At 50.6% G+C, this 57,671-nt stretch carries 32 protein-coding genes (1 of these 32 running past the window's edge); 8 read left to right on the forward strand and 24 right to left on the reverse strand.

The annotated features are described in order from the left end of the window. The 5 genes from IQ268_RS22685 to leuS form a co-directional block, all read right to left on the reverse strand. On the reverse strand, positions 1–3,117 hold a 3,117-nt coding region (locus IQ268_RS22685; protein WP_305082386.1), incomplete at its 3' end, for a calcium-binding protein. Positions 3,118–3,796: 679 nt separating this feature from the next. Continuing rightward, positions 3,797–5,584, reverse strand: a complete 1,788-nt coding sequence (gene pyk / locus IQ268_RS22690; RefSeq protein WP_193884016.1) for a pyruvate kinase — start codon at positions 5,582–5,584, stop codon at positions 3,797–3,799. A 378-nt stretch (positions 5,585–5,962) separates the two neighbouring features. Further along, positions 5,963–6,754 (reverse strand): COP23 domain-containing protein, encoded by a 792-nt coding sequence (locus IQ268_RS22695; protein ID WP_193884018.1) that lies wholly within the window; start codon positions 6,752–6,754, stop codon positions 5,963–5,965. Between the two features lie 525 nt (positions 6,755–7,279). Next, positions 7,280–7,957, reverse strand: a complete 678-nt coding sequence (locus IQ268_RS22700; protein WP_193884020.1) for a hypothetical protein — start codon at positions 7,955–7,957, stop codon at positions 7,280–7,282. A gap of 247 nt (positions 7,958–8,204) precedes the next feature. Beyond that, positions 8,205–10,802, reverse strand: coding sequence for a leucine--tRNA ligase (leuS, locus tag IQ268_RS22705; RefSeq protein ID WP_193884022.1), 2,598 nt, complete (start codon positions 10,800–10,802; stop codon positions 8,205–8,207). Between the two features lie 260 nt (positions 10,803–11,062). On the opposite strand from leuS, the gene IQ268_RS22710 reads away from it, so the two are divergent. Beyond that, positions 11,063–11,491 (forward strand): gamma-glutamylcyclotransferase, encoded by a 429-nt coding sequence (locus IQ268_RS22710; protein WP_193884025.1) that lies wholly within the window; start codon positions 11,063–11,065, stop codon positions 11,489–11,491. A gap of 39 nt (positions 11,492–11,530) precedes the next feature. Here the strand turns inward: IQ268_RS22710 and IQ268_RS22715 are convergent, their stop codons facing one another. From IQ268_RS22715 to IQ268_RS22725, 3 genes are all read right to left on the reverse strand, one after another. Then, a complete protein-coding gene (locus IQ268_RS22715) occupies positions 11,531–12,115 on the reverse strand; it encodes an anti-sigma factor (RefSeq protein WP_193884027.1) in 585 nt (194 codons plus the stop codon). 220 nt (positions 12,116–12,335) lie between these two features. Beyond that, positions 12,336–12,992 carry a sigma-70 family RNA polymerase sigma factor gene (locus tag IQ268_RS22720; RefSeq protein ID WP_193884029.1) on the reverse strand — a complete coding sequence of 219 codons (657 nt, stop codon included), beginning with the start codon at positions 12,990–12,992 and terminating at the stop codon, positions 12,336–12,338. A gap of 378 nt (positions 12,993–13,370) precedes the next feature. Next, positions 13,371–26,975, reverse strand: a complete 13,605-nt coding sequence (locus tag IQ268_RS22725) for a hypothetical protein (RefSeq protein WP_193884072.1) — start codon at positions 26,973–26,975, stop codon at positions 13,371–13,373. 843 nt (positions 26,976–27,818) lie between these two features. Between IQ268_RS22725 and IQ268_RS22730 the strand changes: the two genes are divergently transcribed. After that, entirely contained in the window at positions 27,819–30,743 is a 2,925-nt protein-coding gene (locus IQ268_RS22730; RefSeq protein WP_193884031.1) for an MASE1 domain-containing protein, read from the forward strand. A 154-nt stretch (positions 30,744–30,897) separates the two neighbouring features. On the opposite strand, the gene IQ268_RS22735 is transcribed toward IQ268_RS22730, so the two are convergent. The 4 genes from IQ268_RS22735 to IQ268_RS22750 form a co-directional block, all read right to left on the reverse strand. Continuing rightward, positions 30,898–31,620, reverse strand: a complete 723-nt coding sequence (locus tag IQ268_RS22735) for an amino acid ABC transporter ATP-binding protein (protein ID WP_193884033.1) — start codon at positions 31,618–31,620, stop codon at positions 30,898–30,900. Continuing rightward, on the reverse strand, positions 31,613–32,272 hold the full coding sequence (locus IQ268_RS22740; RefSeq protein WP_193884035.1) for an amino acid ABC transporter permease: 660 nt from the start codon (positions 32,270–32,272) through the stop codon (positions 31,613–31,615). The genes IQ268_RS22735 and IQ268_RS22740 overlap by 8 nt, the downstream gene beginning before the upstream one ends. A 197-nt stretch (positions 32,273–32,469) precedes the next feature. Next, on the reverse strand, positions 32,470–33,276 hold the full coding sequence (locus IQ268_RS22745) for a transporter substrate-binding domain-containing protein (RefSeq protein ID WP_193884037.1): 807 nt from the start codon (positions 33,274–33,276) through the stop codon (positions 32,470–32,472). 566 nt (positions 33,277–33,842) lie between these two features. Further along, positions 33,843–34,769: a nucleoside hydrolase gene (locus tag IQ268_RS22750; protein ID WP_193884039.1), complete on the reverse strand. Its 927-nt coding sequence runs from the start codon at positions 34,767–34,769 to the stop codon at positions 33,843–33,845. Positions 34,770–35,073: 304 nt separating this feature from the next. Between IQ268_RS22750 and IQ268_RS22755 the strand changes: the two genes are divergently transcribed. From IQ268_RS22755 to IQ268_RS22770, 4 genes are all read left to right on the forward strand, one after another. Then, positions 35,074–36,522 (forward strand): S-layer homology domain-containing protein, encoded by a 1,449-nt coding sequence (locus IQ268_RS22755; protein ID WP_193884068.1) that lies wholly within the window; start codon positions 35,074–35,076, stop codon positions 36,520–36,522. A 5-nt stretch (positions 36,523–36,527) separates the two neighbouring features. Continuing rightward, positions 36,528–37,493, forward strand: coding sequence for an SGNH/GDSL hydrolase family protein (locus IQ268_RS22760; RefSeq protein WP_193884040.1), 966 nt, complete (start codon positions 36,528–36,530; stop codon positions 37,491–37,493). A 112-nt stretch (positions 37,494–37,605) separates the two neighbouring features. Further along, positions 37,606–38,385, forward strand: coding sequence for a ferritin-like domain-containing protein (locus IQ268_RS22765; protein WP_193884042.1), 780 nt, complete (start codon positions 37,606–37,608; stop codon positions 38,383–38,385). 112 nt (positions 38,386–38,497) lie between these two features. Further along, positions 38,498–39,838 (forward strand): sorbosone dehydrogenase family protein, encoded by a 1,341-nt coding sequence (locus IQ268_RS22770; protein WP_193884044.1) that lies wholly within the window; start codon positions 38,498–38,500, stop codon positions 39,836–39,838. Between the two features lie 13 nt (positions 39,839–39,851). On the opposite strand, the gene IQ268_RS22775 is transcribed toward IQ268_RS22770, so the two are convergent. The 3 genes from IQ268_RS22775 to glnA form a co-directional block, all read right to left on the reverse strand. After that, positions 39,852–40,508 (reverse strand): thermonuclease family protein, encoded by a 657-nt coding sequence (locus IQ268_RS22775; protein ID WP_228035643.1) that lies wholly within the window; start codon positions 40,506–40,508, stop codon positions 39,852–39,854. 105 nt (positions 40,509–40,613) lie between these two features. Beyond that, entirely contained in the window at positions 40,614–43,262 is a 2,649-nt protein-coding gene (locus IQ268_RS22780) for a DUF3536 domain-containing protein (RefSeq protein ID WP_193884070.1), read from the reverse strand. An 833-nt stretch (positions 43,263–44,095) separates the two neighbouring features. Next, positions 44,096–45,517, reverse strand: coding sequence for a type I glutamate--ammonia ligase (glnA, locus tag IQ268_RS22785; protein ID WP_193884048.1), 1,422 nt, complete (start codon positions 45,515–45,517; stop codon positions 44,096–44,098). Positions 45,518–46,261: 744 nt separating this feature from the next. Between glnA and apcB the strand changes: the two genes are divergently transcribed. After that, the gene (gene apcB, locus IQ268_RS22790) at positions 46,262–46,771 is read left to right on the forward strand and encodes an allophycocyanin subunit beta (protein ID WP_193884050.1); all 510 of its coding nucleotides are present in this window, start codon (positions 46,262–46,264) and stop codon (positions 46,769–46,771) included. Positions 46,772–46,934: 163 nt separating this feature from the next. Here apcB and IQ268_RS22795 read toward each other — a convergent pair whose 3' ends face one another. From IQ268_RS22795 to IQ268_RS22820, 6 genes are all read right to left on the reverse strand, one after another. Beyond that, complete coding sequence (locus IQ268_RS22795; protein WP_193884052.1) at positions 46,935–47,678, reverse strand: CpsD/CapB family tyrosine-protein kinase; 744 nt, start codon at positions 47,676–47,678, stop codon at positions 46,935–46,937. Continuing rightward, positions 47,662–49,122 (reverse strand): hypothetical protein, encoded by a 1,461-nt coding sequence (locus IQ268_RS22800; RefSeq protein ID WP_193884053.1) that lies wholly within the window; start codon positions 49,120–49,122, stop codon positions 47,662–47,664. Before IQ268_RS22800 ends, IQ268_RS22795 begins: the two co-directional genes overlap by 17 nt. A 78-nt stretch (positions 49,123–49,200) precedes the next feature. Further along, on the reverse strand, positions 49,201–50,472 hold the full coding sequence (locus IQ268_RS22805) for a polysaccharide biosynthesis/export family protein (RefSeq protein WP_193884054.1): 1,272 nt from the start codon (positions 50,470–50,472) through the stop codon (positions 49,201–49,203). Positions 50,473–50,602: 130 nt separating this feature from the next. Further along, positions 50,603–51,355 carry a cyanoexosortase B system-associated protein gene (locus tag IQ268_RS22810; protein ID WP_193884055.1) on the reverse strand — a complete coding sequence of 251 codons (753 nt, stop codon included), beginning with the start codon at positions 51,353–51,355 and terminating at the stop codon, positions 50,603–50,605. A 193-nt stretch (positions 51,356–51,548) separates the two neighbouring features. Then, on the reverse strand, positions 51,549–52,454 hold the full coding sequence (gene crtB / locus IQ268_RS22815; RefSeq protein WP_193884056.1) for a cyanoexosortase B: 906 nt from the start codon (positions 52,452–52,454) through the stop codon (positions 51,549–51,551). A 4-nt stretch (positions 52,455–52,458) separates the two neighbouring features. Continuing rightward, a complete protein-coding gene (locus tag IQ268_RS22820; RefSeq protein WP_193884057.1) occupies positions 52,459–53,655 on the reverse strand; it encodes a DegT/DnrJ/EryC1/StrS aminotransferase family protein in 1,197 nt (398 codons plus the stop codon). Between the two features lie 398 nt (positions 53,656–54,053). Between IQ268_RS22820 and IQ268_RS22825 the strand changes: the two genes are divergently transcribed. Next, positions 54,054–54,395 (forward strand): Dethiobiotin synthetase, encoded by a 342-nt coding sequence (locus IQ268_RS22825; protein WP_193884058.1) that lies wholly within the window; start codon positions 54,054–54,056, stop codon positions 54,393–54,395. A gap of 58 nt (positions 54,396–54,453) precedes the next feature. Here the strand turns inward: IQ268_RS22825 and IQ268_RS22830 are convergent, their stop codons facing one another. The 3 genes from IQ268_RS22830 to glyS all read right to left on the reverse strand — a co-directional run. Further along, the gene (locus IQ268_RS22830) at positions 54,454–55,044 is read right to left on the reverse strand and encodes a hypothetical protein (protein WP_193884060.1); all 591 of its coding nucleotides are present in this window, start codon (positions 55,042–55,044) and stop codon (positions 54,454–54,456) included. Between the two features lie 194 nt (positions 55,045–55,238). Next, positions 55,239–56,627: a UDP-N-acetylmuramoyl-L-alanine--D-glutamate ligase gene (murD, locus tag IQ268_RS22835; protein WP_193884062.1), complete on the reverse strand. Its 1,389-nt coding sequence runs from the start codon at positions 56,625–56,627 to the stop codon at positions 55,239–55,241. A gap of 4 nt (positions 56,628–56,631) precedes the next feature. Further along, a protein-coding gene (glyS, locus tag IQ268_RS22840) for a glycine--tRNA ligase subunit beta (RefSeq protein WP_193884064.1) crosses the window boundary here: on the reverse strand, positions 56,632–57,671 show its 3' portion. 1,114 nt of this gene lie beyond the right edge of the window; the window shows 1,040 of its 2,154 coding nt (coding positions 1,115–2,154); its start codon lies off the right edge, out of view; the stop codon is at positions 56,632–56,634.

Here is a 57,671-nt window from a genome sequence, read left to right on the forward strand (position 1 = left end):
ATTTCCGACCCCACCCTCTAGAATGTCATTACCTGCCCCTCCATCCAGGGTGTCGTTCCCAGCCAGACCAATCAGCGTATTGTTACCTTCATTTCCAGTGATAACATTATCTAGACCATTGCCTGTACCGTTGATGTTGCCTGATCCAGCCAGTAAGGTCAAATTCTCCAAGTTGGCACCCAGCGTATAGCTGGCGGCACTCGAATTGACTAGATCTGTTCCTTGGTTGCTTCCTTCTGTCACGGTATCATTGGTGCTGTTAACAAAGTAGGTGTCGTTTCCAGCACCGCCTTGCATAACATCGTCACCGTCGCCACCGTCAAGAATGTCATTACCGCCACCGCCGATCAGCAGATCGTTTCCAGCCAGACCAGTCAAGGTATTATCTTGATCATTACCAGTAATAGTATTGTCCAGGCTGTTTCCCGTACCGCTAATGGCTGCTCCAAGCAGCGTTAGGTTTTCAACATTGCCGCCAAGTGTGTAGCTAGCTGCACTCGAGTTAACTAAATCAATGCCTTGATTGGGTGCTTCAGTGACGGTATCCCCAGAGCTATCCACAAAGTAAACATCGTTACCAGCACCACCGTCCAGGGTGTCATTACCAGCACCACCGTCCAGGATGTCATTGCCATCACCACCTTTCAGGGTATCATTCCCGGCATTTCCAATTAAGGTATCGTCTCCGCCGTTCCCTGTCAGTACGTTGTTGGCATCATTACCAGTAATAGTATTGTTGCCGTTGTTGCCAACACCGTTGATATTTGAGCTTCCTTGAAGCGTCAGATTTTCAACATTAGCGCCAATAGTGAACGTAGCACCGTTCAAAACACTTATTGCAAAAACACTGTCAATCCCCTCACCAGGATTTTCATTGGCGCTATCGTTGACATTGTCAAAGTAGTAAATGTCATCTCCAGATCCGCCAAACATAGTGTCAACACCAGCACGGCCATCCAGCACATCATTCCCGGCACCGCCAGACAATGTGTTATTACCGCTGTTGCCTATAATGGTGTTAGCCAAGGCATTGCCAGTACCATTGATGTTGGTTGTCCCAGTTAACGTTAAATTCTCAACATTAGCGCCATTGGTGCTGAGATCAAATGAAACATTAGAGCTGACGGTATCGATACCTTCACCAACGTTCTCGACAACGAGATCATTGCTGTTGTCTACGGAATAGGTGTCGTCACCCGTTCCCCCACGCATGGTGTCGATGCCTGTCCCGCCAATCAGCGTATCGTCGCCAGCTCCTCCATTTAAGATATCGTTGCCTGCTCCACCGTTTAAGACATTGTTGCCGCTATTGCCAACAATGGTATTGTTCAGCTCATTTCCAGTTCCATTAAAACTGGCTGTTCCAGCAAGAGTAAGATTCTCAAGATTGACCCCCAGTGTAAAGCTAACACTGGCTATAACAGTGTCAATACCTTCTTCAAACCCCTCATTGACAGTGTCTTCACCATCATTCACATAGTATGTATCATTTCCAATTCCGCCAAAGAGGCGATCGATTCCGGCTCCTCCATCGAGAGAATCGTCACCAGCACCGCCAATCAGAGTATCATCTCCCTCCAACCCCAACAGGATGTTGTTGCCGCTGTTGCCAGTGATGATATTGGCCAGGCTGTTACCAGAACCGCTAAAGTTACCGCCTTCAGACAGAACCAGATTTTCAAGATTGCTGCCTAGCGTGTAGCTCTGCAAACTAGAAATGACGGTATCAATACCCTGGCTAAAGTTTTCAGACACCGTGTCTGCACCATTATCGACCACATAGGTGTCATTACCCGCACCGCCTGCTAGCGTATCGATTCCAGTACCACCATCGAGATAGTCGTCACCCTCGCCGCCGTTGAGAACGTCATTTCCCGCATCACCAAACAGGCGATCGTTGCCTGCTTCTCCATTCAAACTATTATTGTTGCGGTTCCCAAGAATGGTGTTGTCTAAGCTATTGCCGGTACCATTAATTGCGGCTGCACCGTTCAGGGTCAGGTTTTCAATGTGATCGCTAAGCGTGTAAGAGACACTGGAATTGACGGTATCAATCCCACTGTTGATCTCTTCTTTAATTGCATCTCCCGTGCTGTCCACAAAATAGGTGTCGTTTCCAGCACCACCTGACATCACATCGTTGCCAGTGCCGCCATCTAAGATATCATCACCAGCACCACCCTCTAAATTATCGTTGCCTCCACCGCCTTGAATAGTATCGTTACCCGCTCCACCAGACAGAAAGTTGTTGCCATCGTTTCCAACAATGGCGTTGTTCAGATCATTACCTGACCCGTTGATGTTGGCGTTGCCAGTTAAGATCAAAGTCTCAACGTTAGCACTCAGCACAAATGAGGCGCTGGCATAAACCGTATCGTTACCGCCGCCAGTCTCTTCAATGACAGCATCGCTTGCATTATCGACGATATAAATATCGTCGCCATCACCGCCAACGAGGACATCTGCCCCGGTACCACCGTCTAGGAAATCGTTACCAGCATTACCCTGGAGCGTATCATTGCCAGCATCACCTTGCAGTTGATCGTCACCTTCTCTACCCAAGAGAAGATCATCGCCTTCTCCACCCAAGAGAACATCATTGCCAGTGCCGCCGTCCAGCGTGTCATTGCCGCCCAAGCCGTTGAGACGGTTGTTGGCTGCGTTACCAATGATGTTATTGTCTGAGGCGTTTCCTGTGCCGTCCTGTGCAGTGTTACCGACTAACAATAAGTTCTCAACATTGTCGCTGAGCGTAAAGCTAACTGAGGCTCGAACCGTATCGATACCCTGACCTGCTTGCTCAACGGTCACGTCACGGACATCATCAACAATGTAGAGGTCATCACCACTACCACCAATGAGGCGATCGGCACCCTCACCACCATCCAGGATATCGGCACCACCCCCTCCTTTGAGTGTGTCGTTGCCTTTACCCCCTTCGAGTTTATCCTTGCCGCTTCCACCGTTTAGCAGGTCGTTACCATCCAACCCCAGCAGACGATCGTTGCCACCCAACCCAAAGAGTCCGTCCCGTCCCTTGGTTCCTTTTAATTTGTCTTTTCTAGAAGTGCCTTTTCTAAAAATGCCTTTTTTAGAAATAGTCTTTTTAGTTGCCATGGTTAATCATCCTTAAGTTCGAACCAAATTAGGTTAAGCAACGACAAATCAAACGAACCCACATAGACGGAAGCAGCTTGCACAGTGATATATACTCACTGAGCAGGCAACGTAGATAAATAAGCATGAAAATCAGTGGCTTAGACTGTGAATTCTCACTAGAATTCTTCAGCCCAATCCAAGCCTCGATTGGAGGGACGGCTGTGTTTTTAAGCCACAGAAGCCATTAAAAAAAGATTGATTTGCTTGACCGAACCGTTTTCATAAAGCCCAAACAAATCATCTATAGAGTTCCCTATAATGTCTTAAATGCGACAAACTGAAGCTTTTGGCTTGGGCAATTCAACGGAGTCAATCCATCCCAAAAAAGAGTTTACGTCATACATTAAGTGTTCAAGCCTAGATTACCCATGTCTGTTGAAGTAAATGACACAGGCTCATAAGTTGTCTGGCAGAACTGGTTCCAGGGATTGTCTTCCTTGTACAAAACTGGCTGCGATCAAGGTCAAACTGTTTCAGTAGTTTTGTTGCCAAACAGGTTAAGTAGTGTTGAAAACACGGGTGCTAACTCAGAGCGCTTCAACCACTAGAACACGTTCCAGAAGAAACCCTGAATGAACCCTGCTCTGGGAGCAATGGGCTTGCACAACAAGTAACGCCAGTGCTGCAATTTACATCACTAAACTGATAAAGCAGCATCAGTTTGAGCCGTTCCTAGTGCGCCAGAATAAACTAACCCCCGCTGCATATCTAACGTTAAGATTGCACCGTCTCGAATGACTTCGGTTGCATTCTTCACACCCACAATCACGGGTACGCCAAGACGAAGACCGATCACTGCTGCATGACTGGTCAAGCTGTCATCTTCTGTGACAATACCCGATGCCTTGCGAATGGCCTCAACAAAATCGGCGCTGGTTCTGGCGGTTACCAAGATTTCTCCCGCATTAAAGTTACTCACTTCCATGCCATTATGGGCTACTCTGGCTCTGCCGCTGACCGCCCCTTGCCCAATCCCAATGCCTTTACCCAGGACAGCAGTTACTACTTCTACTTTAATTAAGTCAGTAGATCCCGCTACGCCCTGGAGCGTACCTGCCGTCATAACAACCAGATCACCTTCGTTGAGTAAGTCCTTTTCTTGGGCAACGTTAAGCGCGGCCTGGAACGTTTGCCCTGTGGATGGTAAATCCAGAACCAGCAACGGTTTAACCCCCCACACTAGCTGTAACTGACGCGCCACGTCTACATGAGGTGTGATCGCCAAAATCGGCTTTTTAGGACGGAATTTGGAAACATTGCGGGCTGTTGCCCCGGTCTTGGTTAAAGTCATAATGGCAGCCGCTTCTAACTGCTCTGCAATATGACTCACCGCCTGACTAATTGCATTGGGAATCGATCGCCTGGGTGAATCTTCCAGCAGTCGGCGATCGGGCTGTTCTTGCTCAATCCGTAAAGCGATGCGCGCCATTGTTTCAACGGCTTGTACCGGATACTTTCCAACGGCCGTTTCGTTTGAAAGCATTACGGCATCGGTTCCATCTAGAATCGCATTTGCCACGTCTGAAATTTCAGCCCGAGTCGGACGGGGACTGTGAACCATGCTATCTAGCATCTGCGTTGCCGTAATCACCGGAATGCCGAGGCGATTTGCCGTCCGAATCAAGCGCTTTTGTAAGACTGGAACATCCTCTGCCGGGAGTTCAACCCCCAGATCGCCCCTAGCGACCATTACGCCATCACAAATCGATAGAATGGCTTCCATCTGTTCGATCGCTTCATGCTTTTCGATCTTGGCGATAACGGGCACATTTTTGCCAGCGCTAGAGATCAATTCCTTGATTTCTAGTACATCTTGCGGATTTCGAACAAAGCTTAAAGCAACCCAGTCTACGCCCTGATCGAGACCAAACATAAGATCAGTCCGATCTTTTTCGGTCAGCGCTTTAATCGATAAATAAACGCCAGGAAAGTTTACCCCTTTGTTGTTGGACAGCACTCCTTCAACGGTGACGCGGCAGTGCAATTCTCGTTTAGCTCGGTCTACCTTTTCCACATACATTTCAACTCGGCCATCGTCGAGCAAAATAGCAGAGCCAGAGGGAACTTCATCGGCTAGTGGCTCGTATGTCACAGAACTGATGTGCTGCGTGCCGGGCATTAACCGACTGGTCAGAATAAAGGGATCACCCTTCTTCAAGGTAATTGAGCCGTTTTCAAATCGGCCTAATCTAATTTTTGGCCCTTGCAGGTCTTGTAAAATCCCAACGGGTTGGTTGAGTTCAAACGACACTTGCCGAATCAGACGAATGCTGCGCTGATGATCCTCATGGGTTCCATGAGAAAAGTTGAGCCGCAAGGTGGTTGCTCCAGCTTCAATCAGTTCGCGAAGCACTTCTGGGCTGCTAGTGGCTGGACCAATGGTTGCTACGATTTTTGTCCGACGCAGGGAGTGTTGCAGTGGCATGAACATTCCAGAAGTAGAAAGAGGCGCAGAAGGTTACGGGAGCCTGTTCTAAAAGCAAGCAGGCAAAAGGGATAGTATCACGTTTAGCGAAGCCCTTACTCACTAATATCTCCCACTTCTGATGCTCCGCCATGGAAAATCATGGATTTCGCGATTTCTTCATGCGGCGTCTTCATCTTACTGCGGTTTCAGAACGGCCACTGACGATCATCCAGACTCTTGCCTGCGATCGCATCCTGAGCATTCCGCTAACCAACCCAGCATCAATTTACCCCTTCAGCAAGCCAGGGCACCCAACAAAGGTGCCCTGGCCGGTAGCGGCGTGGATTTGTAACGGGCTGCCCCATCCTCAGCGGCGCTCTTGCCCGTGTTAGCCCCTTAGCGGAAGCCGTCTGGATTAAGCCGAGGTGCAGGTTGGCTGGAGGCACCAGTCAATCTCGATCCAGTTCCGCCATCGGCTGTGTCTAGAAACGGACGAAGGTCAATGCTGGCGGCTCCAGATGTTCGCCCTCTGCGACCAGATAGCGTTGATAGATCGACACCGAACGCATCGCCCAGGCGATTCAAAATGCCGCCTCGTCCCTCATCGGTGTAGGTTACCACCGAGTCTGTTTGCTGCCCACTGTCGGCAACAGCCAGGTTCTCGAAGACGCGATCGCGGGTAATGAGGGGGTCTTGACCGGGGGGCACAGTCAGCACAATCCGGCAAGTTGGTACTTGCTGAGTGGTAACGCAAACCGTGTTATAGCCATTCTCCAGCCCGGTCTGCATTTCCAACAAACCATCTGGACGATACGTTTCTAGGCGACGGCTGATTTCGTTACAACGGCGATCGGGTGTCCAACCACCGCCCAGTTCAGTCGGCGTAGCCCACGGATACGCCTGCCCTGGCTGGCTTTGCGGATAATACAACACCTTGTATTGACCATCCACCATCTGGCAAGCAAACCGAGTATCACCAGAAACCTGAGGATACTCGGTTGGTGCAGGGGATTGAGTGTCTACTTGAGCCATTAAAGATGGCGATCCAGAAGTATTCGCATGAGCAACGCCTGCGGGCAAGACGGCAACACTGCTACCCAGCATCAGCATGGCACTGGCTGAAAGGCTGAGTGTTTTAACCCCTGCGGTGAATGCACCTTGACGACGCTCAACTAGTTGTGATGGCATGAACTTTAGTCGCATACCCTAAATTCCTCATGAGTTCAATTGAAAATACAGCGCAGCAGGCGGCAAGCGGAACGAAGCGGAGCTAATAGGACTAACTTTCCTAGTTTATAAGGACGCGAGAGTAGCGCCTCTAGTGCCCGTCTTGCTGCCCTGACTCAGGGTTTTGCAGCCGATCGAAGCATAAGTTTTATGAAACAGAATACAAACTAATCCGTATTTTTTGGGTGGTTTACTGCGATCGCTGCATCTTCAACAACACAACCACCGTAGAATCAAGCTTTCAGGTTTACAGATCAAGTGTATTCATTAGCAACAGTTATAGCACCTGGCTAAACCTGGCATGAAGTTTTATAACAAGAATTTGTGCTTCTTGTTACACTGTTTTACGGAAAAGGAATTAACGGTGATGTTGATATCCTTATCACCCCCTGCCGCTTGGGAACGCGCAGTTCGGGTTTCTTCTAATTGAGTAGACAACGTTAATGGATAATACTGAGCTGGCTACACAACAAGCCGGCTCTTTTTTTATTTGAATGATAGGTTCTCTAAAATGAGGCTTGCTCTTGGTTCAAAACCATTGGCTTGGTCGGCAGGATAATAGGTCACAGCATAAAAGATTTGGCCATCTTCTTCACCAATAAACGCAGAGCCTGTAATGATCCCCGTTTCGGTTTGCTGCTGAAATACAATTTTTTCTCGTGCCCAGGGATAGGACACAACCTCTGTCCGATCCAGCATGATCCAGTTGTTGCGAACAAACAGTCCTTGCTCACCTAAAAGCAGGTCTTGTACTTGTGCAACAGTGTCAGCTTCGGCTGGAACTACAATTTCGACATAGGCATTGTGAGCAGTGCTCGCCGTAGACTTGAAGTCAAACTTTGCCCCTTTGGCTTCATTAGAAGCAATCGCTTCTGCCGTAAAATCTGGAGATGGAATATAAGTAACGAAGGGCAGGTTATCTACATCAAACAGAGATAACTCAACTTGAGCGGATTCGCCCTCTACGTTCATGCGAGCCAACTTTGTCTCCGGTCGGGCTGGTTCAGCCGAATCAGCATCTGCCGAACTAGCAGCAGGGCTAGAGGTATCCTGATCTGCTACAGAATCACGGTTTGAAGACGTTGAGTGGTTAGAGGATGTGCAAGCCGCGACGGACATCACTAATAGAGCAGTAAACAGACCGGACAGATAACGCGACTTCACACAAGTCCTCCATGTGCTGATTGCTACGAACAAGGTTGGTTGCTCTGCTTCATAGGCAGTGGTTATGGCGATCGTTCACTGGGGATGTGTTTGTTTCGCTACCGAGTTTATTTTGCCATACAACCAGGAGGCTAGGATCTTACCTTAGTCGGAAGTCTGCTGCTAGCACCGTTAGCAGCCAACGCCAAGGAATACAGATACCAGCCCTTAACTGAAGGACAAGAGTGATGAGGCGATCGCCAGTCACTCAGGCGACTACAAAATTGACCAGCTTACCTGGAACCACAATCACCTTCTTAATCGCTTTATCTGCGATATAGCGTTGCGCCAACTCTGATTCACGAGCATAGGCTTCCAGTTCCGCTTTACTAGCCTGAGCAGAAACTGGAATCGTTCCTCTCGTCTTGCCATTCACCTGAATCACGAGCGAGATTTCATCTACAACCAGTGCGGCTGGATCATAAGTAGACCAGGCTTGCTGGTGAATAGAACCGGGACGAGCCAGACTATGCCACAGTTCTTCTGTGATGTGAGGCGCAAAGGGAGCCATCAGCCTCAGCAACGTCTCAATGCCTTCAGCGTAAATCGGCGAGTCTTTACACTTAGCGTCTGTCAATGCATTGCTCAGTTTCATCAACTCAGATACGGCTGTATTAAACTGATAGCCTTCTTCTACATCTTCGGTGATTTGTTGAATCGCATAGTGAATCGCATAGCGTAAGTCTTTTTCAGCGTTCGTCAACGAGTTGTTTACAGAGGCAGGGGACGGGGCAGTGCCGCTACTGGGTTGACGCTCGGCGAACTCCATGACCAACCGCCAGACTCGGTTGAGGAAACGGAACTGACCTTCTACATCCGCATCATCCCATTCCAAATCTTTCTCTGGAGGTGCTTTGAACAAAATGAACATTCGCGCTGTGTCTGCTCCGTACTTTGTCAACACATCTTCTGGCGCAACACCGTTGCCCTTGGATTTAGACATGGTGGCATAAAGTCGCTCTAACGGTTCTCCGGTCTGGGGATCAATCGGATTAGCAGGATCGACCAGGTTCGATGGAATCCATTTATCTTTGCCACCCTTATTGGGATTCATGTAAGTCAACCCTTGCACCATACCCTGAGTCAACAGACGCTGGAACGGCTCATCAATCGATAACAAGCCGCGATCGCGCAAAAACTTGGTAAAGAAGCGCGAATACAGCAAGTGCAAGATGGCATGTTCAATACCGCCAACGTACTGGTCAACGGGCATTAAGTCATTGGCTTTTGCTGAATTGAAAACCTGCTGCTCATTAGTGGCATCAGTAAAGCGCAAGAAGTACCACGAAGAATCGATGAATGTGTCCATCGTGTCGGTTTCCCGTGTTGCGGGGGTACCACAGCTTGGGCAAGGCACATTCGTCCACGACTCCAACTTAGCCAATGGGGAAGCTCCCCGTCCGCTGAGATCAACCTCTTCTGGAAGCCGCACGGGTAACTCAACCTCAGGAACTGGCACAATACCACAACTCGGACAGTGAATTACCGGAATGGGCACGCCCCAATACCGTTGCCGAGAAATTAACCAGTCCCGCAGGCGGTAGTTCACCATCCGCTTTCCTTTGCCGTTTGCCTCCAGCCAGTTGATGGCAACATCAACACTTTGATTAGCACCTTTTCCGGCAGTCACGCCATTCAACGGGCCAGAATTGACCATTGCCCCATCGCCAGGGTAGGCGGCGGTCATTGTCTCGGAATCGAGAGGTTGATCTGCGGGTTGAACCACCACCTGAATCGGCAGGTTAAACGTTTTGGCGAACTCAAAGTCTCTCTGGTCGTGGGCTGGTACAGCCATAATCGCGCCTGTCCCGTAGCCCATCAACACATAGTCTGCAATCCAGATGGGAATTTTCTGGTCATTGACTGGATTGATGGCATAGCTGCCCGTCCACACGCCCGTTTTTTCACGCTCCTCAGCGGTGCGATCGATCTCGCTCTTGTCAGCCGCTTCAGCCTGGTACGCTTTAATCTGGTCTGCTTGCTCTGCGGTAGTCAACGTTTCGACCAGGGGATGCTCCGGCGAAAGCACCATAAAGGTTGCGCCCCAAAGAGTGTCCGGACGGGTTGTAAAGACCGTCAACGCATCGCCCATCTCCGTTTGAAAGTAAACTTCTGCCCCGGTAGATTTGCCGATCCAGTTTTCCTGCATCAGCTTGACGCGATCGGGCCATCCGTCTAATTTCTCCAAATCCGTCAAAAGCTGTTCCGCATAGTCTGTAATCTTAAGGAACCACTGACGCAGCAACCGCCGTTCCACCTTGGCTCCCGATCGCCACGATCGCCCTTCGCTATCAACCTGCTCGTTCGCCAAAACAGTTTGGTCAACAGGGTCCCAGTTAACCGCCGCTTCTTTTTGGTAAGCCAGACCTGCTTTCAAAAACTCTAGAAAGATCCACTGTGTCCAGCGGTAGTAGTCGGGTGAGCAAGTTGCCACTTCCCGCTTCCAGTCATAGGACAACCCCAAACGCTTCAGTTCTGCTCGCATCTGAGCAATATTCTGGTACGTCCATTTCGCCGGATGAACACCACGATCGATCGCCGCATTTTCGGCAGGCAAGCCAAATGCATCCCACCCCATTGGATGGAGAACTCGATACCCCTGCATCCGGCGGACTCTGGCAATCACGTCTGTAATCGTGTAGTTACGGACGTGACCCATGTGCAAACTGCCAGACGGATAGGGAAACATGGACAGCGCATAAAACTTGGGTTTGTTCTGTTCTTCTGGGGTATCGTCTATCCCCTGCTCAGCCCAAACCTGCTGCCATTTCTCCTCAATTTCTGCCGGGTTATATCGGGACTCCACGGACGGAACTCCTCTGTAAGGGACTAACTGCTCTGTCTCATCATTCTAAATGAGGATGCGGAGGATCGAGAGGATTAGCAAACGGGAAGCAAGATAGGGTGCCGGAGCCATACACTGTTTTGAGATTGTTCGAGTGTTGTTGGATTTTAGAGTTCGGGTCTTACAGGTTCAAGGCTGGCTACTCAACCGCCAGGACACGCAGTCAGCATCCAGGCTATTCTGCTGTTTGGATTACTTAAGTTAAAAGGCGTTTGGATCGCATGAACAGCTTGCCGCCCCCATCTGAACGGCTCCAGGTGTTCGTATATGGAACGCTCAAGCCGGGAGGGATTTACTATCGTCATTATTGCGAAGCAATAGTCATAGACGCGCATCCGGCGATCGCCTTTGGGCAACTGTTCGATTTACCGCTGGGATATCCAGCGATGACTACAGGCGACCGCCCTGTCTATGGGTTTGTCTTGAGCTTTGCCGACTGGAGCATCCTCACAGCGCTGGATCATCTGGAGGGTTATGATCCTCAGCGTCCAGCAGCCGAAAATGAATATACGCGACAACTGGTCGAAATCAACGATCTCGACCAGCAACCGCTAGGAATGGCGTGGGTTTATATGATGACCGTCGAACAGGTAACCCAATTAGGTGGTGCCCTGGTTCCAAGCGGAAACTGGTCTGGAAAGCAGACTTAACCAGGGCATTGACCTGACGACCAGCCTAGCAGCACAGACTTAACGGATTTCGCTACCAGGCTGAAACATAATTTCGGTACTCAACCTGCTGGGTGAAGAAACCGGTGCTTTTGGGATCTCAACCACCGGGCGATCGAGTGCAATCATCAGCGCATCTGAAGCCACTTCACCCGATCCAGCGTCGATCGCCATTTGGTGAATGGGTTGGTCTAACCCGGGCAGGTTGCCCAGCACAGCACTAACCAGCATCGCAGCAACCGCCACTCCTCCCCAGGCCAACAGGCGCTTGGGTCGGCGCTCAATTCGCGAGATGACTCGCTCCACCGTTTGCTCCAGGGGCTGCTCAGAGCAGGGAACGGGTAGATTTCGCATTCCCTGACGCAGTTTGAGCAGTCTCGCATAGAGACGTTGAACGACCGGGTCATGCTCTAGCCAATCCTCTACTTGGCGACGCTCGGCTGCTGTAATCTCACCGTCCAGGTAAGCACTCAACAGTTCGAAGCGATCGCGCTTCAAATTATCCAACGCAACCAGAGGCTGCTGGCCGCTCCCATTGGTCATCGCTTGGGAATCTTGCGGGAGTGGCTGCTTGGAATCGTTACACGCATCAAAATTAGAGGTCATCTTTGGAGTCTTAAGATTCAGAGATCAATGGTGGATCAAACGAATGAACGAGCAGACACTATCTTGCCATCAAGATCACATAATAGAGAAACTATAGCGAAACAGATACTATCTGATCGTCACAATCGTCACACCAATCGTTAATCCAGACTCGTTGGGCTGCAAATTTACGTTAGATATCCGGTACAGAGATGCAGCACACGAACGTCACCGCTTACCGCTACCGACCGTCTAGGTAGTTTTGCAACTGACTTTGCAGCCGTTGACGAGCTCTGGCAATCCTGGATTTTACTGTGCCCAGAGAAACGCCTGTAATCTCGGCAATTTCTTCGTAGGCCATTCCCTCGATTTCCCGTAACACAATCGTGGTTCGGAAGACTTCAGGAAGGTCAGCGATCGCTTCCCGGAGCTGATCGTAAAATTCCCGTGTAATAAGCTCTTCCGCTGGACCAGGGTTATCGCAGGCGATTTCCCAATCCATGTCCCCATCCTCCACGCTCCGAGGTGCATCTAGCGAAAGGGGGCTGCTCGTCCGCTTACGCTTACGCAGCTCGTCATAAAATAAGTTCGTGGCAATCCGGCTGAGCCAGCCGCGAAATTTTGCAGGCTCTTGCAACCGCTTCACATTGCGATAGACCCGAATCCAAACTTCCTGCGCCAAGTCTGCTCGATCGGACCAGTCGGGAGCCAGGTGATAGAGTACTTTCTCCACATGGGACTGATAGCGACGAAGCAGTTCTGCGAAAGCACCTTTCTCAGGACGTAAACCAGCCTGACACTTCAAAATTAGGTCATAATTTGAAAGTTTTTCCGGCGGCACAGACGTCTGAGGATCTGCCTCAACAGTAGACCAAGATACAGGAAGAGCGGGACTCATGGGCAAGACTTGGCTCTGAGATATTCCATTACTAGGAGACGCTGGCATTTCTACTGAAGTTCCTACGTAATTGCTAAGGTTTATCAATTCGCTTCTGCCGATGCAATCTCTAATCACACAATCAGCACCATCGTCAGAAGAATTTAATAAATGCACTGGACAGCCTTACTCTAATACTTGGGACCTATCCGGATGATTTGCAGATGGACGGTTTTTGATCCGCACATCTACTGCCCACAGCTTTGAAAATCGCAGACAGCACCATTGGCAGAAGACAGAATACCTGTTCTTCTGATCAAGGCGCTAGGCAATCATTGGTCTGTCCAGCTCCATGCTATTGGCAGAGGCTATCCCTCTGCAACGCAGGTTGCCCCAGGTTTACGCAATTACAACGATATCAGCACTCGTTAAAGCGGCTTTGTTAGACAGGACGGCAATTTGAATTTGCGCTGCACCTCCGCTGCCGTCTTTGTCGAAAAATAGTGCGCCCGTACGTTGATCGTAGATAAAGCGATCGCCAGAGTCGATCGCCCGACTTCCCAGAACAAACTGGCTGGAGGCGAGCTTGCCACGCTTCAGGTCTCGGCCAAATCCTGCCTTTGAAACAAAGATAGTGTCATCGATTGGTTTAAAGTCCTTGATGGTGTCTAACCCGGAGCGGGCTGTTGCGAAGTAGAATCCGTCTTTGCCAGCGCCACCTTTGAGCGTGTCCTTCCCCTGACCTCCTGTGAGATGATCATCACCGCCACCGCCAACCAGTTTGTCCTTGCCCGCGCCACCGATAAGGGTGTCATTCCCAAGACCACCGACTAGAGTATTCTTTAAACGGTTCCCTTCGATGTAGTTGTTGAGTGAATTTCCAGTGCCTGTCAACGCCCCATTGGTCAAAATTAACCGCTCTATGTTGTCTCCCAGCGTGAAGTCGATCGCTGACTGCACGGTATCGATGCCAGCGTTGACCGCTTCAATCACCACATCGCCCACACTATCGACGATGTAAAGGTCATCACCCAGCCCACCCCTGAGCGTGTCCTGCCCCAATCCACCATCCAGAGTGTCATTGCCAGCATTGCCAGTCAGGATGTCATCTCCTGCTCGACCATCAAGCGCATCATGGCTTGAGCCACCCACCAGACTGTCGTTTAGGGTATCGCTGCCCGTCATGGTGACACGGCCTGCAAATCCACTGAAATCAAATCGCTCAAAGTTGCTGACGATTGTGCCAGTTGGCACGATCCCTGAAAGCTGTCTTGCCGTATTGCTGACATTTACAGTAGCAGTTCCAGACCCATCGGTAAGTACAAAAGTATCAACACCAGAGCCGCCATTCAGCACGTCGTCTTGTTGCAAATTGAACAGAGTAGACGTAACAATATCGTCGCCGTCCAGAGCAGTAATGATGTCAGTATCGGGGGTGGTGACCAGGTTTAGATCTGAACCGGGCGTACCAGTAGACGATGTGCCTTGAGTTAAGCTCACTGTCGTTTTTGCTAACAGGCTGTTGTTATCGCCATCGTTAGCGATGAAGGCCACCTGCCTGGGAGTCATGTCTGGATTAGCCGAACGGTTGTGATAGGTGACGCTCCGTAAGACTTGCTGATAGGTTGCGATCGAGGCTATACCGCTCAGTTTCAACGACCCTGTGGGGGCATTGTAAACAGCGGTAATTCCAGTTCCCGCGGTGGCAGCTACTAGCTCTTCATCCGGCCAGTTCAGCGCATTGGCGATAACAACGATCGCCGATGTCAGCATTGAGCTATCGAGATCTTTAACAACGGCATTGTTACTGGCAATCTGGACGGGAACACCTCCCACAACAAAACGGGTATCAAAATCAATACCTGAAGCAGCCCCGTTCAGATCAACCTCAGGCGCATTGCGATTGAACGAAATTTGGATGGTTCCCGTAACAGCGTTGCTCGTAGCCAACCCATCGCTGACGACAATCTCAACCTGGCGAGTAGTTGGGGTGGGTGCAGTGCTGTTGTTGATGTAGGTGATCGATCGCAATGTCTTTTGATAAGCGGCGACTGAAGCAGTTCCCGTGAGAGTCAACACGCCAGTAGTGCTATCGAACCCTCCGGTAATGCCGGATTCCTTCGTAACATCAAGGCTATCTTCACCGGGTACATAGCCGTACAGAATTACGGTGGCACTGGCAAGAGTGGCGTTATCTGGATCGCCGACCGTGAGGTTTTGATCGATCGCCACCACGCCTGAGTTTCTGACGTAAGCAATGGAATTGAGCGACGTTACGACAATTGGCGCATCGTTGATGGGATTGATCTGAACGGTGCGAGTCGCCACAGCACTTTCAACCACACCATCGGTTACCTTGAACTGAATGGTGCGATTGGCTGTATTGGGGTTGGTGCTAGAGTTGGTATAGCGGATCGATCGCAGTATGGCTTGATAGTTGGCAACCGATGTTGTTCCTTTCAAGTCTAGGGTTCCGGTTCCCGCATTGAAGCTGCCTGTGATGCCATATTTGAGGTCAACGCTCAGCGTATCTTGTCCAGCAACGTAGCCACCAATCACAACGGTTGCCCCAGTGAGATTGGTGCTGTCGGGGTCAAGGACGGTAAGGTCATTGTCAACGGCGATCGCGCCTGTGTTTTCGGTGTAAACCAGTGATGTCAAAGAGGTTGTCACCACCGGTGCTTCTTCGATCGCCTGGATCTGGATCGTGCGGGTAGCGATATTGCTGTAGACCAGGCCATCCGTAGCGCTGAACCGAATAGTCCGATTTCGGGTGTCTGGACTGTTGCTGTTATTGAGGTAGGTTACCGATCGCAGCACTTCCTCAAAGTTGGCGACCGAGGTATTGCCCGTCAACGTCAGAATGCCTGCACTCGCATTGAAGTTGCCTGTAATGCCATATTTAGAGACGAAGCTGAGGCTGTCTTGCCCTACTACGTAGTTGCCAATGGCAATGGTCACTTCTGTCAGGTTGGCGCTATCCGGATCGGTGACGGTGATGGTGCTGTCGATCGCTATCGCTCCGGCCTTTTCGGTGTACGTCAACGGGGATGACGTGGTGACTACCGTAGGAGGATTGTTAACGGCTGTCATCTGGATAATGCGTTGGGCAACCTGGCTCGTCTTGTCGCCATCCGTTACCGTGATTTCCAGCGTGCGGTTGCTAACATTCGGATTTTGACTGGTGTTGATGTAGCGAATCGATTGCAGCGCCGTTTGGTAATTGGCGATCGAAGCACTGCCGCTCAGTGTCAATTCGCCAGTTGCAGAATTGAAACTTCCAATAATGCCGTTTTGAGCCGCAAACCTCAGCTCATCCTGTCCCAACTGAAAGCCAACCAGCTTGATCATGGCTCCGGTCAAAATATTGCTGTCGGGGTCTGTTACTGAGACCGCCGTGTCAATCCTGACTTCGCCATCCCCCTCCCGATAGTTCAATGCATTTTGAGCTGTTATCACCGAAGGAGGCGTGTTGACAGCCACTACTTGAATGGTGCGACGAGCAATTTGGCTCGTTTTGTCGCCATCCGTTGCCGTAATTTCTAATGTGCGAGCGCTGGTAGTTGGATTGTCGCTATTGTTGATATATCGGATGGAGCGCAGTGCCGTCTGATAATTACTGATGGAAGCAGAACCCGTCAGTGTCAGCACTCCAGTGGCAATATTAAAGCTGCCAGTGATGCCGTTCTGGTTGCTAAAGTTAAGCCGATCTTGACCATTGACATAACCGACCAGTTTGACGATCGCCTGAGTCAGGTTAGCGCTATCAGGATCTATGACCGCCAGGTTGGGGTCGATCGCCACTTCGCCTGCCCCTTCTGTGTACGTCAGTTGAGAGGCAGATGGCGTAACGCTAGGAGCCGTATTAACCTTTGTAATTTGAATGGTGCGACGAGCAATTTGGCTCGTTTTATCGCCATCCGTTACCGCCATTTCCAACGTGCGGTTCGTTACCGTTGGGTCTTCGCTGCTGTTGATGTATCGAATGGAGCGCAGTGCCGCTTGATAGTTGGCAACGGACGCATCCCCGGTGAGCGTCAACACTCCATTCACAAAGCTGCCAGAAATACCGTTTTGGGAGGTAAATTTTAAATCATCTTCTGCGGCAACAAAACCAATCAGCGAAATTGTTGCGCCCTTGAGCAGGGTACTGTCTGGATCAGCAACGGTCACATTGGCATCAATAGCGACTTCACCAACCCCCTCGGTATACCCCAACGCACTGGGAGAGGGAGTGACAACAGGCGGATCGTTGACGAGATCAATTTGAATGGTGCGCGTAGCAAGGTTGCTAGTAGCGGCACCATCGGTGACAGTAATTTCAATCGTGCGAGCCGTGGTTGCTGGATTGGCAGCACTATTGGCATAGGTGATTGAACGCAGCGCCGTTAAGTAAGCGGCAACAGATGCGTTACCGCTCAAGGTCAGCGTTAAGACACCCGCTACCGTGATGCTGCTGCCCGTGATGCCACTTTGATTGGTGAAATTAAGCGCATCTTGTCCTTGCACATACCCCACCAGTTTGATAGTGGCACCCGTTAAGTTGGGGCTATCTGGATCGCTCAGGTTGAAGGTTGGGTCGATCGCCACAGCGCCCGTACCTTCAGCATAATTTAGTGAAGGTGAAGACACAGCAATCAAGGGAGGGGTATTAATTGCGTTGACCTTGATTACACGGGTTTTAGGGGTGCTGTTAACCGTTCCATCATTGACCGTGAATTCAATAGTGCGATCGCCCGTATTGGGGTTGGTGCTGGTATTGCTGTACCGAATTGCCCGTAAAGCCGTTTGATAGGCGGCAACGGACGCATCACCGCTCAGAGTCAATACGCCGGTTGCAGCATCAAACAGATGGGTAATACCGGATTGTGGCGCTAACGTCAACAGATCTTGACCATTGACATATCCCAGAATTTTGACAGTCGCGCTTTTCAGTAGAGGACTGTCAGGATCGGCAACCGTGAGCGATCCATCTACGGCAACTTCACCAGATCCTTCGTTGTAGGATAATGCGCTGACGGCAGGTGTAATGACGGGCGCATTGTTGATCGCAACGACTTGAATGGGCCGACTGACAACGGCACTAGTTTTGTCGCCATCCGTAACGCTAATGTCTATGGTGCGGGAAGTCGTGCTGGGATCACTGCTGGTATTGATGTATTTGAGCGATCGCAACAACGTTTGATAGCTGCCAACCGAAACGTTACCTGTAAACTGCACTAACCCATTGACGCGATCGAAACTGCTCAGGGTAATACCGCTGGGCAGAGTGAATGTGAGATCATCTTGCCCGTCAATGAAGCCATTCAGCTTGACGGTTGCACCCGTAAGATTGACGCTGTCTGGATCGGTCACGTCTAATCCGGCATCAATGGTGACAGCTCCGGCATTTTCGTTGTAGGTGAGTTGGGCACTCGTCAGGCTGACCGAAGGAGCCGTATTGACCGCAGTGATTTGAATCGATCGCTCAACGGCAACGCTGGAAAGTGCGCCGTCTGTAACGGTGATCCGTACCTTACGTGCATCTGTATTGGGATTACTGCTGGTATTGATATAGCGAAGCGATTGCAGTGCTGTTTTGTACTGTTCAACAGTCGCCGCACCGCTGAGCGTTAACACCCCAAGGGCAGCATCAAAGGTGTGGGTGATGCCGTTTTGGTTAGTGAACTGCAAGGAGTCCTGCAAAGCCACGTAGCCCACCAGTTGAATGGTTGCACCCGTCAGTTGAGGACTGTCTGGATCGGTCACGTTCAAACCAGCGTCGATCGCGACTGCGCCTGCTCCTTCTGTATAAGCCAGTGAAGTTGAGCTGAACGTGACCGTCGGAGCGGTGTTAACTGGCGTAATTCGAATGATACGGCTAACAACCTGGCTACCGATCGCACCATCGGTTACAGTTACTTGAACGGTGCGATCGGCAGGATTGGGGTTGTTGCTGCCATTGAAGTACTGGATGGATTGCAACGCAGCCTGATATTGAGCCAGGGTGGCATTTCCCGTCAGTTCTAAAACGCCCGTTTGATTGTTGAAACTACCCGTAACAGGATTGCCGTTAATTGGGACAAAGATTAACTCGTCTTCATTACCCACAAAGCCGATGAGTTTAACCGTCGCCCCTGTGAGGTTAAGACTGTCTGGGTCGCTCACGCCTACGTTGGCATCAATGAGAACGGCAGCATCTCCTTCTCGATACGCAATGGGGGTCTGCCCCAGCGTTACGGAAGGTGGAGTATTGATCGGCGTAATTTGAATCGGGCGACTGACGAGTTGGCTCGTTTTCTCCCCATCTGTAACCGTAACTTCTAGAGTGCGGGGAGCAATGGTGGGATTGCTGCTGCTGTTGCGATAGGTGATCGATTGGAGCAGCTCTTGGTAGCTTGCAAGCGACGCTTCTCCTGTAAACGTGAGGATACCGCCGTTGATGGTGCTAGAGATACCTGTAACTGGCGTAAAGTTGAGGATATCTTCCGTGCTGATGTAACCCGTGAGTTTTACGGTGGCTCCCATCAACTTCGGGCTATCTGGATCGATCACCGTCAGAGTAGGGTCGATCGCCAGATTGCCAGCCCCTTCTGCATAGACAAGGGACGCTGTAACGATTCCAACGGATGGCGCTGTGTTAACGGCTGTAACCTTAAGCGTCAGCGTTTTAAGAGCGCTGTTAGACGGGCCATCATTGACAATGAACTGAATAATGCGATCGCTGGTATCTGGGTTCTGGCTGTCGTTGAAGTATTGAACCGATTGCAATACCGATTGATAGTTTCCAACCGATGCCGTGTTGGTGAAGGTCAACACGCCAGTATCAATGTCGAACGTGCCAACGATGCCGCCCTGGGGCGTAAATGTGAGGGTATCCTGTCCCTTTTTGTAGCCCACAATTGTAACAGTGGCGCTGACCAAATCCGTGCTGTCTGGATCGGTGACCAGAATACCAGCATCGAGAACGGTGCTGCTGGTTCCTTCCAGGTAGTTGAGGGACGTTGCCGCTAGTGCTACTGTTGGGGCGGTTGCAATGGCATTGATCTCAATTATTCGCGTGGCGATCGAACTGGGTAGCGATTCGTCAAAAACAGTAAATTCCAGTGTGCGTGCAGCGGTGCTGGGATTCTGGCTGTTGTTAAGATAGCGGATCGATTGCAACGCGGTTTCATAGTTGGCGATCGAGCTATTTCCAGTTAGGGTTAAAACTCCGGTGGCTGTGTCAAAATCACCTGTAATGCCATTTTGGTTAGCAAAGAGAAGCGTATCTTCATCTTTGATGTACCCGTTGATTTTGATCGTCGCCTTGGTCAGGTTTGGGCTGTCTGGATCTTGAATCGTGATCTCACTATCAATGAGTTGTTCGCCACTGCCCTCATCATAGGGTAATGATGTATTAGAGGTTTCAATGGTAGGAGCCGTGTTAATGGGATCAATCTCAATCCTGATAGTGGCAGTATTGCTGGACTTGAGCTGATCGTCTTTTACAGTTATTTCTAACGTACGGCTGGAGAAATCTGGATTCAGGCTGTTGTTGATGTACTGAACCGATTGCAACGCTGTCTGATAATCGACAACTGAGGCGGTTCCGGTTAGTTCCAGAATTCCAGTGGCTGCATCAAAGCTGCCCGTAATGCCGATCCCATCGAGCGGTTGAAAGTCTAATGTGTCCTGATTATTGACAAATCCAACAATTTTAATGATGGCACCTGAGAGGGTGGCGCTATCTGGATCAGCAACCTTAATGGCACTATCAATGGCCACCAGATCTGCGCCTTCCTGATAAGTTAATGTCGCCGTCGATACGGTAACAGATGGTGCCGTATTAACAGGAGTCAATTGAAGCGTGAGGGTAGCCGGATTGCTGACGGCTGTTTGCTCGTCGGTGACAGTAATTTGAACCGTGCGAGCTGTTGCTGTAGGGTTCTGGCTATTATTGAAATATTGCAGCGATTGCAACACTGAGCGATAGTTATCTACTGATGCTTTACCCGCCAGTTGCAACCTGCCAGTAGCCGCATCGTAGCTACCCGTAATGCCAAAACCGAGGGTAATCCTTAATTCATCTTCGCCTGAAACAAAGCCAAGGAGCTGGACAGAGGCACTTTCCAGATTGGCACTGTCTGGGTCAATGACATTGAGATTGGGGTCGATCGCAAGTGAACCCTCTCCTTCAAGGTAGTTGAGGGAGGTGGTCGATAGACTCAACGATGGAGGCGTGTTGACGGCACCCACCTGAATGGTGCGAGTGGCCGCCGCACTGCTGGAGGTTTGGTCACTGACTTTAAATTCAATGATGCGATCGCGTGTATCAGGGTTATCGCTCGTGTTCTCGTACTGAACCGACCTTAAAACCTCTTTGTATTCGTCAACGGAGGCATTCCCGGCCAAGGTCAAAACTCCGGTATCTAGCTTAAATTCGCCAGTGATGCCGTACTTACTTGCAAACGTTAGAACATCTTGTCCATTGACATAATTCGTGATTTTGATCGTTGCTCCGGTGAGCGTTACGCTATCAGCATCACTAACACCAATCTCACTATCAATAGCGGTGGCTCCATCACCCTCCCGATACGGCAGTATGCCAGAAGCGATGGAGATTTGAGGCGGATTATCGTTTGCCGTAATCTCGATGGTGCGTGTTGCAACAAGACTATCCTTATCGCCATCATTGACAATAAACCGAATGGTGCGATCGGCGGTATCTGGATCGGAACTTTCATTGATAAACTTGATCGATTGCAGTGCCGCTTCATACTGAGTAACCGTTGCCGTTCCCGTTAGCGTTAAAACACCCGTTGCTGCAACAAAGCTTCCCGTAATGCCGTTTTGGTTCTGGAACTCCAGCCGCTCTTGCCCTGTCTGGAAACCCTCAATGGCGATCGTTGCTTTAACCAGGTTTAGAGTATCAACATCCTTTACCGTCAGCGCACTATCAATGACAATCAATCCGTCATTTTCAGCATAATTTAGAGCCGCAGCCGTTGTTACAACAACAGGAGCATCATTTTCTGGAGTAATGGTGATGGTTCGTGTTGCCACAGAACTATCCTTATCACCATCATTGACCACCACTTGAACCGTGCGGCTCAGACTAGGATTATCACTCTTGTTGGTATATTGAATCGCTTGTAGCGCTTTTTGATAATCTTGTAATGAAGCACTGCCAGATAAGGTGAGAACGCCGTTATCGAATGTGCCTGTAATACTCACTCCGTTTGGAGCCGTGTAGCTGAGCAGGTCTTGATCCGGGTCATAACCAACAATCGTGACCGTTGCGCTGACCAATGCTGTGCTATCTGGATCGCTGACTGCTATGCCCGAGTCAAACACGATCGCCCCTGCATTTTCGGCATAGTTGAGGGCGGTTCCTGTCGTCACAACAGCCGGGGCATCGTTAACTGCTGTAATTTTGATTAAGCGATTCACCAGATTACTGGTATCTTCACCATCAGTAACGCTAATTTGAATCGTGCGATCGCTCGTATTGGGGTTGTTGCTGGTATTGAAGTACTGGATCGATCGCAGCGTGGCTTCATAGGCAGCAATAGACGCTAAACCCGTTAACCTTAACGTGCCAGTTGCATCGATCGCTTCTGCTGTTATCCCAGCCCCAAGCGTGTAACTGAGCTGATCTTGGCTTCCCGCATAGCCAACGATTTTGATGGTTGCCCCGGTTAGCTGAGTACTATCCACATCTTTAACAGTGAGCGCCCCATCAATGGCGATCGGGTTCGCGCCTTCCAGATAGTTGAGGTCACTGGTTGTCAGGGTGATCACGGGCGCATCATTAACGGCACCCACCTGAATCGTGCGGGTTGTGGGAGGACTATCGTTGTTGTCGGTGTCCACCGCGCCAAATTTAATTAAGCGTGGATCAGTACTGGGATTGTTGCTGGTGTTGACGAACTTGACCGATCGCAGTGCAGTTTCATATTCTGCAACTGTCGCCTCACCTGTTAACGTTAAAACGCCCGTCAGCGAGTTAAACGAACCGATAATTTTAGGCGTATCAGTAAACTCAAGCTTATCGAAGTCCTTTTGATACCCTTCTGCAATGACAACTGTGGCTGCTTTGATGGGGCTATCTGGATCGTCCAGCGTTAACCCCGAGTCAATTAAGATGGGTTGATCATTTTCAATATAAGTAACGTCACCCGACGACAGCGTGATTTGCGGCGGAGTCGTGATGATTGGGTTAATCGTAACGTTGAACGTTGTTTCAACCCATTCTCCGGCTGTATCCGTGGCGCGCAAGGTGACCGTTGATGAACCAATCGTGTTGGCAGCAAAGTCAAGCTTGAGTTGCCCGTTTACAATGTTGGTGCTGCTAAAAAGGCCAGGATCACTAACGGATGTAACGGTGTAGATTAACTGCTCGTCAGGATCTTCAGCGTCATCAAAGGCCGCAAATAAATTAATGAATTGATCAGGAGCATTGGCATTCACCTCAACATCGCCAACGCCTGTAGTGGTTGGGCGATCGTTAACGGCTGTAATAGCGATCGAGCGAAAGTCAGCGGCACTGGTAGCCCCTTCTTTATCGGTGACCTGGAATTCAACAACACGAACAGTAGCCGCGTTAGGGTTGTCGCTGGTATTCTCGTACTTAACCAGACGGAGCGCTTCTTTATAGTCTGTAACGGAACCTTCACCCGTTAACGTTAGCGTTCCGGTAGCCGCATCAAACGCCCCAATGATAGTTGTCCCGGCATTAGTATAGGTTTCAAAGACCAGACGATCTTCACCGAAAACATAGCTAGTGTTGCTAAAGCGAATGGTTGCGCCTGATAGGAGAGTGCTATCAACATCGGAAATATCGATATCCGGATCAATGATCGTCGCAACGTCGTTTTCAGTGTAAGGGAGCGGTGCTGCCGTGGACACATCTACCACTGGCGCATCATTCACTGCAATTACCTTGATGGTGCGGATGACCTTAAGGCTACCCAACAATTGATCATCTTGGACGCTAATCTCTACGGTGCGATCGCTCGTCTTTGGATCATCCTTATCATTGGAATAGGTCACACTTCGCAACGCTGCCTGAAATTCTGCGATCGTGGCACCCGTTCCAGTTAAGGTTAGAATCCCTGTCTCGGCATCAAATACTCCCGTGATATTGGCGGTATCAATGAACTTAAGAACATCTTCCCCTTTGGTATAGCCACCCGTAAAGGCAACGGTGGCGCTAGATAAGATGTTGCTATCTGGATCGTTGAGGATTAACCCCGCGTCGATTGAGCGATCGCCGCTATTTTCGGTGTATTCCAGGCTGGCTCCAGACAACAGCACAACAGGCGGATCGTTGACTGGAATAACTTTGACGATACGTTCGGCTAAGTTGCTCTGGTTACTGGTGTCTGGGCCATCAAACGCCCTAAATTGAATGATGCGATCGACCGGGTCGGGATTGTCGCTGGTACTGTCATAGCGCACCGATTGCAGCGCGGTCTTATAAGCGTCAATGCTAGCAGAACCCGTCAGCGTCAGCACGCCTGTGGCGGCATTAAAACTGCCCGTAATCCCATTTTGATTGGCAAAATTGAGTCGATCGCCCGCCTTGAAGTTGGCAATTGTGACCGTTGCACCCGTTAAACTGGGGCTATCAACATCCGCTACGTTTAAGCCAGGGTCAACCACGATCGCCGCTGCGTTTTCGGTAAAGGTGACAGAACCAGAGGAAGGAGTCAGCTTAGGCGCGTTGGCTGTATTTTTAACCGTGATAGTACGGGTTGCAATGTTGCTAATTAACGAACCATCATCGGTAACAGCGATCGTAATAGTACGCGGATTCTCGTTGGGTGTTTCGCTTGTATTCTCGTAGGTGACGGATTTTAAGATTTGAATATAGTCTGCAACGCTAGCAGTACCCGTCAGCGTTAGGGTGCCAGCCGCCGAATTAAAAGTTCCAATAATATTCGGATTAATGCTTGAATTAAAGCTAAGAAAGTCCTGACCTGTGGTGTAATTACTGCTAATGGCGATCGTGGCACTTTTTAGCTGCTCACTATCTAAATCTTCGACCAGAATATCAGCATCAATGGGTCGCTTACCGTCATTTTCGACGTAATTTAATGCTCCAGCAGTCGTGCTAACAACAGGCGCTTCGTTTACATTATCGACGTAAATAGTGAACTGGCTGTCGTGATAAAGGCTGCTGTTACTGGTATCCGTGGTTCTAACCAGGATGCTGTAGGTCTTTTTGGTTTCATAATCGGGAGAAACATTTATTTTTAACTGTGTTCCATCAATCGTGAATTTATTATTATCGTCAGATCCCGTGCCAGTGATAAAGCTGTAAGTAAAAGTATTAGGAGTCGCGGAGCTGTTCTCTGGGTCGTCCGTCCCAAAACCACCGACAACAGTCACGTTAGGAGGAACATTCTCGTTAACTCGATTATTCGTGAGTGTAATGTTTGTCGGCTTTTCGTTCAGGTCATTAACTTGAATCGTTAACTCTTTTTCAAACAGGTTGCCAAACGGATCTTGGGTGCGGATACGAACGGTATAACTGGATTTGGTTTCATAATCGGGAATAGCCGTGATCAGTAGCTGATCGCCCTCAATTTTGAAGGAGCTATTATCTGCCGCTCCTTCCACCAGTGAATAGATAAAGGTAGAGGTCGCTTGCGGATCATCTGGATCTTCTGTAGTCAGTGTTCCGATCGGAACACCCAGAGGTGAGGTGACATTTTCATTAACACTGGCCTCCGAACTGGCATTGATGAGAATATCTGTGGGTTTTTTGTTGGTTGGGAAGTTAAACTGCTGCACAAATACACCAGCCCCACTGCCATCTGACCCATCCCCAGATGCAGTCACAGCCGTATCCGACCAAACGACAGCATATTTGTTGTTGTACAGGGCGACCGATGAGTACCACTGATTTTTAGCTGTAGTGGTGTTCACTCTGAACTCGTCGCCTGAGGCTTGCCCGGTTGACGTGTAGTGGCGGGCAAACACATCCTCACTGGTGCTAATACTACGACTTGACCAGGTAATGACAAAATTTCCAGTGACCGGATCAACTGCAACCATTGAATATTGCTGAGAGCCAACGGTTGTATTGTTAACTTGAACAATATCGCCCAGTGTGCCATCTGCTTGAACAAAGCGGGCATAGACTCCCTGCGCGTTGCCATCTTGTCCGTTGCTTGTCCAGGTAACCATATAGTCGCCATTTGAAGCGACTGCAATACTGGGGTTGGTCTGCTCGCCATTACTGGATGCAGGATCGTTGGACAAGTTGATCACAACTTCATTCCCCAGGGGAACCCCTGCGGCACTAAACCGTTGGGTAACAATCCCAAATGCACTGCCATCCTGTCCTGCACTTTGCCAAGCAATGACAAAGTTTCCTGCCGCGTCCATGCCAATCGAGGAATTTTGCTGAGAGTCTAATTCATAGGTGTTGACGCGAAACTCTGCGCCGTCGGCTTGTGCCTTTCCTGCTACTAACTTGAACCGTTGGGCAAAGACGTCTTCCGAGTCTGCAGCGATACCACCAGTCCAGGTGATAACGAAACTGCCATCTGCTGCCATGGCAACAGATGAGGAAACCTGGTTGCCAGGAAGCGTGGTATTGACGCGAAAGTCGTTAGTGCCATTTGGGCCTTCCAAAGGCGAAATTGTGCCATCCGGATTGCTTTGGAACCGACGCGCGTAGATGCTATAGTCCGGTTCTCCTGCTTGCCGATCGTCAGACCAGGTAACAACAAATTCTCCAGTAGGAGGATTGATAGCAACTGAAGCGGCTACCTGATCCCTTGTATTAACTGTGTTGACTTTGGTTTCGGCACTAAATGTGTTAGTTGCGGCATCATAGCGACGAGCATAAACTCCATAGCCGCTTCCGTCTTGCTCTTCACTCGCCCAAACGACAATGAAATTTCCCTGGCTATCCATTGCGATAGATTGCATCGGTCGCAACGTAACGGGTAGTTCAGGTGCATAAGTACGCTGGTTGCTATCGGTAGTAGAGTTTACCTGAAGTTCGTTGCCGACGAATTCCGTTGCCATGTTATGCTCTCGCTAAATATTAATAAGTGGAGATGCCTATAAAGAGGCTACCCACTTATGTCAAAACATTTACAGCACAGGCGTTTGCATGGATTCTGGCAGACTTGATTTAGTGGTTAGATAGACTCAAGCAACCAGCGACTGACAAGAGTATATTTACAGAAGAAGTGAAAAAATACGGAGGAGGCTTGGTAGTAATTTCACCGGGAAAATGGCTGTATTTAAGACCGCTGGCTCCTCAGATGCTGAAGCTCTCTCAACGGGTTCTTTAAACACAAGGAGACTCTTCAGCAAGACAAGCCAACGGGGAGTCATCAGCATTTCAGTAAATTCACTGTGGAAATCGCTGAAGACCCACGTTGACCATGTTTGGAACGGCGATCGCACCCTGTTATAGCCAGAACGGCCTGAGTGCTAATCCGAGCGCCAAGCAACTCAACCGCAAAACTACTGAATATCGGTTTGCAATCCATTAAGTTATCGCAAGCATGACAACGCTAATGGTTCCGAATCTACGTATGTTTCCCCAATTTTTGAACTCTGCCCGAATCTATCGGTTCTTAGGCTGTAGATCTGCGTAAGCTGTAAATTGGCGAACCTTTTCAAATTCTGAGGAACGCAAAAACAAAGCCGAGCCAGAAGCCCTATCTCCGTCTATTGGCTCATCCACTCGGAGGAAGTGGCCATTCTGCCATTTCGTTCACTCTGGACGTATAGTGAGATGAATTTCTTGTGCGCCCTGTAAGAATACGGCCACTCCATCTGAAACAGCCAGAAGGTATAAGGAAGATGCAGCCTGGTATTTCACATCAAGCCACTGCAAGTTGCCATGTCGGAAATGCAATGAGCCACAGCCGAATTCGTTCCTGGCATTATCTGGTGATCGTCGGGGCGATCGCAGTGGCTTACATGGTGAGTGCCCAGGTGGCATTTTCTGTGCTGGAGTTGAGTGTTGAAGCCTCCCCAGTATGGCCGCCAGCAGGCATTGCCTTAGCCGCTGTTTTACTGTTTGGGCGACGTACCTGGGCAGGTGTGGCAATCGGAGCGCTATGGTTTAACTTATCCCTTGGAGTATCCTTACTGGCTGCCAGCGGCTCTGCATTAGGAGCAACGTTACAAGCATTAGCAGGCGCTACATTACTGCATCAAATTGGGTTTCAGCGATCCCTGGGGCGGTTGCATGATGCACTGGGGTTTATCGTTTTTGGCAGCATGGCAACGGCGTTCGTCAATGCCACCATTAGCACGGGGTCAGGTCTGGTTCTAGGCTATGTCGATCGCGCCGAGGTCTGGCGTAACTGGAGTATCGTTTGGCTGGGCGACAGTACTGGGATTCTAGTAATTACGCCGCTTTTACTGACGATAGGTCACTGGTTTTATCAACGTTGGCCTGTGCAGCGGAGAGTAGAAGCAGGGCTTTGGCTGGCTCTGCTCAGTAGTGCAAGCTGGTTCATCTTTTGCTCAAGCACCAATACGGCGATCGCAGACTATCCACTCGAATATCTGCCGTTTCCGCTGTTGATTTGGGGAGCGCTGCGATTTGGTCAGTCTGGTGCGTCGCTGGCAAGCTTCATCATCTCTGGTTTCGCCATCTGCGGTGCGGTTAGAGACCACGGCCCTTTTGTGAGAGCCGCCACTGGCGAACAGGCGATCGTGTTGATGCAAGCCTTCATGAGCGTTGTCACTATCACCGGGCTGGTGCTGGCGACCGCAGTTGCCGAACAGCAACGAACCGAAGATTTACTCCGTCGCAGTGAAGCGAGTTTAGCAAACGCCCAACAAATTGCCCGACTGGGAAACTGGGATTTTGATTTTGTCCAGCAGCAGTGGTCTTGGTCTGACGAGCTATATCGTCTGTTGGGGTTTGAACCACACAGTGTTTTGCCCGGTCAGGACGTTTTTTTGCAGGTCGTACATCCTAGCGATCGCGAGCATGTACGGCAAGCGATGGATAGCGCACTCCAACATCGGAAACCTTACACTATTGATTATCGGATTGTGCTACCAGACGGCTCTGAACGAATTGTGGGAGAACAGGTGGCAATTTGGGCCACCGGAATTACAGGGACGGTTCAGGATATTACCGCTCAAAAACAGGCAGAAGCCGCTCTAAGCGATTCTCAGGAAAAGTTTTCCAAGGCATTTTGCTCTAGCCCTGACTCTATTACTATCAGTACTCTGGCCGATGGACGATATCTTGATGTCAATGAAACCTTTTTGCAAACGACCGGATATGAACGCGATCAAGTCATTGGCCGGACATCGCAGGAACTAAAGGTTTGGGCCAGTTATGTCGATCGCACCCAGCTTACCCAGCTAGTGCAGCACGGTGGTGTTCATAATCAGGAATTTGAATTTTGCCGCAAATCGGGAGAATTGGGGGTAGCACTGGTTTCAGCCGAAATCATTCAACTGGGAGGAGAACCCTGCCTGCTTTGCGTCACTCGCGATATTACCGAACGTAAGCGGGTCGAAGAACGGATGCGGTTGACGGCAGAACGCGATCGCCTGCTGGGAGAAATTGCGCTACGCATTCGTCGTTCGCTGAACCTGGACGACATCTTGAACACGGCTGTAGCCGAAGTTCGGCAGTTTCTCCGCGCCGATCGCGTTTTCATCAGTCGATACGACGAGAATGGCATCGGTGAAGTGATTGCCGAATCGGTGGCGGCTGGTTTTACGCCTGCCCTGGGATGGACAACGGATGCAGAAACATACCAGGAAGTCGAATCGGCCTTTCAACGCGATCGCCTTTGTGTGGTTCACGATACCAGTCAGGTGCAACGAACCCCGTTCCTAGACGAGTACTACACTCGCTTTGAGATCAAAGCAGGGATAGGGGTGCCCATTGTTTTGAACCACCGCTTTTTTGGGGTCATGGTTGCTAATCAGTGTTCTGATGCCCGTTACTGGCACCCCCTGGAAATTGATTTGTTAGAGCAACTTGCAACCCAGATGGCGATCGCCATTCAGCAGGGGCAGCTTTATCAACAGGTTCAAACGCTGAATGCCAACCTGGAGCAGCAGGTTTTTGACCGAACCGAACAGTTGCAACAGAAGATGCAGGAGTTGCAAGAGCTGAATCAGTTGAAGGAAGTTTTCTTACATGCTGTCTGTCACGACCTGCGGACAACGGTAATGGGAACCTTGCTGGTGTTGCGAAACTTGCACAGCCAGCCTGGTGAAACCGTATTAATTTGCCGCTCCATGCTGGAGCGTATGATTCACTGCGGTGAGTTTCAGCTTAGCAAGCTCAACTCATTACTAGAAGCCTATGTCAGCAAAACTCAGGGAATCATTCTTGAGCCGGAACGCGTGCCCCTAACGGCACTGGTTCATGATGTTGTCACAGAGTTGGAGCCGCTCTTAACGCAAAACCGGACGCAGCTCATCAACCAACTTACCGCTGGCTTACCGCCAGTATTAGCTGATGTAGTACAGCTCCGCCGCGTTTTCAACCACCTGTTAACCAATGCCATTAAACATAACCCCCCCGGTGTAGAAATTACCTTAACCGCAACGGTTGAAGCTAACCTGCTGCGGTGTACCGTCTCTGATAATGGGGTGGGAATTAGCGACGAAAAGTGCAAACACCTGTTTGAGCTGCGCCTCGGTAGCCCCCAAGAACGACAGCTCACTGGAATTAGCCTGGGGCTTTACCTTTGCCAGCAAATCATTCGTGCCCACGGGGGTGAAATCGATGTCAAGAGCCAGCCCGGAGTGGGATCAAGCTTTTGGTTTACGATGCCATTAGCCCCTGGCCTATAGCTCTGTTTTCTGCTAGAGGATGTTTGAAACGTATCAAATGTCTCCTGGAAGGGCGTAGCATCCGGGCAATACCTCTGGGTCTATTTCAAGAATTATCTGCCGAATGCTACGCCCCTACGGTGTCGGGCTACAAATTAGACGTTTAAAACATCCTTTACAACATCTTGTCTAGAAACTGACGAGCGCGATCGCTCTTGGGGTTGGTAAAAAACTCACTGGGTGGTGCATCTTCCACCAGTCGCCCCTCATCCAGAAACAGAATGCGGTTTGCGACCTCGCGCGCAAAGCCCATTTCGTGCGTCACGATCGCCATTGTGATTCCAGTCTTAGCCAATGCCCGAATCACTTCTAACACTTCCTTGACCATTTCTGGATCAAGGGCAGAGGTTGGCTCGTCAAACAGCATGACTTCCGGTTCCATTGCCAGCGAACGAGCGATCGCCACCCGCTGCTTCTGGCCGCCAGAAAGCCGGGACGGATAAACATGCGCTTTTTCGGCTAGTCCCACTCGTGCCAATAGATCAAGACCCGCCTGCCGAGCCGTCTGCTTATCAATCTTTTTGACTTTCATCGGAGCATAGGTCACGTTCTCCAGGGCTGTCATGTGGGGAAACAAATAGAAATGTTGGAACACCATCCCAACGTTTTGCCGCACCCGCATGATGTCCGTTTTGGGGTGGGTAATATCCGCCTCATCAATGTAAACCCGGCCACGGGTCGGCGTTTCCAACAGGTTGATGCACCGCAACAGCGTTGACTTTCCTGAGCCAGAGGGGCCAATGATAGCAACGATTTCTCCACGCTTGATGCCTGTGGAGATATCTTTCAATACGTCAAGTTTGCCAAACGACTTACAGAGAGATTCAACTTTAATCACTGAGCCGCATTCTCCGTTCTAAGGACTGCGCCGCATACGTCAACACCATCACCATTGCATAATAGATCGCTCCTACAAACAGGAGCGGTTCAAAATAGATAAACTTTTCAGCCGCCACAATGCTGGCGCGACGCAACAAATCTGCTGCGCCAATGGTTGAAACCAGCGCTGAATCTTTGAGCAGCGCAATACTTTCGTTCACTAAGGCAGGCAGAATGTTTTTGAACGCCTGGGGTAGAATAACGTCCCACATCGTCAGCTTGTAAGACACACCGAGTGAGGTAGCCGCTTCCCATTGGCCGCGATCGACCGCCAAGATTCCAGCTCGAATGGTTTCTGAAATATAAGCGGCTGAGTTAAGCGTAAACGTTAGCACCCCGGCTTCTAGCGCTGAGATGGTATAGCCTGTTAACTGCGGTGTGGCAAAGTAAACGAGCGCCAGTTGCAAAATTAATGGAGTACCCCGAAAAACAGAAGTATAGGCCACTCCAAACGCATAAAGTGGCTTAATGTTGGAGATCTTGAATAAGGATAGAATCGTGCCCCAAATGAAACCGCCAAGGGCAGACAAAAGCGTGAACTGTAACGTTACTAATATCCCTTGCAAGATATAAGGAAGGGATGGCAAAATCTGCGCGAAATTAAGATTCATTCCTACGCTCAACAACGCCTAGAAACAGAGTTAAATAAGTTATTAAGCGATGTAGGGTGCTGTTAATGTGCTGTAACTCACCGTTTGAACTTCATCACCGATTGGACTGACGATTTGGTAGATGATTTGGTGGATAACAGCACCCTACATCACGAACATGATGGGCCAGGCAGAATAATGATATCAACGGGTGTGAACTATTCGTCGCCAAACCATTGAGTCACCAATTCTTCAACCTTGCCGCTACTTTTCATCTCTTGCAGCACGGTATTGAATTCACTGACAAGCGGTGATCCCTTAGGAAAGGCGATCGCCGAACCCGATTCTCCCGCATTTGGAATAGGATTGAACTCCAGATCTGGGTTGGATTCTACATATCCCTTGGCAACCGTGTCTTCTACGATCGCCGCATCAATGCGTCCCGCTTTAATTTCTTGAATAATTTCGTTGATGCGGTTCAGGGGAACAACATTGGCTCCCTCAATCTCTTTTGCTTCACCTTCTTGAATGCTACCCAGTTGCACCCCCACTTGCTTGCCCGACAGACTTTCGGTCGTTGTCAAGTTACTACCCTGCTGGGCAACGATGGTATTTTTCGCCTCAAAGTAAATCTCTGAGAAATCGGCGTTTTGCTTGCGTTCTTCCGTCGGAGTCATCCCGGCCATCACAAAATCAGCCCGACCCGCTTGCAAGGCTGGAATTAAACCATTGAAGTCTACATTATTAATTTGTAGCTCGTAGCCCAGTTGTTCGGTGATGTATTTGGCAATATCTACATCAAACCCAACAATTTCTTCGCTACCACTGGCCGTTTCAATAAATTCGTAGGGAGGGTAGTCTGCCGAGGTTGCCATTACCAGCGTTTGACTACCGCTGCCCCCTGCGCCAGGAGAAGCCTCTGGAGAACCAGCCGTATCAGGTGATTGGCTGTTACAGGCAGTCATAACAAATAGGGTTAAGACTGCACTCAAAAGAACTGTGAATAAAAATTTGAGTTGTTTCATTTCTGCTGTTTGCTTCGATCTCTAAATGGTCGCTTAAAACTGGTCTTCATTTTTAGCGTGATTCCTTTCACGCTCAAACCCCAAAAAAGGTTGGAGGCAAGCCAAACTTTGCCTTATTTTGTAGGATGATTGTTCTCGCAACTTCATGCAATGGTATGACTTAATAGTAGATTCTATCTGGGTTTCTTGACGCAGCTTTAAGAGGAAGTTTTGAAGGTCTGATTTGCAGCCCGATACCCATAGGGGCGTAGCATTCGGGCAATACTTTTGGGTGTATTGCAAGGGCTATTTGCCGAATGCTATGCCCTTACAGGATGTTTCAAAGGATATCAGATGCTTTAACAGTATCAAATGTGCTGCATTCACCCCTCAAATGCCCCAAAGTGGGGGGCTTAGCGCCTGCGGTAAGCCAGGAAAGGGGGCAATTCGTAGGACAATCCGCACATTTAACCCATCCCCTTACAGGAGATATTTGCTGCTTAATTGTGTTGATTCAATGTCATTGAGACGGCGTGATGATGATTCGTTGTATCCTGTATGGATCGCACAGGATCTTGCTAGCGCAATCACAATCTTGCCAAACGGGTAGTGAGTAGATCATAAAAACCGTTAGCGTCCACAGTCTGGATTACATTTGCATTGGGAGGGCGATCGCCCCTGCGCCAAGCATCAACCACTGTACGCCCCATCGTCAGTTCGCTTCCTGTTTCCACTTCAACAAAGACGGGGTGTCCCGTAAACAGGTCAGGCTGCAACAGATACGCAATGACACACGGATCGTGCAATGGACTGCCTGCCATGCCTCGTTCTACTTCCTGCGTACCGTAGCGTGACAGCAAATCGGCGGCAACCTGGCTCACCGGAGTGGCGATCGCCCGAATTCGCTCTCGCCGTGCGGCAGTGGTCAACACCTGGTGCGTCACGTTTAGGCCAATCATGGTGATCTGGATGCCGCTTGTAAACACCACATGGGCGGCATGGGGATCAACATAGATATTAAATTCGGCAGATGGGGTAACGTTACCTTCTGTGGTTGATCCACCCATCAGCACCAGTTTGGAAATTTTGGCCGCGATGCGGGGTTCTTTGATCAGGGCGATCGCAATATTGGTCAACGGCCCCAGCGTCGCCAGAATAATATCCCCGGCGGAATTCATCAGCGTTTCAATGAGAAAATCAACCCCGTGCTGAGGCTGAAGCGGCATTGTTGGTTCTGGTAACTCCACTCCTTCTAACCCAGTTTTGCCGTGAATATCTTCTGCCGTAGTTAGCGATCGCATGATAGGCCGAGGACAGCCCGCATAAACTGGAACGGTTGTCTGTCCAGCTAGTTCACAGATTCGTCGTGCATTCGCCTGGGTTAGCGTGAGTGGAACATTGCCTGCCACCGTCGTGATACCCAGTACCTTAAGGTCTGGGGAAGCAAATGCTAGCAAAAGGGCGATCGCGTCGTCCACACCTGGATCGCAGTCGATAATAATGGATTGGGTCATGATGATATTAAGGGGTTAACTGCGGTCAGTGGTTGATGGGTGAACTAAAGCCACTCCTATCTCAAAATACTTCTCAAAATACGGGCTTCTTACAGCAGTTCTCAATCGAGTCAGCCACAGTCTCGCCAAGATGGGCGTGGGGTGTAGGGTTTGGAGTGTGGTGAATGCAAATGAAAATGGCTGCAAAATACTGATTGTAGATACACGCTTCGCGGCTGGTACGGCTTTCTCCAGTGGCTTTCACACTCCTGAAAATCTAAGCTAGCGTAGGAACTAGAACCCAGCTTGAGTGGTGATTACTGTGATGTCTCCGAAGCGATCGATTGCTTTAACTGGTCTTGCTATAACGTTGCTATTGCCCTTGGGTGCCTGTGCGAATGCCCGTTGGTCAGAGTCGTTACAGCGATCGCTGGCGGCAGACCCCCGGCTTCAGGAAAACCCGGTATCCATTGGTGCTGGCAGTTCCAGTCCTACCAATACTACCGCCGTTACCGATGGTGCAACCCCCTCTCAAACCGCGCAGCTTCCGGCGAACTTTCCGGCAGAAATTCCTCGCTACCCGAATGCAGAGTTAGTCAACGTTGCACCAGGCTCATCAGACGCTTTCTCTAATGATGAGCAAGAAACTCAAACCGAGTGGCTCAGCCCCGACAGTGAAGCTGAAGTGCAGCAGTTCTATCAAGATGCGTTTCGTTCAGACGGTTGGAATCTGCGATCGCCCCAGTCGGATACAGCAGCGGCTAATGCAGAGCAACCCGCTGGCAACCTGGTTGCAGAACGAGACGGGCTAAATGTAACAGTGGCGGTCGCCCCTTCTAGCGCAACCGCAGGGAATTCAGCTCTCCCAGCGCCTCAAACAGAGTTGACCATTTCCTACCGCCTCGGTAGCAGTACGGCGATGTCCGGCACGGCATCTCCAACTGAAACGGCTCAGTCGGCTCCTCAACCCGGCGATCCAGAGTTTATTGGCCCAGTGCCGCCCGCTAACTGGAGCGCCCAAACCGCCGAAGGCGCAACAGCAAGTGGCGATCGACCCACGTCAACAGACGCGTTTACCGATCTGGATCAAGCTCCTGAAGAACTGCGGCAGTATGTTGCAGATTTAGCCCAGTTAGGCGTGCTGAGAGTGACCGCCGCTAGCAATGGTGATGCCAACAACGCGGCTCTAACATCGCAGTTAAAGCCTAATCAGGAGATTACTCGGCGGGAGTATGCTCGTTGGTTGGTGGCGGCCAATAACTCAATGTATGGCGATCGCCCTACCCGTAAAATTCGCCTTGCAACCGCTTCGTCCCAGCCCGCGTTTCAGGATGTACCAACCTCTGATCCAGACTTTGCTGCCATTCAAGGATTAGCAGAAGCCGGGATCATTCCCAGCTCTTTAGCAGGCGATGCAACGACTGTTACCTTTCGTCCCAATGCGCCATTAACGCGCGAAGAACTCATTCTGTGGAAAGTCCCCATTGATACACGCCAAACGTTGCCCAATGCCACCATTGACGCAGTGCAGCAAACCTGGGGCTTTCAAGATGCAACCCGCATTGATCCGCGATCGCTGCGGGCGGTCTTAGCCGATTACCAAAACGGCGATCTGTCAAATATCCGCCGTGCCTTCAGCTATACCACCCTGCTTCAACCCAAGAAACCTGCTACTCGGGCTGAGGCTGCCGCTGTCCTTTGGTATTTTGGGGCCCAGGGAGATGGCATCTCCGCCAACGATGCACTACAAGCAGAGCAGCAATCTACTCGCTAGACAGCATGAAACTGCACGTCCTACTTGGTTCAGGTCTGGTTTTCCTTTCTTCCCTATGGCCGCTCGGTGCGTCTGCCCTGGCTGAACCTCCAGTGGATCGAGTTTATGTGTTTGGTGACAGTCTGTCTGATACAGGCAATGTGTTTCGAGTCACCAATCGGCAAGCGCCTCCTAGCCCTCCCTATTTTGAAGGGCGTTATTCTAACGGCCCCGTCTGGCCCGAATACCTCATTCGTGATCTGGGTTTAACGTCTGATTCGCTCACCGATTTTGCCTTTGGCGGGGCTACCACTGGAACCACAAACAACAGCTCATCCATTTCTGCATTGGTGGGGCTGCAACAGCAGATTGATCGTTTTACCGCAACGACTTCAGACCCCGACCCAACGGCGCTGTATGTGGTTTGGGCTGGAGCAAACGATTATCTTGGGGGTAGTGCGATCGAGACGACCCAGCCGATCGCCAATTTAACCCATGCGATTACTCAACTGGTAGAGGCGGGCGCGACTCAAATTCTGGTGGCAAATCTACCCGATTTAGGCACCCTTCCACTCACGCGAAACACCGAGCGCGCTGCCAGGCTCAGTACCCTAACCCAACAGCACAACGCTCAACTGGCCGCGATGATGGAGCAGTTACAGCAGCAGTTTGGGGCGGACGTTGATCTGATTCCACTGGATGTGAATACGTTGTTTGATGCAGCGATCGCCAACCCCGCTCGATATGGCTTTGCTAACGTCAATACGGCTTGTCTGGCGGTTCGCTGTTCCAATCCGGACGACTACCTGTTTTGGGATCAGCTACACCCCAGCACGGCAGCTCATCAACAGATTGCGGCACTGGCGCGTTCGGCTTTGCAACCCGACACCGCACCCGTTACGGAAGCAAACCCCGCTTTGGTCATTGGCGGCCTGCTGTTGGGCATGGTGGCATCGGTTCTGGTGATTAAATTCAGCAACAGTCCGACGTGAATGGTGCGTCACTTTAGCACTGTATATCAACTTTGTATAACAGATGGCGCAGGACACTGGTACCCCTGCACTAGGATAAGGTAAATACCCTCCTCACCGTTCAATCGTTTCTATGAATCTTCTCACCCAACTTCTTCATCTCGTCGGTTCGGGAGCCTCGGCTTACATCATGTCGCGCAACATGCGTGATGCAAAAACGCGTCCAGATATGCTGGCCGGGTTTCAGCTAGCAGAATCCGGTTCTGTGCCATTTTTAAGTGCGTTGAGCCAGCGAGCAGCCACAGAGGGCGACCAATGGCTGGCCGAGAAGCTCGATCGCCATGCTCAAGATGAGCAGCGCCACGGTCATATCTTCGCTCATGGTCTTAAGCAATTGAATAAGCAAGTGATTGACTTTAAATCCCTGCCCAAAACAACAGCCGACGGTAAGCCAGACGAACGGCGACGGAGTCCCTTCTTTGAAGCTTATTTTGAGGGCTATTCCCAGGCGGATCTGAAGCCAGAGACTATCAACTGGCAGGTGTTTTTTGCCAGCACCTATATTCTGGAATTAGATGCCAGCAAAGACTTTGTGCGAATGGCGAATGCTTTACCGCAAGATGATGCCGTCAGCGCTAATTTACGCAAAGGCATTCTTAGTGTTGCCCATGACGAAACAGGGCACGCCGCTTATCTGCGGGAAGCTATGGAGCGATATTTGCCCCATGCTGAAGTTGCAGCTCTCATTGATGAATGGCGTACCCGTAAGGTGAATGCCATGCTGGCGATGATCGGTAATTTAGCTCGCAGAGGCAAAACTCCGTCGCTGGCTCAAGACGGTGTGCCAACTGAGCTATCTGAAGGCATGGCTGCAACGGATTCTGAGACCCAACCGTCTTTAACAGCAGCCTAGTTCTGGCTCACGGCTCAGGCTAAGACGTTCAGAATTTGCTAAGACGGAAACGAAGGCGATCGCCACTTGTCGAGGCGGCGATCGCCCCCCTGTCCTGTTCGAGCAAGGTGTAATGTCTTCACTTCGGATTTTGATGTTGGTACTATTGGGGGCGATCGCCTGTAGCCCTACCGCGTCAACCCAGTCTGCGGCCTCTCCCGATTCGGCGGTGTCAGCTCCAGTGGCCCAATCAGGCCGTTCGGAAACAGCGCAAACTCAAAATGTTGTCGCAACCGAACCGCTCATCCCCCGTCCGATCCAAATCGCGCTCGACGGGTTGCCCAATCCCTTCGACAGCCAGAGTGCTTCCCGTTCTCCCAATGTGGTTGAGATTCCAAACAATCCAACCCTGCAAGTCCCAGAAGGGTTTGTCGTCAATGTATTTGCAGAGGGGTTAGAGCGTCCTCGCTGGTTAGCCATAACTCCATCGGGCGATGTGCTGGTCACAGAAACGCCGCAGAACCAAATCCGACTGCTGCGGGATAGCAACGGGGACGGTGCTGCCGATGTCAGTCAGAAATTTGCAGGGGCAGATAATGGACTAAACCTGCCGCTAGGAATGGCCTTTTCCGACGGATATTTCTTTTTGGGCAATACGAACGAAGTGCGCCGCTATCCCTACAGCGAAGGGCAAGAGCAAATTACCGGAACGGGTGAAAAGATTGCCGATCTGCCCGGAGAGGGATACAACCAGCACTGGACTCGAAACGTGGTAGTTTCACCAAACGAACAAAAGCTCTATGTTTCAGTCGGTTCCGCTTCCAATGTCGATCGAGAACCGTTACCCCGCGCCTCGGTGCAGGTGATGAATTTAGACGGGTCTGGACAGCAAACCTTTGCCTATGGACTGCGTAATCCAGTCGGTTTGGACTTCCATCCGGTGACTGGGGAACTGTATACCACGGTCAATGAGCGGGACGGGTTAGGCGATGACCTGGTGCCCGATTACTTCACGCGGCTTCAGCAGGGCGAATTTTATGGATGGCCCTATGCGTATCTAACACCCGATCGCCTTGATCCTCGGCAGGCTCCCGGAGGCAATAGCCGCAACCCAGCACTGGCCGCCCAAACCAAAACGCCAGATGTGTTGTTTCAAGCTCATTCAGCGGCGTTGGGGATGCAATTTTATCAGGGGAGTACTTTTCCAGAACGCTACCAGAATGGCGCATTTGCTGCCTTTCGCGGCTCCTGGAATCGCAATGAAGGCACGGGATACAAAATCGTATTCATTCCGTTCAATCAAGACAATCGCCCGGAAGGATATTACGAGGATTTTGTCACAGGCTTTCTCACCGATCCGGATGGGCCAGTGACCTGGGGTCGCCCGGTAGGAATGCTAGCCTTACCGGATGGCAGTTTGTTGTTTACGGAAGAAGCCAACGGTCGCATCTATCGGGTGCAATATCAGGGTTAGATGTGAGGGTGAACTACGGCAACCGTTCGCAGGCAACGCCATCAAGATCGCCATCTAGCCGATGGGGATCGCCCGGAAACGCGGTTAGCACAGCCTGAGCCTCTGCCTGCGTCCTGAAATCCTGGCAGTCACAGTCGGTATTCACGCAGGCTGGAAAATCTGCGATCGCATCATCGTCAGTCGATGAAGGCGGCTCAGGCTGGTTGTTTTGTCCTTGACGAAATTCCCACGGCATAAGCGGACTGGCTTGTTGCCAAAACCCTGTCTGTCGCTGCTGTGCTTGTGCCTCTGCTTGCAGGTATTGGTTACGAGTATCGGCACAGCGGTCTAAATACTCGCGATACACCACTGCCTGTCCTTCTTCAACCAGCTTCAGGTTAATTGAGGCATGGTTCACAAATAGCTCGGCCACCAACCGACCATACTGGTCGCGATCGGCAACCCGCATCTGAACCACCTGTCCCGGCGGCAGTAGTTCGTTGAGCCTGCTGGCGGCCTGTTCTCCCCAGGGAACTTGCGCGATTTCGGGTGCATCAATACAGGCCAGACGAACGGTGATCGTCTGTTCCTGATCCCGAATCCTCAGTGTGTCGCCATCTCCGGTGCTAATAACAACCGGGAGACTGGCTTGCACTTGAGCAGGCGATCGCTCGTTTAATTCCGTTGCCATAGGAAGGGTGCAGCCGACCATACCACACAATAATGCAGACACTAGCCACACCATCGGGATCATAGATTTATACGTAGAAGGAACGGACGGCTGCAACTATGCGATTTAGGGCAGGGCATTTAACCACGGACTGACATCTACCGCTAACTGTTGCCCTAACGCCAGAAGTTGGCGCAATTGAAGCAAATTCCAGTTGGGTTCTGTTCCTGGCGGTGCGTCGGCTGCGGTGGTGTGCCAATCAGCGCTGTTGCTGGTTTGCCAAACTGCCAGTTGGGGCAGGATTTGACTGTGCAAACTCTTAAAGTAAAGTTCCTGGGCGCGATCGAGCGATAGACCAACTCGAAGATGATGCCCCAGTTCGATCAGCCTCTCTAACCACTCAATATCGGCTTTGGCGGTGTTGGCATCATAGGCGTAGATTAAATGCCAGAGCGATCGCAACACTAACCGTTCCAGAGTTTGCTTAGCTTGCGGAACCTTGAGATGGCAACGCAAATGGTTGGCTTCAGCCGCGATCGCCTCCAGTTCCGACAAATAACTGAAACACAGTTCTAAACTGCTGGGTGGAAAATCACTGGTTTCCCGCTCTAGCGCTTGCAGCGAGACCGTTGCGCGGTGGCTAATTGCCACCTCAGCCGCCACCTGTAACTCCTGCGGTACGTCTAGCTCGTCTTGCTGGAAGGCAACTAGCACACCGTAGTTGTCGCGGTAAACCTGAGTGTAAAGCTGATCGAGTCGCGTCAACGTCTCCTGACTGAGCAATCGCATGATGCGATGCTGCTCTTCAGCACACAGCGATCGCAGGTCATAGGACTGATCCCCAAAAATGCGGTTCATTGCCAGAATGGTTTGAGCAGAACTGGCCTGTTTCAACGCGTCAAACAGAGTGTCTTTCACCTGGCTATAGGCGCGTCGTCCCACAAATGGCTGAATACAGCAGTGAAAATCCCATCCACCCAGGTGTAATACGGCAAACACCAGATTGGCACTTTCCCGTGTGATTTCAGACGTGAGCTGAATTTGCCCAACGGCTAGAGTCAGCGATCCAATCCGCTGTAACTGATAGTCGGCTTGATGCGCGGAGTAGCAATAAATTCGCTGCTCTCGGGTATACGTCATAAACAGAGACCCGATCGCATAATGCGCCGCGACCTGTTTCAGGCTCACCTGGGAGGGTGCTACGAGCTGGCGATACACCTCTGCCCCAGTCTGGAAACACTCGACATTGCTAGGAATGGAGGCCAGCCGCCTGATAAAAGCTTTCTCTAACTGCACCCCTGCAACATCCCCTGCCAATTCGATCGCATGAGCCGCATAACGCAACAGTTGCACGCCCTCTGGACGGGAGACTTCTTCAAAAAACCAGCCGCAACTGGTATACATCAACAACGCGTGACGCTGCATTTCGAGCAGACGTAATGCGTCAATGCGTTCCGCCGAGGTCAGCTTGTGCGACTGGTGCCGGGCTAAAAATCGATTAACATTAGCAGGGCTGCGATCGAGGATCACCTGCACATAAGCATCGCGCGCTTGCCAGGGATCGCTAAAGAACTTTTTACCCGATTCTTCATAAACGGTAATCAGCTGATCCCGTAACCAGTTCAAGCAATCTCGTAAGGGTCGGCGCCACTTCTGGTTCCACACACCACCCCCACCACAACCGCAATCGTCTTGCCATCGATTAACTCCATGAGAACAGCTCCAGGCGGTCACTGGTTTTAGTTCAACTTCCCAACTCGGTGGACTCAGGCTGAGATAGTGGGCAAAATTCGTCACAGTCCAGCCGCGATTGGGAAACTCACCCACCAAAGCATAGGCCAGGGTTTTTTCGCATCCCTTTTTGTGGTGCCCAAATGTCTCACCATCGGTGGCAGCCGAAATCAATTGTGACGGACGATGATCCCCGCGAATAGCTTGCCCAACACGCCCTGCAAAATGCTGGGAACTGCTCAGGACGTCGTTAAATCCCATATCGCGCGAGATCGGCCCATCGTAGAAAAAGATATCAATATAATCAGTGCTGCGATCGCCTTCTGGTAAATAACAGCGATAGGGCTGGTTGGGATCAATCTGGCTGCCCCCCACCTCAACCCATTCAGAATCGGCCTCGTGATGGGTCGGCAGCGGACGGCACCGTTGCGCCTGGGAGGGCGCTAAAACAATGAACGCGATCCCTTCTTCAACCAGCACCTTCAGCGTGGCGTAATCTACGGCTGTTTCTGCTAACCACATCCCCTCGGGATCGCGCCCAAACCGGGCTTTGAAGTCGGCTTTACCCCAGCGAATCTGCGTGTATTTGTCGCGCTCATTCGCGAGCGGCATGATGATATGGTTGTAGACCTGGGCGATCGCATTTCCATGCCCATTTAACCGCTCACAGCTATGGCGATCGGCTTCCAAAATTCGCTGATACGCTTCCACATCGTGCTGCTCTAGCCAGCTCATCAGCGTCGGGCCAATGTTGAAGCTCATGTACTCAAAGTTATTGACGATCCCCACCAGTTCGCCGCGATCGTTCATAATTCGCGCGAAGGCATTGGGACGGTAGCATTCATGGTGAATCCGCTCATTCCAGTCATGGAAGGGAGCTGCACTGGGTTGACGCTCGATCGCATTTAAGTAAGGATTCTCACGGGGCGGCTGATAGAAGTGGCCATGCACCGTCACATAAACACCAACAGCAGTTTCTAGGGGATCGTTTGTCCTGGACTCAGCAACAGGCATACCATCGGGGATCGCTACTGTTTCCAACATCGGTTCAATAGAATGCAAGGGTTCAGAGACAGATGAATCTGCTGTAGAAAGTGCCACAGATTCTAGATTTTGAGAAGAAGTCATAAAAAAGCTGCCCTGTGAATGAAAACAAGGGAATCGCAAAACTGATGTAGCAGTGGCTGGATATTTTCGCTCAATTCGCGTTTAGAGGTTTTGCAGACGGATGAGCAGGTCTGCAATGGACAACAGCTCTGAAAGATATCTTGTGCTGCTTAAAACTCAGCTTCTCGAACGCTCATCACTTGATGACGTTGCAACAACCAATTCGTTTCTTTGTCAGCTCTTTGTTAGCTCACAATGCAGCTTGCAGGACAACCGATTCAAGCCAACAAGCGCAATATGATGCAACGTAACTGAAATTTTGATGGGTGAAAACCTACTCAAAAGCTTAGATTGCTGGGGATCAACTCAGTCCTTAGAGAGAAACGCGATCGAGCCAACAATGGTGGGATATCAATCTAACAAAGCGAGGTCTGTAGCGCCACAGTACTAGCTGAATGTGTCTTAACTTAAACTGTAAAGCGAATCTAAAGAGCGCCAGTTTACACTTCAAAATAAAATTTTATCAATTATATTCTCAAATCCACAGTTCGTCATCAGCGGTGCAGCACTTGGCTGCGATCGAGTTCGACGATACGGTTAAACAGAGGGCGGCAGCTCGGTTACTATCCAAGCCGCCGCCCTCTATCGCCATCAATCATCCAACCTAACCCATTAAACTAAGGTGGGCCAGCACCAGCGCTAACCCACCTCTCTCTACATCCAGATGTCTGGCACTTTGGTCTAAATCACCGACCTGCTAGTCCTAAGCACTAGCAGTCGTAGTAGAGCGCAAACTCATAGGGATGAGGACGTAGCCGCATGGGGTTCACCTCATTGTCGAGCTTGTATTCGATCCAGTTCGTAATGAAGTCTTCCGTAAACACGCCACCAGCGAGCAGGAACTCATGGTCGGCTTCCAGACACTTCAACGCATCCAGCAGAGAGCCAGGGGTTGAAGGAATCTTAGCCAATTCCTCCGGGCTGAGGTCATAAATATCCACATCCAGAGATGCGCCGGGATCAATCTGGTTTTTGATACCGTCTAACCCAGCACAAAGCATCGCAGCAAACGCCAGATAAGGATTAGATGTTGCATCAGGACAACGGAACTCCAACCGCTTTGCCTTTGGATTGGTACCAGAGAGAGGAATTCTCACAGAAGCAGAACGATTACCTTGAGAGTAAGCCAGGTTTACCGGAGCCTCAAACCCGGGCACCAGGCGCTTATAGGAATTCGTGGTTGGATTAGTGAAGGCCAATAGCGCCGGAGCATGCTTCAAAATGCCACCGATGTAGTGCAGTGCCATCTGGCTTAAGCCAGCATAGCCATCTCCAGCAAACAGGGGTTGCCCATCCTTCCAAATAGATTGATGGGTATGCATTCCAGATCCGTTGTCGTTGAAGAGCGGCTTCGGCATAAACGTTACTGTCTTGCCGTAGCGTCTGGCAACATTCTTGATGCAATATTTGTAGGTCATCAAGTAATCAGCCGCTTTCACTAGCGGTGCAAAGCGGAAACCCAATTCGCATTGTCCGCCAGTGGCAACTTCATGGTGGTGTTTCTCAATCGGAACACCACAGGCCGCCATCGTTAACAGCATCTCAGTTCGCATATCCTGCGATGTGTCAGTGGGTGCAACCGGAAAATACCCCTCCTTATAGCGAGGTTTGTAACCCAGGTTGCCGCCTACTTCCTCTTTGCCAGAGTTCCAGCGACCCTCAACGGAATCCACATAATAGAAGCTGGTGTTCTGAGTCTGGTCAAAGCGAACATCATCAAAGATAAAGAATTCAGCTTCTGGCCCCACGAAAGCGGTATCGCCAAGCCCGGTAGAAATCAAGTAATCTACCGCTTTCTGGGCAATCACCCGAGGGCAACGGGCATAGGGTTCACCCGTGCGGGGTTCTTGAATGCTGCAAATAACGCTCAGGGTTGGCTCTTTCATGAAGGGATCAATCCAAGCGGTTGTTGGATCAAGCACCATTGACATGTCTGATTCGTTAATGGCTTTCCATCCGCGAATACTGGAGCCATCGAACGGTACACCTTCTGTGAAGCTGCTTTCGTCAATCTGATCGTGAAATAGTGTCAAGTGCTGCCAGATACCCGGCATGTCAATAAATTTCAGATCGATCATCTTGATGTCTTGATCTTTGATCATGCTCAAGACGTCTTGTGGGGTTTGTGCCATGAATTACTCCTTAGCTTCTGGGCTATCTCAAATCTGGAAGAGAGAGGGATTTTACGATAGTGATCAAGTTGGCCGAATCAAACCCTTATAAGGGATTAATCAGGTCAAGGTAGAAAGGCAAAACCTAGATACAGAGCCACTTATGCTTTTAGGACTAAAACGTATAGGTCTGACTGCGCCCAATCAATTGCGCCAAATCAATATCAATGTGCTAACGGTCAGTATCTCCCCCATCGTTGCTGTAATCCGTATCAGAATTAGCTTTGCTCAAGAATGAATGCTCGCTAAGCGATGAGCTTTGCCACACCTGAATCATCCTAGAAACAGGGATGGTGACGGTTTGTATCAAGGAATACAAAACTGTAGTTGTCCGGCGAATTCTGTGGCTGTATTTTGCAAAACTCGGCTGTTGCTAAGGGATTTAAACAGCCATCGTTTAGCCATGCTGCGTCAACCCAGCCACTCTCAGCACATAAAACTTAATACCCAAAACGGGGATCTGGCCTGATGTCTGCTCAAACATGCCAAACCTAGCGTGGTAGACTTTCTCTAAAGCGTTTGCTAAAGCCTTTTGGTTGATACCTCATAGTTAGTCAATCAACTAGTTAGTCAATCAACTCATCTGGTTTTAGTAATCTAGCGACAGGTTCCTCAGATGTTCAGTTCATTAAGCTAGCTCTGAGTGATTCTGTGTGAACCAAACCATAAAAAACGGCTTATAGGAATCATTGGGAGACTGTTTTCATGCGGGATGCGGTGACGAGCCTGATTCAGAATTACGACATCACAGGTCGGTACCTAGACCGGAACGCCCTCGACACTCTGAAATCCTACTTTGATTCGGGCTTAGCACGAGTGAAAGCGGCAGGGGTCATTAATTCAGATGCTGCTGCCATTGTCAGGCAAGCAGGGTCAAGCTTATTTGAGGAAAATCCTGAGCTAATTCGTCCTGGCGGCAATGCTTACACCACGCGCCGATATGCAGCCTGTTTGCGCGATATGGACTATTACTTGCGATATGCCAGCTATGCCTTGGTGGCTGGCAGTATGGATGTTTTAGATGAGCGGGTGCTTCAAGGCTTACGCGAGACTTACAATTCGCTTGGTGTTCCCATCGGCCCCACTGTGCGTGGTATTCAACTGATGAAGGACATTGTGAAACGAGAGGTTGCCGCTGCGGGGATCGAGGTTACAGATTTTCTCGATCAGCCTTTTGACTACATGACTCGTGAACTAAGTGAACAGGATGTCTAAACAGTTTAGATAAGCGTTGCTGGCTCTGCGGTTGAAGTTTGATCCCTCAAGCTAAACGTTAGCTGCTACTGCTTGCTATAGAGAAGTGGGTGAATCATTTCATCCACTTCTTTGTTTTAGTCGAAATAATTTGGTTGAAACACTCGGTCGAAATCGTGGTCTGTCAACTCATGCTGATCTTTTCGAGATCGGGGCGATTATCGAGATCTTCAACGATAAATTGACTGTCTTCGTCTAGATCGTAAGATTGCAGCGGAATATCGGCTCCGTTGATCACGGCTCCTAAAAACTGAATGTCTTCAGACTCCATAAATTGCTCAACGGCCTCGTTAAGTAGCCCTTCTTCGGTATATCCCGGTCGAGTAACCAGGACTAACCCATCTGTGTGTGGCTCTAGTAACAATGCGTCGTTGTAGCGGTTTAAGGCTGGTGTATCAAGAATGACTAGATCAAACCGACCACGAGCATCTTCTAGTAAGTGCCGCATTTCAGTTGATTCTAAAATGGCGGCAGCTTGCCGCTGAACTCCAGGACTTGGCAGGATATACAAATTTTCAATCTCAGGCACAAGGCGAATACAGTCACTCAGATGACCGTAGTAGCGCAGTGGTTCGATCGCACCTGCTGGATCGGGCGTTACTTTAAGCGTATGCGCCTGAGATGGCGATCGCAAATCTGCTTCAATGAGCAGTGTGCGTTTACCTGCCTTGGCTGATGCGATCGCCAGGTTGTAAGCACTAATGGTCTTGCCTTCTCCGTTCATCGTACTCGTGAGCAACACCACCCGCAACGACTTCGTTCCAGTTGCCCGCTTCAAATTGCCGCGAAAGCGTTCGTAGGGTTCGATATACAAAGAGTCTGCGTCCGTAACCAGCGGCAAATCATCTATCTCATCCGGAAGCGGCATCAGGGGCAATAGACCAAAAACAGGGACTTCTTGCTGCCGCAGTGCCACTTGCAAATCGGGCAGGGTATGGAAGGTCGCATCCAGTGAATCTAGCAGCAGTACCAATCCGCCGCCAACGAGCAGCCCTACTAAATCCCCCAACCGCCAAAATGACAATGCTGCTGGTGCCTGGTTCGGTAGCCAGTTCCGTTCTGGGGGGCTGGACGGTGACCAAACTACCCACTGTTTCTTCTTGGGCTAGCGTCACGTCGGCAATTCGAGCCTGAACCTGGTCATAAAAGGCGCGCTTCAGGACAACTTGCTGTTCCAGGCGCGATCGCTCTAGCTGTTTGTCTGGTAATCCTGAATATTCTTGCCGCAATTCTTGCTCCGATTGAGTCAAGTCGACAAGCTGCTGTTGCAGCGTGTCTCTCTGCGTTTCTAAATTGACCAGCGTATTCGCCAACTGCTGCCGAGCCGGATCTAAACTACTTTCCTGGCGAATTCGGTTCATTTCCGGTAGAGGAGCAGCACCCTGGTTACCACCAATCACTTCTCCCACCCGACTTTGCAACAAACGTTCATAGGCACGCTGCTGATTCTGCAACTGCACCATCGTTGGATGTTCAGGGCGTAAATCCTGCGACAAAATTGCCGCCTGAGCCTCCGTCTGGTAAATCTGCGTTCGCAAATTGGCGATGATTGGATCAGCACTCAACGCCGATGAGGCGTATGCTTGGGACGGATCTAACCCTAGTCGCTGCTGTAAGCTGCGAATTTGAGCATCAATTCCTGAAAGACTCAAGCGAACCTGGCGCTGTTGCTCACGAGTACCTGTAATCGAACGAACTAAATTGCCATCTTCTGCCGCCTGAATCGCTGGCCCTTCTTGACGGGTATATTGCTCCAGGCTACGTTCTGCTTCTCTTAACTCCCGCGTCACCTTTGGCAACAGCTGGTTAAGATTATCAACAATGCTAGAAATTTGCTGTGTGTTGAATAGGCGGCTCTGCTCAACCATCGCATCTAGAAGCAGCAGGGTTACTGTCTCTGCCGTTTCAGGATCGGAGTCCTGGTAGGTTACAGTAATTTCAGATTGCTGCGGCTGGTTGTCCCTTGCTCGCGCTGTTGAAATGGAAACGTCAGTGTTTCGACGCAGCGCATCCGGGTTCACGTCAATCGCACGAACCTCTAGATTCTGGGCAACGGTTCTAATTACATAATCCGACAACAGCATCTCTTGAGTGAGCGATTGTCCTTGCTGCTGTAAGGCTGTTCCGGTCTGGGACAAGGTCACCGGAGGCAAGCTATAGGCCAACTTTCCCTCAGAAGCATAGCTCGCAGGAGGGGCTGGTTGCAGTGCTGCGACCCCGGACAGCCCCAGTACTACAATAAAACCTGCGAAGCCAGCCCACTTGTGGCGATCGAGGGCTACGAGATAACGCTTAACAAAGGGTGGAGCCATAGCTATAAAGAAATTTAAAACCGTATAGATCAACCATCAAAGCAGCATGACAACATTCAGGGAATGGCAGGGCTTGCATCAGTCGTCGGTTGGACCAAAAAGATTATCGGCGCTGTCTCTTAACGTATCAAAGAACAGCAGAAAACCTAACACATCTCGAAAGGGTTGCGTAAAAGTGCTGAGTGCATACGTAATTCGGCTGACAAAACTTCGCCCAATTACCACTACATCGTTATGCTCAAGTAAAGGATTTTGGGATGAATCTCCCCGAATGGCATCGCGTCCATCGATTTGCTGGCTCACCGCCTTTCCTTGATCAACATCAAATCGAATCAGGGCGATCGAACTCAAGTTGGCATTGCTGACATCTGGAGCAATGGATACTAACGCATCCACAAACCGACTGCCGTTGGGTAATTGAATAATACCCAATTGTCCACCTCGACCTCTTGTGCCAGCGTTAGCAGCGTAGTTGAGCACTCGAACATTGATCACAGGCTGAGCTAGCGTTGAATTGGCAATCAGGTTGCGATCGTAATCCCCACTGGTTTCAGAGGTTAAGGCTGGCACAATAATCGTGTCTCCATCCTCTAGACGAACGTCTGGAACAGCGCTCAGGTTTTGTAAAGGGGTATAGAAATCGATATTTCGCTCAATCACAGCCCCGTCGGTTAGGGTTCGACGAATCAGCACGTTCCGCATATCTGCCAGCCTCGTAGTACCACCCGCACTAAACAAAGCAGTAGTCAGTTGAGGCGCAAGTAACGGATAGAATCCTGGTCGTGACACTTCACCAATGACCGTGACTTCAACGGGTCGTTGAGCCACTAGTGTAATTTCAACCTGGGGATTGACCACATAGCGATCGAACGCCGTTTGAATTCGTTCTTGGGCTTGAGAAACGGTTAATCCATCCAGAGACAATACGCCAGCAAGCGGCACAACAATATTTCCCTGCAAATCTACCGTTCCTTGAAAGCTGAGGTCTGGGAAGCGAAAAACGTTGACAAAGATACCGTCTCCTGGCCCTAGCCGATAGGAATCAAACGCGGCATTGTCTGGAGGTGGACTTTGCACAGGAATCGGAATTGAGTTGGGTTCCTGTGGCGGTACAGACAGCTCCCCTCGATTAATCAAACGCTGTCTGGCCTGTTCTAAAAGCTCGCGGCTGGTTGGGCGATCGGACGGCGGAGCGGCATTGGGGGGCGTTTGCCCCAGCACAGGTGCAGGAGAGTAGGCGGCAACAGCTCCAACCACAATTGCTAGCGGGAAGACCGAACTAATGAAATAACCGCCCGTTAGGGTCAGTAGGCTGAAGCGATAGAAACGAGGACGGGGAACTTGGGGCATGGGGGAGAGAAAACGTGAGTTCAGCTATCAATACCAAACATTAGTTCTCGTAACATCACACTATTCAGGGATGATATTGAATGATCCGACATTTTGAGAACTCAAAGGAGTGGTGATAGGCCGACGGCAGTTATAACTGGCGATCGGGTTTAAGCGCACCAACCATCAAAGATGACTGTACTGTTTGTGATAGGGTTTCAGCTAGCGATCGCGATTCTTCAATATCGCCCAACGGCTTGATCGGAATTAAAACACTGACCGCAACCCAGGGCATTCGGTGGCGATCGCGCCATTGAGTCACCTGATCCACCCAAAACCAACGGCTCGGTGCAGAATGACCGCCGTTTGTCCAAGCGTACCATTGCACAACAGCATAGGTTTGCTGCGTGTTCCAACCTCGCAGAAATCGTGCCTCAACCTGTGTTGGCGGCTGTGGACTGCCGCTAGAATCTGTGGTCGTTACTGAGAAACGCAGCCGACGGTGACTGTCCGCTGTCCATTGTTGCGTTCCGTTAATATCCATCCAGTCAATCTGGGGTTGGTCACGATACCAGGTTTGAGGGCGCAACAGCACAACGATTGGCGATCGGGACAGTGTAGTGTTGTCGGCTGGCGATTCCGGTGCGATCGCCTGAACAGACCACTTATGTCCGCCGATTTCAGCCACTTGCTGCGTCAAGGTTTGCCAGCCCGGCAGCTTCAGCCCCCGTTGTTGTATCGACTCAAGCTGTTTAATGTTGGGTACTGGAGACGGATGGTTCCATGACCAGCCCGCCGTGAAGTAGTTAGGGATGGCACTACTAGCAGCGATCGCCAGCACAAATAGAGCCGTCAGCAGGCTGAACAGTCGTGCTCGTCGAGACGATTGAGAGAAAGAGAACATAGCTTAACGGATGATCTGTGGGGATAGCGTGTTGCGGATGCCAATTTTTGCAGGATGTTTTAAGAGTAGCAAATGGGCTGCATTCACCCCTTTTTTGGTCTGTCCAAAGAGCTAAGCGCGGCTTGGAAAATAGCCGGAGCCACTTGTACTGATACATTCCAAGCGGCAGCGCCATAGACTTCTGGTGGAACACCTAGCACGTTGGTTCAACTCTGTCGTCTGGATCTAACTCTAGTGATGCCGACAGCAGATGTTCAATTCCTTGCAGCAACACAATCAGAATGCCCAACATACAGGCTGAGTATAAATCTCCTCCCCACCCTTCGTGCAGCCAGGCAAAGGCTTGCTCGTGACCAGCCCCATGAAAGAAGGTCAGCAGTGTGTTACGAACGATATTGGCACTGACGCTAGTTGCAACAATGCCCCCAATAAATAGGATTGTTTTAGACCGAGAGCACCAGGCTCCAGTCCAATACAGCAACATCAGGCCAACATACAGACTAGTGAAGAGCATCTTGAGTCCGGCACAGTAAGGCGCAACTTCCACGATTCGTTCATTGACATACAGATAAATCTGATCAACCCGAACATCCATGCCAAACTGAACTAGCAGAAAACCTGCGGTTCCGGCAATGAAACGCTGGAGGGGCAACGTGTAAGGAGCGATCAGGTAGGGAAGCTCGGTTGGAGTGGCCAAAGCCACCAGAAACCACGGAAAAGCATACAGGCGCAGTCCTGCGGTTCCCTTGAACCACAGACAGACCCCAGCTAAAACAACGGGTAACGACAAATTGACGACGTTAGATAATCCGCTGAGATACCCAACCACCCCTAGCAGCAGCAGTCCTAACCCCAGCAAATGGGAAACAGGGGGCAGTGCTTGCCATTGGCGGCGTTTTTCCCAGGCCAGGTAAGCAGCAAACGGCAGGCCGATCACCCCATGACTAAAGTACTCGTGTTCAGTGCTGATGGTTTTATTGAGCCAGCCATCATACCAATGCACCAGTAAAGGCCCATAGGCCAGCAGCAGCAAGCCAATTACGGCGACCTCTGGCAGGTGATACCCCAACTTCCTCAATCGTTTGCCCTTAAAATGCATCAACTTAGCCCACAACGAGAGAACTACAAGACACTGGAACGTCTGCTATAGACGGAATGGACGAGCCAAGAAGCGTTTCAATGGTAGAGACCACATAAGCAATGTGAGCCTCGCTTAGACCGGGATACATGGGTAGCGACAAAACTTCCTGACAAAGGGTTTCCGCATGGGGAAAATCTCCGGCATGGTAGCCCATTTGCTGAAATGCCGGTTGAAGATGGCAGGGAATCGGATAGTGAATTCCCGTTTGAATACTTGCTGCGGCTAATTCAGTTTGCAGTTCGTCTCGACCGATTAAGCAGTCTGCGGTAACGCGAACCACATACAGGTGGTAGACATGGCCATCACCACTGTGATTTTGAATGGGGACAATGCCAAACGGTTCGAGCGGTTTGAGCAAGCGATCGTACTGTTGGGCAATGTGGTAGCGATCGCGATTCCAGGCCATTAAATAAGGCAGTTTTACGTTCAACACAGCCGCCTGAAGGGTGTCTAATCGGCTGTTGATGCCGCAATCGGTATGATAGTACTTGCGAGGCGCACCATAATTACGCAGCGATCGCATCGTCTCAGAAATAATTGCTTCGTTCGTTGCTAAAAGGCCACCATCTCCAAACGCGCCCAAATTCTTGCTGGGATAAAAGCTAAATGCTGCTGCTGTTCCAACAGAACCGGCACGGTATCCGTCCCGTTGAGCAAGATGAGCCTGTGCCGCATCTTCAAATATCAGCAAGCCATAGTTGGTTGCCAAGTCCAGCAGATGATGGGGAGAAACCATTTGACCATACAGATGCACTGGAAGAATAGCTCGCGTTTTGCCAGTAATTGCCCTTTCAGCAGCATTCAAATCGATTAAGGCCGTATCCGGATCGCAATCAACGAAGACCGGAGTAGCTCCCGATCGCAACACGCCGATTAACGTAGCCACAAACGTATTGGCTGGCAGAATCACTTCATCGCCTGCACCAATACCGCAGGCTTGCAAACCCAGAGCGATCGCATCGGTACCGCAGGCAACGCCGACGCCGTGGGAAACACCGCAAGCCGTTGCAAAGGATTGTTCAAACTCAGACAATGCTTGCCCTAAAACATAATCTCCCTGCTGAATCACAGTGTGGATGGCTTGTTCTAACTTAAGCTGAATGGGTTGGTGCTGAAATTTAAGATCAACAAATGGAATAACGTTGACAGGGGTATTCATAGCTCTAGAAGTCAGCAAAGAAAAAATAAGTGGATTCGCCTTTAGTAACTCGCTACAAACGATTCGATTTAGGGGAGATTCAGGACGGTTATAAGGAGGGCTAATAATTCAGTTATGGTTGATTGTCGGTCAGTTTGAATAGGGGTGCCGGGTAAAGAGTGTATAAAGGAAGGCGGCGATCGCCCGTTGAATGCTGCTAAAAGCCCTGTTAATGATACATATGGGTATCCGTATAAACGGATCAACTCAGTACTGAGTTACAAAAAGCACATTCTATTCAGGCTAATCAGGCTTCGGATTCAGCCCGGTTCGCCTACTCCACTCAACAGAGGTTTGAATCCCTAAAGCGCGGTGTAGTAGCATACAAAATCTTCAAACTTGCTTTTGAGAATCAGCCTATGGATTATCAAACTGCTCGCCAATTTCTGATTGATCAAGCCAAAACCGTCGAGCCTGGTGCCGATACGTTCTTAATCCGGCTGCGACAATCTCAGCCACCTGTGCCAGGGCAGGTGACCTCGATGTTGTTGGCTCTAAAGGTAGTGTTTGAAGCGCTGCGCGGTGCTGAGACCCTAGACCGTGGCCTGGTTTATGCCCTGCATCTGCTAGCAACAGACAGCCGCCTACTGTTCGATATGGGTCAACGGAATGGAGTCATCTGGCCGCCATTGTTGAATGAAGATTTAGGGCGAATTGCGATCGCCGTTAAACGCATTTTTGCGGGAACAGAGGACGGTTAGAGATTGAATCGGTGCATGAATGCTGTTTACCCCTAAACAGATAACCGATCGGTGCGGTTCATCGCCCCCGTAATTCCACTTCCAGTTTTTCAACATCGGCAGTGGCAAAGACGCTAATCTGCCCAACACGAGCCAGCCCTTCACGACCGTGTGCCGTCTCAACCCAATAGGCAAACCGAGCGCCTTGTCGAATTTCGCCGTGCAGAGCGGTCGTTGATGATGAATTGATGGGTGGCGCTGTTCCCTCTGTAGCGTTTGCGGGATACACGTAAATGATCTCCGCCTGCTCATAGTCCTGATAGATCTCAGAACCGTAAATGACCCGCAGAGTTTCTTCCAGGCGATTGCGGCTGACCCCGTTCGTCAGGTCAAACAGAGAAATTTGCTCGCTGCGAATCATACCCAATGTGCGCTCGGGGGTTGCCCGCCCTGGAGAAGTGGTTAGCGCCTGAAAGGTAAATCGGCGAGCTGGGGTATCGCTCTTTCGCACCAGCAGGGTTTCACCGCTGGCCGGGCGGAGGGTTGGGTGGCCTTGAATCCAGGCAGCGACTTCCTCTGTTGTTTGGCCAGGTAGAGCGATCGCGGCACTATTTCCCAAACCGAGCAGTAGCCCTATCGATATGCTTAACCAACTTCTAACGCTACGCATCTTACCGTTCCTCTGCAAGTGAACATTGCTAACCCCAGAACGCGCTGTCCTAATACCCTTGAGCAGTACGACAACGCTCAACCGTAAGTCTTCCCGCTCTGCGGTGATTGATACACAGGCATCACGATTCTTTGAACAAGTTACAGCAACAAGCGGTTTATATTTCCTTGAACAGGCTTCCTGCTGCCACGCGTTTAACGTTCTAGAACCTGATGACAGAGCTGCCGAAAATGGTCGCCCCGCTGCTCGAAGTTTTGATATTGGTCAAAACTGGCACAGGCAGGCGATAAAAGAACCGCCTTAGCAGCATACTGTTTTGCCAGCTCAGCGGCTCTGGGAACAGCACGTTCCATAGTTTCAACGATTTCAACGGTAGAACGGGTGCTGGCCTTCAGGCGCTGGGCAAAGGCAGGAGCCGCCGTACCAATCAGCAAGACTGCCGCTGCTCTGGCTGCAATCGTCACCAGCCAGCCCGTATCGTCTCCGGCCTTGGCTTCTCCTCCGGCAATCAAGATCACGGGCGCTGCCACCGATGCTAAACCAACCTGCGCGGCATCGTAATTGGTCGCTTTGCTGTCGTTGATAAAGTCAATCCCCTGCCAGGTGCAGATGTGTTCTAAACGGTGCGGCACCCCTGGAAAAGCAGCAATAGCCTGGGCGATCGCCTCTCGTTCAATTCCAGCAAGGCGCGCCGCTGCCACGGCCATCAACAAGTTCTGGCGATTGTGGGAACCAACCATACGCAGGGCGCTCACCGGTACAATCGGTTCAGTTTGAGTCATGACCCAATCGTCTTCGATATAAACGCCCCGCTCAGGGTTGCCCAGCAAGTTGGCTTTGCCCGTTACACTCGTCCAGCAAGCATCACGCCAGCGATCGGCTGCCGTTTGGCGCAGATAAGGGTCATCCCCATTTAAAACTTGCGCTTCAGCCTGATCTAACAACCGAGCCTTGATCGCGTAGTAGTTCTCCAGGGTTTTGTGGCGGTTCAGGTGGTCGGGAGTGAAGGTCGTCCAGACAGCAATTTTAGGCGCGATCGACGCAGAGGCTTCGATTTGATAACTGCTCAGTTCTGCAATCACCCAGTCTAAGGCTTGGAGTTTTGGCGTGGCAGCAGGCGGGGAGTAGAGCGTTTGAATCGCCAGGTCACAGGCGGCATAGCCGATATTGCCACAGGCCGGAGCGTTCAACCCTGCCGCCTGGAAGATGGCTGCAATTAAAGCGGTCGTGGTTGTTTTGCCATTGGTGCCCGTAATGCCGACCCAGGGATAGGATTGGAGCGATCGCCACGCCAGTTCCATTTCTCCCAGGGTTTCGATGCCCTGCTCTCTGGCCTGAACCAGGGCAGGTAAATCCCACGGCACCCCCGGACTCACCACCACGCGCTGCATGGTCGCCCGATCTGGCTCGAACGAATGCCCCAGTTTCACCTCAATGCCAGCGGCCTTGAGTTCCTGTTGAATGCCGTGCAATGCGTCTGAAGCATTGCGATCGCTAATCGTGACCTGCCAATCGTCACATTTTAATAAGTTGGCAGCCGCAATCCCTGATTTCCCTAATCCAATCACAAAGGCGTGCTTCATACCCTTATTGCTTCACGATCGCCCCAAAATCGGCCAGAATCCGAGCGTTATTTCGCAGCACTCCCAGCAGGTTAAGCCGATTTTGCCGAATAGCCGGATCGGAATCCATTACTAAAACGCTTTGGGGGCCGTCAAAAAAGCCGCTGACGATTGGGGCAATTTGCGCCAACGCCTCCACCAGCGTGTGATAATCCCGCTCAGTTTGGGCGGTTTTAGTTTGGGGTGCTAGCTCTACCAAGGCATTATAGAAATCCTGTTCTGACGGTTGCTGGAACAGGGAAACATTTACCACGGCCTGGGAATCAAGCTGCACGGTATCCAAATTCCCCTGAGCCGCAAGCCGCGAGGCTCGGTTGACCGTCTCGTAGATAGACTCAAGCACGCCATTGCGCCGGATGGACTGCAAAAAGAGGGCGCGATCGCGCACATCCAGCAAATCGCGCAAGGCTCGTTCAGCGTATTCGCGATCGTTTTCGCCCAATACAGCGTTGACCAGGTCGTAATCAATCTGGTGTTCTTCCTGTAACAGGGTTCGAATACGCTGGAGGAAGAAATCCTTGAGCTGTTCTAGCAACGTTGCCACAGGGGTTGTCTTACTCGACTGCACCATCCCGTCTGACACAACCTGTTCGAGCAACTGATGCAGATTCAGCGGTAGGTTCGCAGCCCAGGTGATGTTGACAACAGCGTTCGCCGCACGACGCAGGGCAAAGGGATCGGATGAGCCTGTGGGCAGCATACCCAGGCTAAAAATGCCGATCAGGGTATCAAGGCGATCGGCCAGCCCAACCACCTGCCCCGGAAGCGATTGAGGCAACTGATCGCCCGCTCCACGCGGCAGGTAATGTTCAAAAATTGCGGTTGCCACAGCAGAGGATTCGCCGCTGCTGTGGGCATATTTTTGTCCCATCACGCCCTGGAGTTCTGGGAATTCACCCACCATTTGTGTTACTAGATCGGCTTTACAGAGGAGCGCAGCGCGTTGAATGGCCTGGCGATCGCCCTCACTCACTTGAAGCTGGTCGGCAAGGCGATCGGCAATCT

The organism is Oculatella sp. LEGE 06141, assembly GCF_015207605.1.
Lineage (GTDB): Bacteria > Cyanobacteriota > Cyanobacteriia > Elainellales > Elainellaceae > Oculatella.

What these genes read in the sequence shown, in the direction of transcription:
- IQ268_RS22715 (WP_193884027.1), bottom strand. Translation starts at nt 12,115, where the DNA reads ATGACCTCTAATTTTGATGCGTGTAACGATTCCAAGCAGCCACTCCCG.
- IQ268_RS22800 (WP_193884053.1), bottom strand. Translation starts at nt 49,122, where the DNA reads ATGGCTCCACCCTTTGTTAAGCGTTATCTCGTAGCCCTCGATCGCCAC.
- IQ268_RS22730 (WP_193884031.1), top strand. Translation starts at nt 27,819, where the DNA reads ATGAGCCACAGCCGAATTCGTTCCTGGCATTATCTGGTGATCGTCGGG.
- IQ268_RS22755 (WP_193884068.1), top strand. Translation starts at nt 35,074, where the DNA reads ATGTCTCCGAAGCGATCGATTGCTTTAACTGGTCTTGCTATAACGTTG.
- pyk (WP_193884016.1), bottom strand. Translation starts at nt 5,584, where the DNA reads ATGCCACTGCAACACTCCCTGCGTCGGACAAAAATCGTAGCAACCATT.
- crtB (WP_193884056.1), bottom strand. Translation starts at nt 52,454, where the DNA reads ATGCATTTTAAGGGCAAACGATTGAGGAAGTTGGGGTATCACCTGCCA.
- IQ268_RS22710 (WP_193884025.1), top strand. Translation starts at nt 11,063, where the DNA reads ATGAACAGCTTGCCGCCCCCATCTGAACGGCTCCAGGTGTTCGTATAT.
- murD (WP_193884062.1), bottom strand. Translation starts at nt 56,627, where the DNA reads ATGAAGCACGCCTTTGTGATTGGATTAGGGAAATCAGGGATTGCGGCT.
- IQ268_RS22830 (WP_193884060.1), bottom strand. Translation starts at nt 55,044, where the DNA reads ATGCGTAGCGTTAGAAGTTGGTTAAGCATATCGATAGGGCTACTGCTC.
- IQ268_RS22760 (WP_193884040.1), top strand. Translation starts at nt 36,528, where the DNA reads ATGAAACTGCACGTCCTACTTGGTTCAGGTCTGGTTTTCCTTTCTTCC.
- IQ268_RS22695 (WP_193884018.1), bottom strand. Translation starts at nt 6,754, where the DNA reads ATGCCATCACAACTAGTTGAGCGTCGTCAAGGTGCATTCACCGCAGGG.
- IQ268_RS22805 (WP_193884054.1), bottom strand. Translation starts at nt 50,472, where the DNA reads ATGCCCCAAGTTCCCCGTCCTCGTTTCTATCGCTTCAGCCTACTGACC.
- IQ268_RS22820 (WP_193884057.1), bottom strand. Translation starts at nt 53,655, where the DNA reads ATGAATACCCCTGTCAACGTTATTCCATTTGTTGATCTTAAATTTCAG.
- IQ268_RS22765 (WP_193884042.1), top strand. Translation starts at nt 37,606, where the DNA reads ATGAATCTTCTCACCCAACTTCTTCATCTCGTCGGTTCGGGAGCCTCG.
- IQ268_RS22750 (WP_193884039.1), bottom strand. Translation starts at nt 34,769, where the DNA reads ATGACCCAATCCATTATTATCGACTGCGATCCAGGTGTGGACGACGCG.
- IQ268_RS22810 (WP_193884055.1), bottom strand. Translation starts at nt 51,355, where the DNA reads ATGTTCTCTTTCTCTCAATCGTCTCGACGAGCACGACTGTTCAGCCTG.
- IQ268_RS22740 (WP_193884035.1), bottom strand. Translation starts at nt 32,272, where the DNA reads ATGAATCTTAATTTCGCGCAGATTTTGCCATCCCTTCCTTATATCTTG.
- IQ268_RS22775 (WP_228035643.1), bottom strand. Translation starts at nt 40,508, where the DNA reads ATGGCAACGGAATTAAACGAGCGATCGCCTGCTCAAGTGCAAGCCAGT.
- glnA (WP_193884048.1), bottom strand. Translation starts at nt 45,517, where the DNA reads ATGGCACAAACCCCACAAGACGTCTTGAGCATGATCAAAGATCAAGAC.
- apcB (WP_193884050.1), top strand. Translation starts at nt 46,262, where the DNA reads ATGCGGGATGCGGTGACGAGCCTGATTCAGAATTACGACATCACAGGT.
- IQ268_RS22720 (WP_193884029.1), bottom strand. Translation starts at nt 12,992, where the DNA reads ATGAGTCCCGCTCTTCCTGTATCTTGGTCTACTGTTGAGGCAGATCCT.
- IQ268_RS22745 (WP_193884037.1), bottom strand. Translation starts at nt 33,276, where the DNA reads ATGAAACAACTCAAATTTTTATTCACAGTTCTTTTGAGTGCAGTCTTA.
- IQ268_RS22825 (WP_193884058.1), top strand. Translation starts at nt 54,054, where the DNA reads ATGGATTATCAAACTGCTCGCCAATTTCTGATTGATCAAGCCAAAACC.
- IQ268_RS22770 (WP_193884044.1), top strand. Translation starts at nt 38,498, where the DNA reads ATGTCTTCACTTCGGATTTTGATGTTGGTACTATTGGGGGCGATCGCC.
- IQ268_RS22795 (WP_193884052.1), bottom strand. Translation starts at nt 47,678, where the DNA reads ATGCCGCTTCCGGATGAGATAGATGATTTGCCGCTGGTTACGGACGCA.
- IQ268_RS22780 (WP_193884070.1), bottom strand. Translation starts at nt 43,262, where the DNA reads ATGTTGGAAACAGTAGCGATCCCCGATGGTATGCCTGTTGCTGAGTCC.
- IQ268_RS22725 (WP_193884072.1), bottom strand. Translation starts at nt 26,975, where the DNA reads ATGGCAACGGAATTCGTCGGCAACGAACTTCAGGTAAACTCTACTACC.